This is a genomic window from Brevundimonas sp. P7753 (assembly GCF_013386595.1).
Taxonomy (GTDB): Bacteria; Pseudomonadota; Alphaproteobacteria; order Caulobacterales; family Caulobacteraceae; genus Brevundimonas; species Brevundimonas bullata.
In genome coordinates, this window is sequence record NZ_JACARP010000003.1 from 1 (window position 1) to 46,470 (window position 46,470).

The window sequence follows — 46,470 nt, forward strand, 5'->3', positions numbered from 1 at the left end:
CCCCTGTCCCCGCCCATCCGGCCCCAGGTCGTGGCCATCGGCGGTTCTACGGGTGCGCCGCCCGCCCTGATGAGCCTGTTCGCCGACCTGAAGGGCGAGCTGGAGCAGGCGGTGCTGCTGACCCAGCACATGCCGCCGACCTTCACCGCCATGCTGGCCGAGCAGTTGGAGCGCACCGGCGAACGCCCGGCGGCCGAGGCGCGCGACGGCGAGCCCATCCTGCCCGGTCGCATCTATGTCGCCCCCGGCGGCTGGCACATGACGGTGGGCCGCAGCGGCAAGGTGCCGGTCATCCGCCTCAATCAGGAAGCGCCCGAGCACTTCTGCCGCCCCTCGGTCGATCCCATGCNNTGGCCCCGGCGTGCTGGCGGTCATCCTGACCGGCATGGGAGCGGACGGGGCCGAGGGTTGCCGCGCCGTGGCCGAGGCCGGCGGGCGGTTCGTGGTTCAGGACGAGGCCACCAGCGTGGTCTGGGGGATGCCAGGCGCCGCCGCCAGGACGGGACTGGCCGAGGCGGTCCTGCCCCTGCCCCAGATTGCGCCCTGGGTTCGGAGGGCCTGCGCATGACCGTCGCCTATGAGGGGTTTCGCAAGCTGGTGCTGGACCGCTCCGGCCTCGTGCTGACGGCGGACAAGGACTACCTGCTGAAAAGCCGGCTGGAGCCGCTGGCGCGCAAGGACGGCTTCCTGGGGCTGGATCAGTTGCTGGCCAAGGTCGGCGCCGAGCCGTCCGGGGCTTTGGCTCAACGCTGCATCGACGCCATGGCGACGCATGAATCCTTCTTCTTTCGCGATGCGACCCCTTTCGACCAGCTGCGCGACGTCATCCTGCCCGATCTGATCGCGGCGCGGGCGCAGAGCCGAACCTTGCGCATCTGGAGCGCCGCCTGCTCCAGCGGACAGGAGCCCTATTCCCTGGCCATGCTGCTGATGGAGGAGCAGCACCGGATGCCCGGCTGGCGCATCGACATCCTGGCCACCGACATGTCCCTGCCCATTCTGGAGCGCGCCCGCACCGGCCTCTACAGCGACTTCGAGGTCAGGCGCGGCCTGTCCGACGCCCGGCTGGCGCGCTGGTTCACGCGTGCGGGCGATCAATGGCTGCTGTCGCCGCAGGTGCGGTCGATGGTGCGGTTCGCGCCGCATAACCTGCTGGCGGGCACGAGCGGGCTGGGGCGCTTCGACCTGATCTTCTGCCGCAATGTGCTGATCTATTTCGACCGCGAGCATAAGCGCGCGGCGCTCGGCCAGATCCGTCAGGCGCTGGAACCGCACGGCGCCCTGGTGCTGGGGAGCGCGGAAACGGTCGTGGGGTTGGACAGCGCCTTTGCGCCCGTCGTGGGGTTGCGCGGGGTGTTCAAGCCGGGGTCCTGACCTTTCCTCCCCACTTTGTGGGGAGGGGGACCACAAAGTGGTGGAGGGGGCGACGCCGCCCTGACCTCAATCACACACAATAGCGACCGTTGAGTCGCCCCCTCCGTCACGGCCGCTGCGCGCCCGCGCCACCTCCCCATCGCTGCGCGACAGGGAGGAAAGAAAAAGACTCAAGGGGCGAAGGCGGGGCCTGCCGCCTTCGCCCCCTCGTCGCGTCGCGGCCCGCAGGGGGCTCAGGCGGCGGCGAGACGGTCCATTTCCGCCGTCAGGGCTTCGGCCTGGCGGGCCAGTTCGCCTGAGGCGTTGAGCAGTTCGGAGGAGGCGTCGCTGGTCTGGACCGCGGCGGCGTTGACCCCGGCGATGCTCGTCGAGACCTGGCGCGTGCCCTCGGCCACCTGGGTCACGTTGGCGGCGATTTCGCGGGTGGCGGCGGACTGTTCCTCGACCGCGCCGGCGATGGCCGAGGCGATGTCGGCGACCTTGCGGATGGTGTCGGTGATGCTGCCGATGGCCCCGACCGAGGTCTGGGTCGCCGACTGCATGGCCGAGACCTGGGACGAGATTTCGTGCGTGGCCCGCGCCGTCTGGTCCGACAGGCTCTTCACCTCGGACGCCACGACGGCGAAGCCCTTGCCCGCCTCGCCCGCCCGCGCCGCCTCGATGGTGGCGTTCAGGGCCAAGAGCTTGGTCTGGCCGGCGATGTCGTTGATCAGGGTGACGACGTTGCCGATCTTCTGCGCCGCCTCGGCCAGAGTGCGGATCGATTCGCTGGTGCGGTCGGCCTCGATCACCGCGTGCTGGGAGATGCTGCTGGACTCCGCCACCTGACGCGCGATCTCCGCGATGGAGGCGGTCAGTTCCTCGCCCGCCGAGGACACGGTCTGGACGTTGACCGAGGTGACTTCGGCCGCCGCCGTCACGGCCCCGGCCTGACGCGTGGTTTCCTCGGCGGTGCCGGCCATGCTCTCGGCGGTCGCCCGCATCTGCGAGGCCGCCGAGGCGACGATGCCCGAGATCTCCGTCACCCGCGCCGCCACCTGTTTCTGGGCGGTGATGTCGGTGGCGTACTTGACCACCTTGAAGGGCTTGCCGCTCAGATCGAGGATGGGGTTGTAGCTGGCCTGAATCCAGATCTCGCGCCCGCCCTTGCCGAAGCGGCGGTACTGGCCGGCGTCGTAGTCCCCGCGCCGCAGCTTGTCCCAGAAGGCCATGTAGTCGGGCGAGCGGTCCTGGCCCGGCTCGATGAACAGGCTGTGGTGACGCCCCACCACCTCATCGCGGCGATAGCCGACCGCCGACAGGAAGTTGTCATTGGCGTCCAGGATCGAGCCGTCCATGGCGAACTCGATCACCGCCTGGGCCTTGTTGATGGCCGCGATCTGGCCCTCGAAGTTGGCGGTAGCCAGCTTCTGGTCGGTGATGTCGACGGCGTACTTCACCACCTTGAACGGGGCGCCGCGCGCGTCGAGGATCGGGTTGTAGCTGGCCTGAATCCAGACCTCGCGCCCGTCCCGGCCCAGGCGCCGGTACTGACCGGCGTCGTATTCGCCGCGCCCCAGCTTGTCCCAGAAGGCGCGATAGGCGCCGGACTGAACCTCGGCGGGATCGACGAACATGGAGTGATGGCGCCCGACGATCTCGTCCAGCCGATAGCCGACCGTGGCCAGGAAGTTGCCGTTGGCGTGCTGGATCGTGCCGTCCATGCCGAACTCGATCACCGCCTGGGCCTTGCTGAGCGCCTCCAGCATGCCGGCGTGCTTGCGCAGTTCGGTGACGTCGTTCCACTCCAGCACATTGCCGACGTAGTCGCCGCCCGCGTCCAGCACCGACATGACCCGCAGGGCGAAGCGCAGGTCGCCGACGCTGATCTCGGCGATGTGCGGGCGGGCCAGGGGTTGCGCCAGCATGGCCCGCTGGTGCGACGGGTCCTTGTGGAAGACGTCGATAGAGGTCCCGACCATCCGGTCCAGCGCCACCCCGGGGAAGGCGCGGGCGAAGGCCGCCTCATTGGCCTTGAGCAGGGCCCGCGTCGCGTCGTTCAGGTCGATGATGGTCAGATCGCGGTCCACCATCATCAGGGCGGCGGAGGTGGCGCGGATCACCGTACGGGCGAAGGCGTCGGGGTCCGGCCCGACAATCAGGTCGTCCAGCTGTTCAGCGGCGGCGGTGCGCGACATGGCAGGCTCCTTGATGGTGCGCTCAGGCCGCGCCGGCCGGGGCGGACAGGGTGAAGGTCTGTTCGATGTTGAGGATCAGCAGGGAGGCGTCGTCGTGCCGGTACAGGCCGTCGCACAGCTCGCGCCATTCAGGCGCCAGGGTGACGGGCAGAGGCTCCCTGGCCGCGCGGTCCAGCCACAGGACGTCGCCGACATCCTCGACCTGAAGGGCGTAAAGCTCGCCGCCGCGCTCGACGATGACGCTCATGTGCGGCTGGCCCACCGCGCGGGGCGCAAGACCCAGGCGGCGGCGCATATCGACGGCGGTGATGATCCGTCCGCGCAGGTTCAGCGACCCCGCCACCTCGAACGGGGCCAGAGGCACGCGGTCGATCCGCACCGGGGCGATCACGTCCTGAACCCGCAGCAGGGGGATGCCGATCATCTGATCGCCGACGCGGACAGAGACAAAGCCATCCGGCGACGGTTCGGTCGATGGGAATGTCATGCGGCCTCCTGATCTTGGGCCAGGGTTGCAGCCCCGGTTTCGGAAAGGACTTCGGCGACGTCGCTCAACAGGGCCTCCTGCGGCGGGCCGCTAAGGGACTGGACGCCCAGGCCCAGCAGGGGCGTGGCGTGCCAGGCCGAGGCGCGGCCAAAGGCGACGGCCATGCGCCGCGCCGTCGGTCCCGCGTGGCTGGTGTCGGCCAGAATCAGGTCGAAGGCCGCGCCCGCGTCGTGCAGGACCAGCGCCGCCTCGGGATCGCTGGCCACCTCGACCTCATAGCCGGCCTGGGCCAGCAGGGGGGCGAGCAGCATCCGCACGAAGGGGCTTTCGTCCACGACCAGGAGGCGCTTGGTCGGACGCACCGGCGCCGCCGCAGACGACGCTTCCGCGCCCTGGGTCGCCGGTCGCGGCTCGGCCAGGCCGTCGCAGCGCCGCCAGTAGAAGTCGACGTCGATCAGTTCCGTCGCGCGGCCCGCGACCACGATGCTGCCGGTCACGCCAGTGGATGAACCCACCAGCTCGGCCGTGGCGGCGGCTTCGATGATGTCCACGATCTCCTTGGCCATCAGGCCCAGGCTGCGCGCGCCGCGCGAAAACACCAGCAGCGGCCGCTTGGCCTGAGGCGCCTCGGTCAGAGACGACCCGTCGGCGCAGAGCACCGGCATCAACTGCCCGCGATACTGGATCAGCGAGCGACCATCGGCCCATTCCAGCGCCGAGGGCTCCAGCTCCTCGATCCGGGCCACGCCCGCCAGGCGCGCCGCCTTCAAGGCGCCGTCGGCGGCGCGGAAGACCAGCAGGGCCTCTGAGCGGTCATCGCCGCCCCCTGCGTCGACTGTCGCCTCCTCGCCGCCGTTCAGCAGGGCCCCGGCGCCCGCCTCGACCGCCATGCCCTTGAAGTCCAGGATCATGATGACCGAGCCGTCGCCCAGGATGGTCGCGCCGGAATAGAGTTTCAGGTGGCGCAGGATCGAGGCGGTCGGCTTGACCACGATCTCCTCGGTGTCGAACACCCGGTCGACGATGACGCCGAAGGTGAAGGCGCCGACGCGGGCCACGACAATGCAGGCCTCGCCGCGCGGCCCCTCGGGCGGCTCCAGTCCCAGCAAGGCTTGCAGGGAAACCAGCGGCAACAGCCGGTCGCGCAGGCGCAGCACCTCGGCCCCGTTGATCTGTTCGATGCGGCGGCCCGCCGTGCCGTTGGCGCTGACCAGTTCGATGATGCTGGCCTGGGGCATGGCGAAACGCTCGCCGCAGCATTCGACCACCAGTCCGGCGATGATGCTGAGCGTCAGGGGGATGCGGATGGTGAAGCGCGTCCCCTGCCCCTCGACCGAGGTCAGTTCAACGGCCCCGCCGATGGCCTCGATATTGGTTCGCACCACGTCCATGCCGACGCCCCGCCCCGACACCGCCGTCACCGAGGCGGCGGTCGAGAAGCCGGGCAGGAAGATCAGCTGGCGCGCTTCGGCGTCGCTCATGGCCGCGGCCTGAGCGGGCGTGATCAGGCCGACGTCCAGGGCCTTGGCGCGGATGCGGGCGGCGGGCAGGCCGCGACCATCGTCGGCCATTTCGATCAGGATGGCGCCGCCCTCGTGCCGGGCCAGCAGGGTGATGCGGCCTGTCTCCGGCTTGCCCGCCGCGCGGCGTTGCTCGGGCGTTTCCAGCCCGTGGTCGGCGGCGTTGCGGATCATATGGGTCAGGGGATCGCGGATCAGCTCCATGACCTGACGATCCAGCTCGGTGTCCTCGCCGGTCATGACCAGGTCGATGCGCTTGCCGAGGTCAGACGCCAGGTCGCGCACCAGGCGCGGCAGCTTGGCCCAGGCGCCGCTGATCGGCTGCATCCGGGTGGTCATCACCCCTTCCTGCAGTTCGCTGGTCACTTGGTTCAGGCGATGCAGCGGCCCGGCGAAGGGGGTCTCCGGCTGGTCGCGCAGGGTCTGGATCAACTGGTTGCGGATCAGCACCAGCTCGCTGACCATGGTCATCAGGCCTTCCAGCGTGTCGACGCCGACGCGGATGGTCTGGGGGCCCTTGGCCGGTTCGGCGCGGTCGGCGCGGGCGGGTTCGGCCTCGCGTTCGGCGGGCGGGGCGGCCAGCAGCATATCGACCGCCTCGGCCTCGGCTTCCAGATCGATCAGGTTCTGACGCACGGCCTGAACGAAGGCGGCTTCATGCGTGGTCAGCGCCTCGCCGAAGGTTTCGGCCAGGGCGCGCTGCAAGGCGCCGGGCGCCGCCGTGGCCCGAGCCACACCGCACAGGGCCTCGCGCCATTCCGCCTGCACGCGGTCGAGATCGATCCCGGCGAACAGGGGGCCGGTGACGGGGACCGTGACCAGCAGGGCCAGCGCGCCTTCGCAGGCGGCGTCCAGCGTGGCCTCGCCGCCGACGCGTTCCAGCAGGGAGCGCGACGCGGCAGACGCGGTCGCCGCCGGGGCGCTGTCGCCCGCATAAATGCGGTCCAGCCGCCCGATCAGGGCGCGGTCGTCGCCCTCAGGCTCGACCCCGGTGTCCGCCAGCCCCTCGATCACCGCGCGGACCACGTCCACCGCGTCGAGGATGACGGTGACGGACGCCGCGTCCACCGCCAGCGTCCCGTCGCGATAGAGGCCCAGCACATTCTCGGCGGCATGGGTGACGCTCTGCAACCGCATCAGGCCGAGGAATCCCGAGCCGCCCTTCAAGCTGTGGATCAGGCGGAAGATGTCGCCCAACAGGTCGGGGTCATCCGGCGTCTGCTCGAAGCGGACCAGCTTGGCGTCCACGGCCTCGATGCCCTCGCGGGCCTCGGCGATGAATTCGTTGATGACGTCGTCCACGGTCGATCGCCCCCTTGAGGGCGGCGGAACCGCCCCTGCCGAATGCAACCATCAGCTGAAATCGGTTAAGCCAAGCTTAAGTTTGCACAGCCTATAGCTGTATGGCTGCCCCTGAAAGGTAAGCGCGTTCTTCAATCACAGCGGCCCGTTCGGCCGCACCTGTGCAACGAGGGATAGAATGGCCGCGGACAAGAGCATGAACGTCCTGGTGGTGGACGACTACAAGTCGATGGTGCGGATCGTGCGGGGGATGCTGAACCAGCTGGGCTTCGTCAACGTCGACGACGCGCCCGACGGGGCGGCGGCGATGGCCCTGCTGAAAGAGAAGGATTACGGCCTGGTCCTGTCGGACTGGAACATGCAGCCGGTCACGGGGCTGGAGCTGCTGAAACAGGTCCGCGCCGAGGAGCGCACCAAAAAGACCCCCTTCGTCATGGTCACGGCCGAGGCCAAGGTCGAGAACGTCATCGCCGCGCGTCAGGCGGGGGTGAACAACTACGTCATCAAGCCCTTCACCCTGGCGGTGCTGAAGCAGAAGCTGACCTCAGTCGTGGGCGAGATCTGATCATGACGCCCCCGATGACGCCGCAACAGATCCTGGCCGAGATCGACCACCTGAGGCGCGAACTGGCCGCCGCCGCCGACGACCTGCTGTCCGCCGCCGAACAGGGGCTAGCCCTGACGCAGGCCCAACCGATGGACGCCGAAGCGATGACGGCCAGCTTTCACCGCATCCTCGCCGCCTGCAGTTTTCAGGATTTGGCGGATCAGAGGATCGACCGTCTGCTGACCGCCCTGACCGGACGCAAGGCTGCGCCCCGCCCCGACGCCGCCCTGCTGAACGGACCCGCCATGGCCGGCGAGACGGGACTGAACCAGTCGGCGGCGGACGCCCTGCTGGCGAGATAGTCGCCTCGCCTTTCACCACTCATCCCGGCGGACGCCGGGATCCAGTGCTTTGGCTTCAAGCGCGGCGCTGGACTGAGCAGTGTCGGTGGGGTCTGTGGCTCTTACTGGACCCCGGCGTCCGCCGGGGTGAGCGGGATCAGGAGCTGGCGCTAATATAAAGCCCTCGCGCCTTGCCAAGCCGTCGCCAAAGGGGTGCATTAGGGCTTCGTTCCGCAGTCACCATTCGGGCGCCGCCATCCTGATCTTCCGCCACAGCCGGTCCGCGTCATGACCGCCCCCGAGACCCCGCCGCGCGTCCGCACGGGGGCGCTGGCGCCGCTGAACCATCCGGTCTTCCGCGCCGTCTGGATCACCAGTCTGGCGACCAATTTCGGCGGTCTGATCCAGTCGGTCGGCGCCGCCTGGATGATGTCCTCCATCGCCTCGGCCCAGATGGTGGCCCTGGTGCAGGCCTCGATCACCCTGCCGATCATGCTGCTGTCGCTGGCGGCGGGAGCCCTGGCCGACACGGTGGACCGGCGCAAGATCATGCTGGCGGCCCAGACCTTCATGCTGCTGGTCTCGGCGGGGCTGTCGGTGATGACCTATCTGGGGCTGATCACGCCCTGGGTGCTGCTGAGCTTCACCTTCCTGATTGGCTGCGGCGTGGCCTTCAACGGCCCGGCCTGGCAGGCCTCGGTCGGCGACATGGTCCCGCGTGAGGACCTGGCGGGCGCCGTGACCCTGAACTCCATGGGCTTCAACCTGGCCCGCAGCGTCGGCCCGGCCATCGGCGGCATGATCGTGGCGGCGGCGGGCGCGGCGGCGGCCTTCGCCGTCAACGCCGTCAGCTATATCGGCCTGCTGGTCGTCCTGTTCCGCTGGAGGCCGGATCGACCCAAGCAGGCCCTGCCGCGCGAGGGCCTGCTGGCCGCCATGGTCGGGGGCGTGCGCTACGCCTTCCTGTCGCCGCGGGTGACGGCGGTGCTGTTGCGCGCCGTGGTCTTCGGCGTCGGGGCCAGCGCGGTTCAGGCCCTGATGCCGCTGGTGGCGCGCGAGGGCGGCGGCGGGCCTCTGGTCTTCGGCCTCTTGCTCGGCGCCTTCGGCGTCGGCGCCGTGGGCGGCGCCCTGTTCGTCGGCAAGCTGCGCGCCAAGTACGAGACCGAGACCATTGTCCGCGTCGCCGGACTGGCCTTCGCCGTCGCGGCGGCGACCATAGGTTACAGCCCCTGGCTGGCCCTGACCCTGCCGGCCCTGATGATCGCGGGCGCGGGCTGGGTGCTGGTGCTGTCGACCTTCAACGTCACGGTGCAGATGTCGGTGCCGCGCTGGGTCGTGGCGCGTGCCCTGGCTCTGTACCAGATGGCGGCCTTCGGCGGCATGGCGGGCGGCAGCTGGCTGTGGGGCTCGCTGGCGCAAAGCCAGGGTCTGGACGCGGCCCTGGGCCTGTCGTCGGGGGTGCTGCTGCTGGCGGTGCTGATCGGGCTGCGGGTGCCCCTGCCCTCGACCGCCAACCTGAACATGGACCTTCTGCGGCGCTGGACCGAGCCTGAGACGCAGCTGGCCATCGAACCCCGCAGCGGCCCTGTGGTGGTCTCCATCGCCTATCGCATCCGCGAGGAGGACATCGACGACTTCCTGGCCGTGATGGACGAGCGCCGCCGCGTCCGCCGCCGCGACGGCGCCCGCCAATGGCGCCTGCTGCGCGACCTGGCCGAGCCCGACATCTGGGTCGAGAAATACCAGACCGCGACCTGGCTGGATTACGTGCGCCACAACCAGCGCATCACCCAGGCCGACGCCGACATCTCGCGCCGCATCTACGCCCTGCATCAGGGATCGGACAAGCCGGTGGTCCACCGCCTGATCGAGCGCACCACCGCGCCCCTGGCCGCCAACCTGCACGTCGACCGCCACTTCGGCGAACCGCTGACCGACCCGACGCGGGCGTCGTAGGATCTGACGCACGGCTTCTGCCGTCATTCCGGGGCGCGAAGCGAACCCGGCACCCAGGCGTCAGATGGCTGGCGCCTGGGCCCCGGATCGCCCCTACGGGTCGTCCGGGGTGACTGCAGTTGGGTGATCCCCGCCCCTCAGTGCGGCGAGGCGACCGGCTCTTCGGGCTCGCCGCCTCGGGTGCGGAGGCAGGCGACGGCGAAGACGGTCAGCAGCAGATAGCCCGCCACCGGCACGAAGAAGCCCAGGTGGATGTCGCCCGAGCGGTCCACCACCTGCGCCGCCAGCAGCGGCAGGATGGCCCCGCCGATGATGCCGAAGACCAGCAGGCCGGAGGTCGAGGCCGCCGGAGCGGTCGACCGCTCCAGCGTCAGGGTGAAGATGCTGGGGAACATGATGGAGTTGAAAAAGCCCACGGCCAGGGCCGCATAGGCCGCCGTCACGCCCCCCGTCTGGGTCACGATCAGGCACAGCGACGCCGCAACCACGGTGCACAGCGTCAGCAGCAGGCTGGCGCGCACCTTGGTCAGCAGCCAGGAACCGACGAAGCGCCCGACCATGGCGCCGCCCCAGTAGAGGGCGACCATCTTGCCCGCCGCCTCCACGGGAATGTTCAGCACAGCCGGGCCGGACAGGAAGTTGGTCAGCATATTGCCGATGGCCACTTCCGAGCCGACGTAGATGAAGATGGCCAGGGCGCCGAACAGGGCCCAGCGCGAACGCAGGGCCGACAGGATGGCGGCGGCGCCGACCGGCTCGGCGGCGTCGTGGGCAGGCGCGGCGGCGTTGATCTGCTTGCGGGCGGAAAAGATGAAGGCGGCGATCAGGGCGAAGAAGGCCCCCATGCCGAGGAAGGCGATGTCGATGCTGCGCAGGGACTCGCCGCGCGTGGCCACGGTGACGACGGCGCCGGCCGCGAACACCCCGCCGGTCAGCAGGACGTGCGCCCCCAGCCACGGCCCGACCGTGGCCCCCAGCGAGTTGAAGGCCTGAGAGAAGACCAGGCGGAAGTGCGAACTCTTCTTGGTCCCCAGTTCGGCCACCAGAGGATTGGCGGCGACCTGCAGCAGGGTGACGCCCGAGGCGATGACGAACAGGGCCAGCAGGATGCCGGGATAGAAGTCGAGGAAGGTGGCGACCGGCACGATCAGACAACCCAGCACCATGGTCAGCAGGGCGGCGATGATGCCCCGACTATACCCCAGGCGCGACACCGCCGCCGCGGCCGGCAGCGAGGCCACGCCATAGGCGATGAACCAGGAAAAGGTGGTCAGAAAGGACTCGGTATAGCTGAGGTCGAACACCCGCCGCACCGCCGCGATCAGCGGATCGATCAGCGAGGTGGCGAAGCCCCAGGCGAAAAACAGGCTGGTGACATAGGCGAAGGCGAGGCCCGTGCCGCGCGCCGTCGTGCCGGACTGAGGTTGGCTCATGACCGCTTCCCATAAAACCGCGACGAGGCGCGGCGATGGAGCGACTGTCTAGGCAGGACGGCGCGGCGTCCAGAGGCGGCGCCCGCCGTGCCGAAATCTTGATCCGGCGCCGGGCCGTCTGCCCGACGTGGAGCATTGCCTTTTCTCAGGCGTCCGACCACCGTGGCGACGACCGATATGATCATCGCCTCCGCCACGTCCAGCCCAGACGCCCATCAGGAATGGTGGCGGGGCGCCGTGATCTATCAGATCTATCCGCGCAGTTTCGCCGACACCCATGGCGACGGGATCGGCGACCTGAAGGGGATCACGGCGCATCTGGATCATATGGCGTCGCTGGGCGTGGACGCGGTGTGGATCTCGCCCTTCTATCCCTCGCCGATGAAGGACTTCGGCTATGACGTCGCCGACTATTGCGACGTCGATCCGGTCTTCGGGACCCTGGCCGATTTCGACGCCCTGCTGGCCAAGGCCCACGATCTGGGACTGAAGATCATCCTTGATCAGGTCTGGTCGCATACCTCGGACCAGCATCCGTGGTTTCAGGCCAGCCGACAGGACCGCACCAATGCTTTCGCCGACTGGTACGTCTGGGCCGACGCCAGGGCGGACGGCACGCCGCCGAACAACTGGCAGTCGGTCTTCGGCGGACCGGGCTGGACCTGGGACGCGCGGCGCGGCCAGTATTATCAGCACAACTTCCTGCCTGAGCAGCCGCAGTTGAACGGACGCCATCCGGCGGTGCAGGAGGCCCTGCTGGCCGTGGGCAAGTTCTGGCTGGATCGCGGGGTGGACGGCTTCCGCCTGGACGCCGTCAACTTCATGATCGGCGATCCGGGCTTGCGCGATAATCCGCCCCTGCCGCCCGGCGGCAAGCGCACCCGGCCGTTCGACTTTCAGGACAAGATCCACAACCAGTCGCACCCCGACATCCTCGCCTTCCTGAAGCGGGTGCGGGCGCTGACCGACAGCTACGGCGACCGCTTCACCGTGGCCGAGGTCGCCGGCGACCATTCGGCGCGCGAGATGAAGGCGTACACGGCGGGCGACCGTCATCTGAACAGCGCCTATGGCTTCCTCTATCTCTACGCCGAGCGGCTGACGGGCGAACGGGTCAAGGCGGGCGCCGAGATGTGGCCCGGCGAGCCGAATGAGGGCTGGCCCTCGTGGACCTTCTCCAACCACGACGCGCCGCGCGCGGTGACGCGCTGGGCCGAGGGCCGCGATGAGCGCCGACTGGCCGAGATGCTGATGCTGCTGCTGGTCTGTCTGCGCGGCAACGTCTTCGTCTATTACGGCGAGGAGCTGGGCCTGCCGCAGGGCGAGGTGCCGTTCGAGCGACTGGTCGATCCCGAGGCCGTCGCCAACTGGCCCCAGACCCTGGGCCGCGACGGCGCCCGCACCCCGACGCCGTGGAAGGCCGACGCCCCCTTCGCCGGGTTTTCAACGGTCGAACCCTGGCTGCCGATAGACGCGCGCCATCCGGGGATGGCGGTGGATGTTCAGGAGGGCGATCCGACCTCGATGCTGCACGCGACGCGCCGCATCCTGGCCCTGCGCCGCGCCCATCCGGCGCTTAAGACGGGCGACATGACGGTGCTGACGACCGAGCCCCTGCTGAGCTTCAGCCGCGAGGGCGACGATGAAAGCCTGCTGGCCGTGTTCAACCTGGGTCATGAGCCGCAGACCTGGGTGCAGCCCGAGGGCTATAGCATTATCGACGCTGTCTATAGGGGCGAGGCAGGAACCCTGCCTCCCCTGGGCGGAGTTCTGCTGCGTAAACAGGTCATCTGAGGAGATTTAACCTCCCTTATCGTCAGTACCTGGGTCGAACTGTTTCAGGAAAGCGACATGCTGCAACGCACACGTTCCAGCAGCGCTCGACAAACGCAAAAACTGGTCTAGGGAAGCGGCGCGGGGAACTTCGCGTAGGGTCAAGACCATGAAGATCGCAGTCCTGGGCGCCGGCGTCATCGGGGTGACGACGGCCCACTATCTGGCCAAGGCCGGCCACGAGGTCACGGTGATCGACCGCCAGAGCGGCCCGGCGCTGGAGACCAGCTTCGCCAATGCGGGCGAGATTTCGCCGGGCTATTCCTCGCCCTGGGCCGCGCCCGGCATCCCGGCCAAGGCGGTCAAATGGCTGTTCATGCGCCACGCCCCGCTGATTTTGCAACCGCAGATTGATGTCGCCACCGTGCGCTGGCTGCTGGCCCTGCTGAGGAACTGCACCTCGGCCCGCTATGCGCTGAACAAGGCGCGAATGGTCCGTCTGGCCGACTACAGCCAGGAGGTTCAGACCGCCCTGAACGCCGAGCTGGGTCTGCAATACGACCACCGCACCCAGGGCACGCTGCAACTGTTCCGCACGCAGAAGCAGCTGGACGGCATCTACAAGGACACCGAGGTCCTGCGCGAAGGCGGCGTGCCGTTCGAGGTGCTGGATCAGGACGGCTGCATCCGCGCCGAGCCGGGTTTGGCGGCCACGCGCGACCTGTTCGTCGGGGGCCTGCGTCTGCCCAAGGACGAGACCGGCGACTGCTTCAAATTCACCAATGCGCTCAGTGATGTGGCCGCCGCCGAGGGCGTGACCTTCCTCTACGACACCGCCATCAAGGCCCTGATCACCGACAAGGGCCGGATCAGCGGCGTCCAGACCGGCAAGGGCGTGATCACCGCCGACGCCTATGTCCTGGCCCTGGGGTCCTATTCGCCGCAGATGGTCAAGCCGCTGGGCATGACCCTGCCGGTCTATCCGGTGAAGGGCTATTCGATCACCGCGCCCATCATCAATGAGCCCGCCGCCCCCGTCTCGACCATCATGGACGAGAGCTACAAGGTGGCCATCACCCGCTTGGGCGACCGCATCCGCGTCGGCGGCATGGCCGAGATCTCGGGCTACAACAACGTCCTGCCCGAGCCGCGCCGCAATACGCTGGAACATTCGGTGGGGTCGTTGTTCCCCGGCGCGGGCGACCTGAAGGCGGCGAGCTACTGGTCCGGCCTGCGGCCGATGACGCCGGACGGGACGCCGGTCATCGGCGGGACCCGGTTCGACAACCTGTTCCTGAACACCGGCCACGGCACCCTGGGCTGGACCATGGCCTGCGGCTCGGCCCAGGTCATCGCCGACATCGTCAGCGGCAAGACCCCGGACATCGAGACGGCGGACCTGGGGATCGCGCGCTACGGGTGAGCAACCTTCCTTCTCCGCTTGAGGGAGAAGGTGGCAGGCGGAGCCTGACGGATGAGGGGTGTGAGCACCGCCCATCCGATCAAGGCCGAACGTCTGATCCACGACATTCAACCGTCGCGCCGACACCCCTCATCCGGCCCTGCGGGCCACCTTCTCCCTCAAGGGGAGAAGGACTTAGGTGCGCGTCTTGGCCGCCACCGACCGCAGGCCGGCCAGCAGGGCCTCGCTGGTCGCGTCGGTCTTGCAGCCCGCCGTCAGGATCAGGCGCATGGCCTGGACGTGGACGCCGACCGAGGGCCAGCTCCAGGCGTTGTTGGTCTGCATCCGGTCGGCCACGTCGCACAGGCTGTAGCCCGCATCATACAAGGGGCCGGTGTCGAAGAAGCCCGCCGTGTCCAGCAGAGACGAGGCCAGTTGATAGACCTGGGGCTCGCTGCCCGGGGCGGCGGCGGCGGCGACCAGCTCCAGCTCGGTGATGGTGCCGGCGACCGTGATCATGACGTCGTCGCGGTGGCGGTCCAGCCGTTCGTTGGCGCGGCGCTCGATGTCGGCGACGGTGCGTCCGCCCGGCTGGGCCATCTGGCGGGCCAGGGTGGTCTTGATCTTCAGGGTGCGAGCTTCGGTCATAGCGCGACCCTCTGGGGTTTAAGCAACATATCGATGTCGGACTGGTCCATATTGGCCTCGACCGCGGCGCCGACGTGGGTCGACAGGTCGCCCTGACGACGGCCGGGAATGCCCAGCGGCGGGCCGAAGTTGCGGACGCGGCGGTCGGGTCCGACGTAGTTCTCGCTCTCGACGAACTCGCGCTCGTCGCCCGCCAGCCAGACGATCCGCTTCAGCAGCACCGCCGGGGTCAGGGGTTTGGTGATGACGAAGCTGACGCCGCAGTCGCGCCCTTCGCGCACCTTGGATTGCGAAGCGTGGCCGGTCAGCAGGATGACGGGAATGAAGCGCAGCGGCGCCGGGGTCTCGCGCCGCAACCAGCGGGCGAAGGCGTAGCTGTCCATCTCCGGGTCGGCGCAGTCGATGACGATCAGATCGACGGCGCGGTTCTGGATGATCCGCACCGCCTCGACCGCCGAGGCGCACTTGATCTGCTCCTTGACGCCGAAGCCGTGAAAGACCGAGCTGAGCATGTCCAGCGCCTGCGGATTGTCGTCGATCAGCAGGACGGTGGATTGCTCCAGATTGACGCGGTCGGTCGCGCTCATCGGATCAGTCGAACAGCAGCAGGTCGCCGGAGACGGCGGCGGGGGCGGCTTCAGACAGGGGTCTGCCCCGGAACGACAGTTCGCGCAGGCGGTCGGCCATCTCGGCCAGAGGCAGGGCGGCCAGGGCCGTATCCATCGGCTGATCGGCGGCCAGGGCGCCGGCCAGCCCCGACAGGGCGTCCACCCGCTGGCTCAGGACGTCAAAGGCCTGCATCCGCGTCAGGTAGGTCAGGCGTTGCTCCGGCGGCGCGCCCTTGACCAGTTCGGACACCAGATCGCCGGCCTCGTCGATCCCGGCGCGGATGTCGGCCAGTTCGGCCGAGACGGCGGCCAGCAGGCCCTTGGTATTGGGGTGGCTCATCAGAAAAGCTCCAGCGCGCCGGACTCGACCGGCGGCAGGCGCGGCGGCGTCGGGCGCGGGGCGACCGCGTCCTGGACCGCGCGTTGCAGCGCCCGGCCCGTCACCGGCCAGTAATGCAGTCGACGCCCCCCGGCGCCCCTGAGGCTGGCGCCGACGACGGGGATGCCCTCGTCGGCCAGAAAGCGTTCGGCGAAGTCGGCGTTGGAGGCGCCGACATCCTTGAGCGAGTCGAACATGCGGCCGCCGCCGAACAGCTTGGCCTCCAGACGGTCGCGACGACCGCCCGCCTTCAGCACGTCGTTGATCAACAGCTCCATGGCGTAGGCGCCGTAGCGACGCCCCGCGTCGGTCCCCGCCCCCGCGCCCTCGGGCAGCAGGAAGTGGTTCATGCCGCCGACCCCGGCCACGGGATCGCGCAGGCACATGGCGACGCAGCTGCCGAGCACGGTCGAGAGCACGACGTCGCGATCGGACGTCACAAGGTGCTCGCCCTGGCCGACATGGACGCGCCTTTCGGTCGTCTGCTGATCGCGTTCGGGGTTCACGTCAGCGGGCCGAAGACGCCTTCCAGCTTCTCTTTCAGCTGGGCGGTGGTGAAGGGTTTGACCAGATAGTTGTTCACGCCGAACTGCACGGCGCGCTGCACCAGTTCGCGGTCGGCGCGGCCGGTCAGCATGATGAAGGCGGTCTTGGAGGTCGGCGGGTGGGCGCGGATGGCGCGCAGCAGGCCCAGGCCGTCCAGGTTCGGCATGTTGAAGTCGGAAATGATCAGGTGCACCGGCTTGGTGATGGCGGCGCGCAGACCCAGCTCGCCGTCGGCGGCTTCGGAGATTTCGCGCACGCCGATCTGTTGCAGGCTGTTGCGGATCAGGGAGCGCATGGTCAGCTGGTCGTCGACAACCAGAACATTGAGGGCGGAAGCGGCGGGCATACGAGTAGTCCTTACGCAACAGGCTTTGAGGCGGGGGCGCCGGCGGCGCACAGGTCGAGGATGGCGGGGGCGAGACGGGGGAGAGACAGCTGGCGCTCGACGGCGCCCAGCTCGAAGGCGGCGCGCGGCATGCCGTAGACGACGCAGGACTGCTCGTCCTGGCCCAGGGTGCGGGCCCCGGCCTGACGCATGGCCAGCAGGCCTTTGGCCCCGTCCTTGCCCATCCCGGTCAGGATCACCCCGGTCATCGGGCGGCCCTGGCGGGCGACCGCGTTGAACAGGACGTCCACGGACGGGCGATGGCCGTTGACCGTATCGGCGACGACCAGACGGCAGCGGCCGTTGGCGACCTCAAGATGGGCCTCGCCGCCGGGGGCGATATAGACGTGGCCCGCCTTCAGCGGCGCGCCGTCCACGGCCTCGGTGACGGTGGCGCCCGACATCTTGTCCAGACGGGCGGCGAAACTCTTGGTGAAGGTGGCGGGCATGTGCTGCGTCACCACCGTCGCCGGGCAGTTGGCCGGGAAGGCCGACAGGATGTTCAGCAGAGCCTCGACCCCGCCGGTCGAAGCGCCGATGGCCAAGATGTGGTTGGGGTCGGCGCGATAGGCGCCGTCCACCGCCTTGGCCTCGCGCGTTTCCAGCGGGCGAACACGCGAGCGGGCGGCGATCTTCACCTTTTCGGCCAGGTCGCCGAAGGCTTCCTGGGCCGAGACGCCGGGCGCGGGCTTGGCCACCGCATCGACCGCGCCGATCTCCAGCGCCGCCAGGGTGACGTCGGTGCCCGCCTGGGTCAGGGTCGAGACCATGACCACCGGCATGGGCCGCAGCCGCATGATTTTTTCGAGGAATTCCAGCCCGTTCATATTGGGCATCTCGACGTCCAGGGTGATGACGTCGGGGTTCAGTTCCTTGATCGCGGCGCGGGCCTCCAGCGGATCGGCCGCCGTGCCGACCACGGCGATCTCGGGGTCGCGGCGCAGGACGGCGCTGATCAGGCTGCGCATGGTGGCGCTGTCGTCGACGATCAGGACGCGGACGGGATTCTGGCTCATGCCCGGCCTCCCAGCTTGTAAGCAGTCAGGCCGCAGGTCTGCAGCTGAGCCGTCGCCGGGCCGCTGACGCGTTCCGAGTGACCGATGTAGAGGGTGGCGCCGGGGGCCATCAGCGGGGTGAAGCGGCTCCAGACCATCTCCTGGGTCGCGTCGTCGAAGTAGATGACCACGTTGCGGCAGAAGATGACGTCGAACCTGCCCTTCATCGGCCAGTCGCCGATCAGGTTCAGCTCGCGGAAGGACACCAGGCGACGCAGGGTGGCGTCGGCGCTGAACTGACCCGGCGAACCGGGGACCGGCGTGAAATGCTTGCGACCCGAGGCCGGGACCGGCGACAGCAGTTCGTCGGAATAGATCCCCGCCGCGCCCTCGGCGACCATGTTGGGGTCGATGTCGGTGGCCAGGATGCGCACGTCCAGATCGGCCGCTTCCGGCAGGACGTCCAGCACGGTCAGGGCCATGGAATAGGGCTCCTGTCCGTTGGAACAGGCCGCCGACCACAGGCGCACGCGCCCGCCGGCCCGCGCCCGCGCCGCCAGTTCCGGCATGACCTGATCGCGCAGGTGATCGAAGTGGTGCGGCTCGCGATAGAAGCGGGTGACGTTGGTGGTCAGGGCCGCGGTCATGGCCTGGCGCTCGTCGACGCCCTCCACGCCCTCGATCAGGGCGCAGTAGTCACGGAAGCTGCGCAGACCCAGCACGCGCAGACGCTTGGCCAGGCGGGAATAGACCAGGGCGGCCTTGCCCTCGCTCAGGGCGATGCCGGCGTGGGCGTGCAGGGTCTGGGCGATGTGGCGGAAGTCCTCGGCCGTGAAGACGAACTCGCCTTCGACCAGGGACGTGCGCCCGGAGGCGGTGGTCATGCGGCTTCGGCTTCGCTTTCAGCCGGCAGGACGTGGTTGAGGTCGATCAGGCTGATCATGCGGCCGCCCTCGACGGCGAAGATGCCCTGGACGAAGGTCTTCACATGGTCGCTGGCGACGTCAGGCGTCGGCTGGATCGTCGAGTCCGTCAGTTGCACGATGTCCGACACGGCGTCGACCAGCAGGCCGACCAGACGGCTGCCGATATGGGCCACCATGATGACGTGGCGAGCGGTCGGCTCGGCCGTGGCCAGACCGAAGCGGGCGCCCAGGTCGATGATCGGCAGGACGATGCCGCGCAGGTTGATCACGCCCTTCATGTAGGAGGGCGAGCGCGGCAGGGGCGTGGCCGGGGTCCAGCCGCGGATCTCGCGGACGTTCATGATGTCGACGCAGAATTCCTGCTCGCCGATGCGGAAGGCGATCAGTTCCCGGTCGGCGCCGGCGACGTTGGAGGTGACTTCGGTCATGGTGTTCAGCTCGCCATCTTCAGTTCGGGGCGGTTGGATTTGCGGCGCCCGGCGATGACCAGGGCGTCGATATCGAGGATCAGGGCGACGCTGCCGTCGCCCAGGATGGTCGCGGCGGAGACGCCGTCGACCTGGCGGTAGTGGGTTTCCAGGCTCTTGATCACGACCTGGCGCTGGCCGTTGATGGCGTCGACCAGCAGGGCGGCGCGCGAGCCGGCCTCGGTCTCCACGATCATGACCACCCCGCCCGTCAGGGTCGTGGCGTCGTCGCGGAAGCCCATGACGCGGCCCACGTCCACCATGGGCACGAACTCCTCGCGGAAGCGGATGACGGCGTCATGGCCGCCGACGTAATGGACGTCCTCGATGCGCGGCGTCAGGCTCTCGACGATGGCCGACAGGGGGGCCACCAGGGTCTGGCCGGCGGCGGACACCACCATGCCGTCCAGCACGGCCAGGGTCAGCGGCAGGCTGAGGGTGAAGGTCGAGCCCTTGCCAGGGTTGGAACTGATCGAGATGCGCCCGCCCAGGGCCTGGATCGAACGACGCACCACGTCCATGCCGACGCCGCGGCCCGAGACGTCGGTGATGGTCTCGGCGGTCGAGAAGCCGGGCAGGAAGATCAGATTGTCGACCTCGTCGTCGGTCAGGACGGCGTCCTCGGCGATCAGGCCGCGATCCACGGCGATGCCGCGCACGCGGGGGCGGTTGATGCCCTTGCCGTCGTCGGCGATCTCGATGACGATCCGGCCCGAGCGGTGCAGGGCGGCCAGCCGCACCGTGCCCTCGGCGGGCTTGCCGGCGGCTTCGCGCTCCTCCGGGCTTTCCAGCCCGTGGTCGATGGCGTTGCGCAGCATGTGGGTGATCGGCTCGGCCAGGCGTTCGACCACGGTCTTGTCGACCTCGGTGTCTTCGCCCGACGTGACCAGACGCACGCGCTTGCCCGTCATCTCGGCGACTTCGCGGACCAGACGCGGCATGCGCTGGAACACCGACTTCACCGGCTGGGCGCGGATGGCCATGACGCTGTCCTGAATGTCGCGCGTCAGCAGTTCGAGGTCTTCCAGACCCAGGGCGATGTCGGACGACCGGGCCAGGCCGCTCTCCATGACGCGCTGGGCCAGCATGGCCTGCTGGATGACCAGCTCGCCGACCACATTGATCAGGCGATCGACGCGGTCGAGATCGACGCGGATGGTCACCGGAGCGACGGCGGCGGGGGCCGAGGGCGCGGCGGCAGGAGCGGGTGCGGCAGGAGCCGGAGCGGCGGGCGCGACCGGCTTGGGCGCGGCGGCGACCGGCGCAGGCGCAGGCGCAGCCACTGGCGCGGCGACGGGCGCCGCTTCAACCGGCGCCTTGGCCTGGGCCAGCAGGGCGGCGAGGTCGAACTCGGGCTCGGCGGGCGCGGCGTCCAGCACCGGCAGCGACGGCAGGGCGGTTTCGTCCGAGGGCGATCCTCCGTCCAGGGCGGTGATGCTCAGGTCGCAGTCCATCTCGACGAAGTCGAAGACGTCGCGGACGGCGGCTTCGGAGGCGTCGCCGGTCAGGACGATGGTCCAGATCAGATGGGCGTCTTCGGCGTCCAGCGCCTCCAGCGACGGCAGGCCGCTGGCGTCCAGCTCGACCGAGGTCTGGCCCAGACGGGTCAGTTCGCGCAGCAGCAGGCTGACGTCGTTGGCGCTGGCGTAGAGGCGCGGATGCGGACGGAAGACGATGCGCCAACCCGCAGCCGAGGGCGCGGCCAGGTCCGGCAGGTCGAGCGAAGGCAGGTCGAGGGCGGGCAGATCCAGAGACCGCAGCTCGGCGGGTGCGCCGAAATCGGCCAGGTCCAGCGTCAGGGGCTTGAAGCCGAAATCATCCTCGTCGGCGACGACCGGGGCGGCGGCGGGCGTGGCCTGGCCGTGGGTCAGGACTTCCAGCTCGGCCACCAGACCGGCCGAACGGGCGGCGTCGACCGGCGCGCCGGTCCCCTGGGCGGCGGCGATGTGGTCGGCCAGGACGTCGGAGGCGCGCAGCAAGGTCTTGACCGTGACGTCGTCGCATTCCTTACGGCCCGAGCGCAGCTCGTCCATCAGGGTCTCGAAGACGTGGGCGAAGCGGACCAGGTCTTCCAGACCGAAGGCCCCTGCCCCGCCCTTGACCGAGTGGACGGCGCGGAAGACGGCGTTGATCGTCTCGATGTCGCCCTCGCCGGTTTCCAGCGCCAGCAGGTTGGTTTCCAGGTCGCCCAGCAGTTCGCTGCACTCCTGGAAGAATGTGACCTTGATGGCCTCGAACGGATCGTCGCTCATAAGTCTGGTGTCCTCAGGCCGCGACGCGACGGACGGCGTCGACCAGCTTGGCCGGGTCGAAGGGTTTGACGATCCAGCCGGTGGCCCCGGCCTCGCGGGCGCGTTGCTTCTTGGCGGCGTCGCTCTCGGTGGTCAGGACCAGGACCGGCGTGGCCTTGTGGTCCGGGTCCGCGCGCATGCCCTCGATGAAGCCGAAGCCGTCCATGCGGGGCATGTTGATGTCGGTGATGACGATGTCGGGATTTTCGGCCCGCAGCACCTCCAGACCGTGGACGCCGTCCTCGGCCTGAACCACGCGATAGCCCGCGCCCTTGAGCGCCAGCATCAGCATGTCCCGCATGGTGCGGGAATCATCGACGGTCAGGATGGTCTTGGTCACGCGAGTTGTCCTTGCGGAGCGAGGTCCGCGGCGGAGGCGCCGAAAGCGCTCCATTGCGAGGCGAAGGCCTCGGAAACATTGATGAAGGTCAAGGCCTGACCATCGGCGCGCCAGGTGGCGATCGCCGACAGCAGGACCTGAAGGCAGAGGCCGCCGAGCCGCTCGACCGCCGAGACGTCCAGCAAGGCTTCCTGACCGCGCACGGCCAGGATCTGCGCCTTCAAGGGCTCGGCGGCGCGCAGATCAAGCACAGCCGGAAGAGTGATCAGGCTCGACATCAGAACTCCTCCCAGCCGTCTTCGATGGGCTGGGGCTTGAGGGCGGCGCCGCCGTGACCGACGGTCTTGAGGGCGGCGACGGTCTGGGCCACCGGCTGTGCGGCGCGAGCCGGGGCGGCGGCGGGCGCCGACCTGTGCGTGGCGACCGGAGCGGCGACCTGACCCGTGCGGAAGCGGGCGACCGACGAGGCCAGGATATCGGCTTCCTGGGCCAGGGAGTGGCTGGCGGCGGTCGACTGCTCGACCATCGCCGCGTTCTGCTGCGTCACCTGATCCATCTGGTTCACGGCGGTGTTGACCTGTTGCAGGCCGGTGGCCTGCTCCTGGGCCGAGGCCGAGATTTCCGAGACCAGGCCGTCGATTTCGGCCACGCGGCTGACGATGCGTTGCAGGGCCTCGCCCGTCTGACCGACCAGGGTGACGCCGGCGCCGACCTGCTGGCCAGAGGCCGAGATCAGGGTCTTGATCTCTTTCGCCGCTTCCGCCGAACGCTGGGCCAGGGCCCGGACTTCGGAGGCCACGACGGCGAAGCCGCGCCCCGCATCGCCTGCACGCGCGGCCTCGACGCCGGCGTTCAGGGCCAGAAGGTTGGTCTGGAAGGCGATCTCGTCGATGACGCCGATGATGTTGCCGATCTCGGTCGAGGAGCGCTCGATGGCGTTCATGGCGGCGACGGCGTCGCGCACCACATTGCCGCTGGTCTCGGCGTCGCCGCGGGCCTGCTGCACCACGCCGGAGGCCTGACGGGCGCCGTCGGCGGTCTTGTTCACCGTGGCGGTGATCTCGTCCAGGGCCGCGGCGGTTTCTTCCAGCGAAGCCGCCTGCTGCTCGGTGCGGCGCGACAGATCGTCAGACGCCTGGCTGATCTCGCCGGCACCCGAACGGATGGCGGCGACGTTGGAGACGACCACCGACACAGCCTGCTCCAGCTGTGAAATGGCGGCGTTGAAGTTGGCCTTAAGCTGCTCGGCCTTGGGCGCGACCTGAACCATCATGCGGTGGGTCAGATCGCCCTGGGCCATGGCGTTCAGGCCTTCGCCCAGAGCCGTGATGGCGACGCGGTCTTCCTCGGCGGACCGGGCCTTCTCGGCCTCGACGCGGGCGCGCTCTTCCTCGGCGGCGCGACGGGCGGCGACGGCCTCGGCTTCCAGACGTTCAGCGGCGATGGCGGCGTCCTTGAAGGCCAGGACGGCGGAGGCCATTTCACCGACCTCGTCCTTGCGCCCGATAGCGGGCACTTCGACCGTCTTGTCCCCGCCGGCCAGACGACGCATGACCGAGGTCATGGCCGAGATCGGCCGGGCGATCAGGCTGGACAGCATCCAGCCGCAGCCGATGGCGATCAGCAGGGCCATGATCACGCCGCCGATCAGCACCGTTTGCGCTTGCAGCAGCGCCGTATCCTGGCCCTTGGCGAAGACGACCAGTTGGGCGTTTTCACGCTCGACGATGGCTTCCAGAGCGCCTTCAGCCGGGTCGATATAGGTGTCGGAGATGCCGTTCTGCCCGACCATGGCCACAGCCTGGGCGCGGGTTGCGGGATTGGCGAACAGAACCTGGCCCGGCTCAACCACCACGCTGACCCAGTCGTCGGCCGCCTTGAGCGCGGCGTCGATGTTCTTGCCGTTTTCAGGCGACAGACGGCGAACTTCGTCCAGCTGTTTGCGGAAATTCTCACGGTGCTTGGCCAGGCGATCAATATAGTATTGCTCGCCCGACAGCAGGTAGCCACGGTAGCTGAGCTCCTGGCGCGCCATGTAGAATTTCGCGCCCTCGGCGGCGGCGGTGGCGGCGGACGTCCGCACGCTGTCGCGGCGCGCCATTTCCATCGTGTTGATGTTGACGAAGACGATCGTGCCCATCACCGCGATGGCGACCAGGACGCCCGCGAAGGCGACAACCACCTTACGCACAATCTTCATGTTGTTCAGTAAGTTAAACACGCCCATGGTCTATTCCCCCCAGGTTTCTGTTCAGTCGGCTCAGAGCGCGAACGTCAGCGCGCCCACCAGGCGGCCGTCGTAGTTCTCGCCCAGGGCATGGCTGTCGGTGTCGTACCAGCGGACATCCAGAGCCAGTTTCTCGGTCAGCTTGTGCTTCACGCCGACATTCCAGGCGGCGTATTCGGCGCCGCCGTCAGCGGTGCGGTCGGCGATGGCGACCGAGGCCTTGGTCTTCGGTCCGACCGAAACCGTGCCCTGAACCTCGACCCACCAGGCCTCCCTGGTCGCGGCGAAACCGTCGGGCGTATAGTTGACGCGAAGGCGGGTGTTGACCGGACCCAGCTTGCGCGAGGCGTCGGCCTGGTATTCCCAGTAGTTGGCGTCGACGCCGGCGCGGGTGCCCGGCAGGTCGCGGTTCACCACCGACAGATCGAACTTGTAGCCCGCCGCCTCGGGGCGCCAGCCGATGACGCTGACGATCTCGGCGTCCGAGCCCTGCGACAGCTTGGCGGTCGAGGCGAAGACGCTGGCGTAGAATTCGCCGCTGGAGACCTCGACCGAGCCGTTGACGCTGGGGTCCCCTGCGCTCTTGCCCAGGCCCTTGCCGACATATTCGCTGGCGACGCCGATCTGGGCGTCGAAGGCGGGGGCTGCAATGGAGTGCGCCTGTACGGCGCCGGCGCCCAGCGCCACGGCGAGGCCGGCGATGAGCGGGACGATGGCGGCGCCGTTCTGGCGCCCTAGGCTACGCTGTTCGAGCATTTCTACCTCAGTGACTATGAGGTCTATCTGACCGAACAAGCGTAGATTTTTGTAAATCAGAGACTACGTAGAACTCCGCACACCGTCAGTTTTGCTGGGACGCCAGTCGACGTGGTTAAGGCTTCGTTGACGCCGAAATCCACAGAAACTTCATCGTTAACAGCCGAAAACCATCTTTACAGTAATGGTCATTTTTTTGCCTATATACAGAACCGCGATATCAATTAAGTTTTGAGCGTGACCGCTGCACGTCATGGTTAACCCCGGATTTGCGCAATACTCGACCAATGTATAGAAGGCGCCTCTCGGCAAGATTCTGTAGATTTCGCTTCCACAGCTTCATCGTCCGGCGACCCAGAAGCGTGAGGAGTTCTCCCATCCCATCGGCGATGCAAAGCATCCTGTCTTTTGCGACCGCGATATCGCGCCGACGCTGGAGCGGCGTGCTGCTGGCGGTCGTCGCCGTGGGCGGGGCCATGGGTTTCAGAAGCCTGCTGGAGGGCCTGGGCCAGTTCTATTACCTGCCCATGGTTCCCGCCGTCGTGGTCACGGCCCTGCTGGCGCGCCGCCCGGCCACGGCCCTGGCCATCGCCCTGTCCATCGCCGTCAACCTGATCCTGCCGCCCCGTGAAAGCCTCTCGGAAGCCCTGACCAACGCCGCGCTGTTCGCCGGCGTCACATGGCTGATCGCGGAGATTTGCTGGGGGTTCAGGGCGCTGAACAGCCGGACCCGCGACCTGACACAGCAGTTGGCGGCCAAGGACGCCATGCTCAACACCGCCCTGGCCTCGGTGCCGGTGGTGACGCTGGAGGCCAATGGCGACATCCGCCGCCTGAACCCCGCCGCCGCCGACCTGTTCGCCCTGACCGAGAAGGCCGCGCGCGGACGCCCCTTCATCGAACTGGCCCCCGGCTTCGACATCAACGCCATCGTCGGCTCCGGCGCGCCCGGCGGTCCGCTGGAGGCCAAGGACGGCCACTGGACCGGCCTGCGCCCGGACGGAGCGACCTTCCCTCTCAGCATCCAGTACGGAATCGTGCCGGGATCAACGGGCGGCGAACTGATCGCCCTGTGCCTGACTGACCTCAGCCGCTGGCACGCCGCCGACGCCCAGGCGCGCGAACTGCACGCCCAGCTGAACAAGGTCTGGCGCCTGAACTCGCTGGGCGAGATGGCCGCCACCCTGGCCCATGAACTGAACCAGCCGCTCAGCGCCGCCGCCACCTATCTGCACGCCAGCCAGATGGACATGGAACGGGCCGGCCCCCTGGGCGACAGCGCCCTGCGCACCACCGCCCTGGCCAAGGGCCAGTTGCTGCGGGCCGGCCAGATCATCCGGCGGATGCGCGAGCTCCTGTCGCCGGAGGCTCATCGCCTGGACAGCGAGCGCGCCTCGTCCATGGTCGAGGACCTGGGCCCCATCCTGACGATGATCGGGTCCAGCAAGGGCGTGACCATCCGCCTGGACGTCGAAGCCAGGGACGACCGGGTTCAGGCCGAACGCATCCAGTTCCAGCAGGCCATGGTCAACCTGACTCGCAATGCGGTCGAGGCCGTCGGCGACCATACGGCGCCCGAGGTCGTCATCATCGGCCGCGTCCTGTCGGACACCCATTACAGCATCAGTGTCGAAGACAATGGACCCGGCATCGCCGAGGATCAGATCGACCGCATCTTCCAGCCCATGACCACCACCAAATCCGGCGGCATGGGCCTGGGCCTGTCCGTCACCCGCACCATCGTCGAAAGTCACGGCGGTCGGCTGCAAGTCTCGAGAAGCGCGCTGGGGGGCGCGGCCTTCTCGTTCAACCTGAACCGAGAACCGAGCGTCGAGAACGCATGAGCCTCCATTCCGTATTCATCATCGACGACGACCCCGGCGTCCGCGATTCCCTTCTGGTCCTGTTGCGCAGCGAGGGCATCCGCGCCCGCGGTTTCGCCAGCGGAGTCGATTTCTTCAAAAACCTGCCCGAGGACGCCACCGCCTGCGTCATCACCGACGTGCGGATGCCCGACATGGAGGGCGGAGAGGTGGTCCGTCGCCTGGCCCAGATGCGCGGTCATGCCTGGCCTATCATCGTCATCACCGGCCATGCCGACGTGCCGATGGCCGTGCAGATGATGAAGGCCGGCGTCATCGACTTCATCGAAAAGCCGTTCGAGCCGGGCCGTCTGATCGAGACCGTGCGCGGCTGTCTGAGCCAGCTGAACGACGTCGACCATGAGCAGGCGACCCGCGCCGCCGCCGAGCTGAGGCTGACCCGGTTGACCCCGCGCGAGCGTCAGGTCTTCGACGCCCTGATCCACGGCCACTCCAACAAGGCCATCGCGCTGGAGCTGGACATCAGCCCGCGCACCGTCGAGGTCTTCCGCGCCAAGGTCATGACCAAGATGGAGGCCGACAGCCTGTCGGCCCTGGTCCGCATGGGGCTGATCCTGGGCTGACCCCCAATCGTGGGCTGATCCCATAAGGCTTGCAGCCAGACGCGCTTCGGGGCGTTATCGCCGCGACCTGAACGGAGCCTGCCCATGCCCTCCCCCGCTGACGACCGCCTGATCCGCAACCTCGCCTTCATCGACGGGGCCTGGGTCGGGGCCGACGACGGCGCGACCTTCGAGGTGACGGACCCGGCGACGGGCGAGGTTCTGGCCGTCGCGCCGGACATGGGCGCCGCCGAGACCCGCCGCGCCGTCGCCGCCGCCGAGGCCGCGATGAAGCCCTGGGCGACGAAGACGGCGGGCGAACGGGCGCGCGTCCTTCGCCGCTGGTTCGATCTGATGATGTCGGAACAGGAGGCCCTGGGCCGCCTGATGACCCGCGAGCAGGGCAAGAGCCTGACCGAAGCCAGGGGCGAGATCGCCTACGCCGCCAGCTTCATCGAATGGTTCGCCGAGGAGGGCAAGCGCACCTATGGCGAGGTCATCCCCAGCCACGATGCGGGCAAGCGGCTGATGACCCTGCGCCAGCCGGTCGGGGTGGTGGGGGCGATCACGCCGTGGAACTTCCCCGCCGCCATGATCACCCGCAAGGTCGGCCCGGCCCTGGCCGCTGGCTGCGCCGTGGTGCTGAAACCCGCCAGCCAGACGCCGCTGTCGGCCCTGGCCCTGGCGGTTCTGGCGGAGGAAGCGGGCCTGCCGCCCGGCCTGTTCAACGTCGTCACCGGCTCGGCCTCGGCCATCGGCGGCGAGCTGACGTCCAACCCGGCAGTGCGCAAGATCAGCTTCACCGGCTCGACCGAGATCGGCCGCCTGCTGATGAAGCAGTCGTCCGAAACCATCAAGAAGATGAGCCTGGAGCTGGGCGGCAACGCCCCCTTCCTGGTCTTCGACGACGCCGACGTGGACGCCGCCGTGGCGGGGGCCGTGGCCTCGAAATACCGCAACGCGGGCCAGACCTGCGTCTGCACCAACCGCTTCTACGTCCAGGCCGCCGTTCACGACGAATTCGTCGCCAAGCTGACCCAGGCCACCCAGGCTCTGAAGGTCGGCAACGGCCTGGACGAGGGCGTGCAGATCGGTCCGCTGATCGACGAGAAGGCGGTGAAGAAGGTCGAGGACCACGTCGCCGACGCCCTGGCCAAGGGGGCGACCCTGCTGACCGGCGGGGCGCGTCACGCCCTGGGCATGACCTTCTTCCAGCCGACGGTTCTGTCCGGCGTGACCCAGGACATGAAGATGTGCCGCGAGGAGACCTTCGGTCCCGTCTCGGGCGTCGTCCGTTTCGAGACGGAAGAAGAAGGGATCGCCCTGGCCAATGACACCGAGTTCGGCCTGGCCGGATACTTCTACGCGCGCGACATGGGCCGCATCTGGCGCGTGGCCGAGGCGATGGAGACCGGCATGATCGGCGTGAACACCGGCCTGATCTCCACCGAGGTCGCGCCCTTTGGCGGGATCAAGCAATCCGGCCTGGGTCGCGAAGGCTCGCGCCACGGCATCGAGGACTACCTCGAGCTGAAATACGTCTGCATGGGCCTGTAAGGCCCGCCGCACCGCCGGACGTCAGTCCTCGGACGGTTCCGTGTCGTCTTCGGCTTCGCCGCCGGCCTTGGCGGCCTTCTTGGCGGCTTTCGCAGCAGCCTTGGCTTCCGCCTTCTTGGCGTCGGCGCGCTCGCGCTCTTGCCGTTCGAAACTATAGTTGGGCTTACGGGCCATTGATGTCCTCTCGCGCCGGGCCGCCAAACGGCGACGTCAAACCTTCATTTGGTCCCAGTCGCCCGCCGCGACAACCGTGAAACGGCGCCCGAGGCGATATTTGCGCCTCGCCCGCGCGACAGGCGCCGCCGTTCGACCAAAGTCGCTCTCTGCAAATCCATCGCCCTGCTGTCAGTCTCATCCTCGACGATCCGGCAACAGGATCGCGAGGAAACGGTCGCGAAACGCGACCCTACAGGAAGGGACTGCCCATGACCGACCGCACCATGAGTGCGGCGGAGGGCGCGGAGCACACGGTCGACAAGAACGACCGGCTCGTGATTCTGGCGTCGTCCGTCGGCACCGTCATCGAATGGTACGACTTCTATCTCTACGGCTCGCTGGCCGCGATCATCACCACCCAGTTCTTCTCGGGCGTGAACGAGACCACCGGCTATATCTTCGCCCTGATGGCCTTCGCCGCCGGGTTCGCGGTCCGTCCGTTCGGCGCCATCGTCTTCGGGCGGCTGGGCGACCTGTGGGGGCGCAAGAACACCTTCCTCGTCACCATGCTGCTGATGGGCCTGTCGACCTTCGTCGTCGGTCTGTTGCCGCCCTATGCGGCTATCGGCATCGCCGCCCCGATCATCCTGGTGCTGATGCGCCTGATCCAGGGCCTGGCGCTGGGCGGTGAATACGGCGGCGCCGCCACCTACGTCGCCGAGCACGCCCCCCACGGCAAGCGCGGCTACTACACCTCCTTCATCCAGATCACGGCGACCGCCGGTCTGGTCCTCAGCCTGGCCGTCATTCTGGGCGTCCGCTACGCGGTGGGCGAGGAAGCCTTCGCCGCATGGGGCTGGCGCATTCCCTTCCTGGTCTCGATCCTGTTGCTGGGCGTGTCGCTGTGGATCCGCCTGAAGCTGGCCGAGAGCCCCTCGTTCAAGCGCATGAAGGCCGAAGGCAAGGGGTCCAAGACCCCGCTGAAGGACAGCTTCATGAAGTGGCCGAACCTGAAGCTGGTGCTGATCGCCCTTGTCGGTCTGACGGCCGGTCAGGCGGTCATCTGGTACACGGGTCAGTTCTACGCCCTGTTCTTCCTGGAGCGGGTGCTGCGGGTCGACGCCACCCTGGTCTACGTCCTGCTGGCTGTCGCTCTGCTGCTGGCCTCGCCCTTCTTCATCTTCTGGGGCTGGCTGTCGGACAAGGTGGGACGCAAGCCGATCATCCTGGCCGGCTGCCTGCTGGCCGCGATCACCTACTTCCCGCTGTTCAACGCCCTGACGGAAGCCGCCAACCCGCGTCTGGCCGCCGCCGCCGCCTCGGCTCCGGTCACGGTCTATGCCGATCCGGCCGACTGCCACCTGCAGTTCGATCCCGTGGGCAAGACGGTGTTCAACCACTCCTGCGACGTGGCCAAGTCCTACCTGGCCAAGGCCGGCGTGACCTACACCAATGTCGCCGCGCCCGCAGGCACGGTGGCCGAGGTCCGCATCGGCGATCAGTCGGTCATCCCCAGCTTCCGCGGCGACGCCATGACCACCGCTGACTTCGCCGCCCAGAAGAAGACCTGGGATGCGGGTCTGGGCGAGGCTCTGACCACCGCCGGCTATCCCGCCAAGGCCGACAGCGCTCTGGTCAACAAGCCGATGGTGGTGCTGATCCTGTTCATCCTCGGCTTCTACGTGACCATGGTCTACGGGCCGATCGCGGCGGCCCTGGTCGAGATGTTCCCGACCAATATCCGCTACACCTCGATGTCCCTGCCCTATCACATCGGCAACGGCTGGTTCGGCGGCTTCCTGCCGACCACGGCCTTCGCCATGGTCGCGGCCACAGGCAATATCTACTACGGCCTCTGGTATCCGATCGTGGTGGCGGTCGCGACGGTCGTGCTGGGCTTCCTGTTCGTCAAGGAAGGCAAGGACGTCGATCTGAACGCCTGATCCATAAGGTTCGCCAACCTGCGGGCGGTTCGGCTTCGGTCGAGCCGCCCTTTTTTTTGTTCTTGTCCCCAAGCCCCGCTGCGTCCCACATGCCGGTCATGTTCAGCCTCGCGACCCTGGCCCTGGTGGCCGCCTATATGGCGACCCTGTTCGCGGTCGCCTGGTGGTACGAACGCCCGTCGATCAAGACGCGCGGCGGAGCCTTGGGGCCGTCGCTCTACGCCCTGTCGCTGGCCATCTATTGCACGTCGTGGACCTATTACGGGGCGGTGGGGACGGCGGCGCGGTCGGCCTGGGAATACCTGCCCATCTATATTGGCCCGGCCCTGGGGGTGACGGTGCTGTTTCCGCTGTGGAAGCGCATCGCGGCGGCGGCCCGGCGCGAGAACGTCGGCTCGATGGCCGACTTCATCTCGTCCCGCTACGGCAAGAGCCCGGCCCTGGGCGCGGCGGTGGCCGTCGTCGCCATCCTGGGGTCCCTGCCCTACATCGCCCTGCAGCTGAAATCCCTGTCGATGGCGGGCGAGATGATCACCGCCGGGACCCCGGTGGCGGGCTCGGAGAGCCTGACGGTTCTGGTCATGGCCGGGGTGCTGGCCGGGTTCGCCATCCTGTTCGGCGCGCGCCGTCCCGACCTGACCGAGCACAATCGCGGCCTGATCCAGGCCATCGGCATTGAGTCCATCGTCAAGCTGGCCGCCCTGCTGGCGGTGGCGATCTTCGCCCTGGTGCTGCTGCGCCACGCCCCGGCCTCAGCGGATGTCACCGCCAGCCTGGGCGAACTGGCGCGCTGGCCCGATCTGGACGGGCGCTTCTGGGCCATCGTCCTGGTGGCGACGCTGGCTATCTTCTGCCTGCCGCGTCAGTTTCACGTCGCCTTTGTCGAGGGCGGCGACCCGGCCCAGGTGCGGCGCGCGCGCTGGATCTTTCCCCTCTATCTGCTGCTAACCAGTCTGGCGGTCCTGCCCCTGGTGGCGGCGGGCGGCCTGTTCGCGCCCCACGTCAATCCTGACCTGCTGGTCCTGGCCCTGCCGCTGAACAGCGGCCAGCCGGCGCTGACGGCCATCGTCTTCGTCGGCGGCTTCTCGGCGGCGACGGCCATGGTCATCGTCGAGGCCGTGGCCCTGTCGGCCATGGTGTCCAACAATCTGGTCCTGCCGTTATTGGCCGCCGAACGGCGCCGACGCGGCGAGCGCGCGGGCGACATGGCGCGCGCCATCCTGAACATCCGCCGCCTGGCCATCGTGGCCCTGCTGCTGATGGCCTGGGTCTATTATCAGGCCATGGACCGATCCAGCGGGCTGGCGGCCATGGGGCTGGTGTCGTTTGCGGCCCTGGCCCAGCTGGCCCCGGCCCTGTTCGGCGCGGTGCTGTGGCGCGGCGGACGCTCGCGCGGGGCGCTGGCGGGGCTGGCGGTCGGGATGACGGTCTGGCTGGTCATGCTGGCGGCGCCGCAGCTGGCGCCCGGTTTCGGCCTGAACGTGCCGGCCATGATCGGGTTGGAAGACCCGTTCGCGGCGGGGGTCTTCCTCAGCCTGGCGCTCAACCTCGGGGTCTTCATCGCCGTGTCCAAGCTGGGCGCGCCGCGCCTGATCGACCGGGTCCAGGCCCGCGCCTTTGTCGATCGGCTGGGGCCGGACTGGATGGAGGGGCGCGGCGGCCTGGCCGGGGCCTCGGTCGGCGATCTGAAGGCCTTGGCGGCCCGCTTCATCGGCGACGAACGGGCCGAGCGCGCCTTCGCCGCCTGGGCGCGCGAAACCGAGATACGCCTACGCGACGCCGACCCCGCCGACGCCGGCCTGGCCCGCGCCGCCGAACGGATGCTGGCGGGCGCCATCGGGGCCGCCTCGGCCCGGCGGGTCATCGCCGCCGCCCTGGCCGCCGGGGGCCGCGCGCCCGAGGACGTGGTGCGGATGCTGGACGAGGCCTCGCAGGCGGTCCAGTTCAACCGCGACCTGCTGCAGACCACCTTGGACAACATCGACCAGGGCGTCAGCGTGGTGGACGAGGACCTGCGCCTGACCGCCTGGAACCGGCGCTATGTCGAGATGTTCGGCCTGCCCGCCGGCTTCGTCCACATCGGCCTGCCCATCGCCGCCGTCTATCGTCTGAACGCCGAGCGCGGCGAGACCGACCCCGGCGATATCGAGGCCTGGATCGAGCGGCGGCTGGAGGCCCTGTCGCGCCGCATCCCTCACGACCATGAGCGCGAGCAGCCCGACGGGCGCATCCTGCGCTCCTCCGGCGCCCCCATCCCCGGCGGCGGCTACGCCACCAGCTATACCGACATCACCGCCCTGCGCCGCGCCGCCCGCGAGCTGGAGGAGGCCAATGAGCGGCTGGAGGCCCGCGTCGCCGACCGCACCGAACGGCTCGAAGAAGCCCGGCGTCTGGCCGAAGACGCCACGGCCTCCAAGACCCGCTTCCTGGCCGCCGCCAGCCACGACCTGTTGCAGCCCCTGCACGCCGCGCGCCTGTTCATCGCCGCGCTGAAGGAGGAGCCGTCGCTGGCGCCGGGGTCGCCGGGGCGCGGACTGGCGACCAACGCCGACCGCTCGATCGACAGCGCCCACCGCCTGCTGACGGCCCTGCTCAACCTGTCCAAGCTGGAGGCGGGCGGGGTCCAGCCCGCGGTCGCTCCCTTGTCGCTGGACGCCCTGTTCGCCGAACTGCGCCGCGAGTTCGCCCCCATGGCCCGCGCCAAGGGCCTGAGGCTGAGCGTCGTGCCGTCCGGCCTCTGGGTCGCCTCGGACCACGACCTGCTGCGCTCCATGCTTCAGAACCTGGTCGGCAACGCCATCCGCTACACCGACACGGGCCGGGTTCTGGTCGGGGCGCGGCGCGACGGCGAGACGGTGCAGATGCTGGTCTGCGACACGGGGCGCGGCATCCCGGATGCGGATCGCGAGAGCGTCTTCGGCGAGTTCGTGCGTCTGCCCGGCGCCCCCGTCGACGATCCGGGCGCCGGACTGGGCCTGGCCATTGTGCAGAAGCTGTCGGACCTGCTGCGGCATCCCTTGTCGATGGCGTCCCGCGTCGGACGCGGCACGACCTTCCGCGTCAGCGCGCCGCGCGCCGCCGCCCAGGTCGTTATCGCCCCCCTCGCCGAGAGCGACGCGCGGTTGCCGCTGGCGGGGTTGCGGGTGCTGTGCGTGGACAATGAACCCGCCATCCTCGACGCCCTGACCGCCCTGCTGAGCCGCTGGGGGGCGCAGACGACCACGGCGCGGTCGGTGGCGGAGGGGATCGCGGCGAAAGGGCCTTTCGACGCGGCCCTGGTCGACCTGCACCTGGGCGACGGGGCGGACGGGCTGACGGTGGTGGACGCCCTGCGGGCGCGCGGCCTGCGCCGCATAGGCCTCGTCACCGCCGACACCCGCGAGGGGCTGAAGGAAACGGCCACGGCGGCGGGCGCGACCCTGCTGCCCAAGCCGGTCAAGCCGGCGGCGCTGAAGGCGTTTCTGTCGCGTTGAGCGAAAATTCTCCCTCCCCTTCATGGGGAGGGTGGCTGAGCCCGCAGGGCGAAGTCGGGTGGGGGCGCTTCGGCACATCACGCGCTGTGCTTGGTATCGCCTCGCCCTCCCCACCCGGTCGCTTCGCGACCACCCTCCCCATGAAGGGGAGGGAGAGACAACGCGTCAGAGATCGATCGACTGGGCCAAAATCACCGCCTGCGTGCGGTTATGCACCCCCAGTTTGCGGAAGACGCTGGTCAGGTGGGCCTTGATGGTGGCCTCGGTGACGCCGAGGTCGAAGGCGATCTGCTTGTTCAGCCGCCCGGCTCTCAGGCCTTCGAGGATGCGCAATTGCGACGGCGTCAGGCTGGCGATGCGGGCTTCCAGATCGCCTTCCTCGGGACCGGGCGCGCCGACGTCGGGCGCCCAGCCGTCGCCCGACAGGATGGCGGCGATGGCCTCGACCATGATCGGCAGGGCGGCGGACTTGGGGATGAAGCCGGCGGCGCCGAGCGCGAGCGCCCGCCTCACCGTCGGCGGCTCCTCGCTGGCCGAAACCACGGCGACGGGAACGGCGGGGTGGTCGGCGCGGATGCGGCTCAGGCCCGCCATGCCCTCGCTGTCCGACAGCTTCAGGTCCAGCAGCAGCAGATCGGTCGGCGCTTCCGCCAAGGCCGCCTGAACCTCGGCCAGACTGGCGCATTCCGCAATCACGGCGCCGGGTGCGGCCTTTTCGACGGCCGATCTCAACGCCGCCCGAAACAGAGGGTGGTCGTCGGCGACGACGATGCGATCCATGAAAATCCTTCCCGCACGCGGTTCTTTTTCGGGTCGAGGCCGCGCTGTGACGACACCATGCCGCGCCTCGACTTTGGTCGAAACTAGACCAATGGCTAATGGCCGCATACCGCCCCCGCGCGGAATGCTGCGGTCTCGAGGTTCGCATCAGACGCACCCGGGAGGAAATGACATGGGAAGATACCGCCTGCTCGGCGGCGCGGCTGCGGCTGCGCTTCTGTTTGCGCCCGGCGCCGTCCTGGCCCAGGACGCCAATGCGGCCCTCGAAGCGCGCATCGCCCTGCTCGAAGCCGAACTGAACAGTCTGAAATCCGAGGTCGCCGCCGCGCGAACCCAGCAGACGACCCAGTCGCAGGCCATGGCGCAGGACATCATCCGTCTGGAGACCCGCCCTGCCGCCACGCCGGTTTCGGCCCCCGCCGCCCCGCGCGAGGAAGGCTTCCGCATCGGCGATCACACGGTCAAGTTCGGCGGCTTCATCAAGGTCGACGCCATGGCCTCGAACTATTCCGGCGGCGACCCGGCCAACGGCGACGCCCTGCGCGAATACCACCTGCCCGGCTCCATCCCGGTCGGCGGCGCGGACGAAGACACGGCCACGGACTTCAACGCCCGCCAGACCCGGTTCTGGCTGACCACCGACGGTCTGGTCGGCGGCCACAAGGTCGGCACGCGGCTGGAAATGGACTTCCAGACCCTGCCCGGAACCGGCGACCAGCGCACCACCAGCGGCGCCAACCCCGCCCTGCGCCGCGCCTTCGTCACCATCGACAACTGGCTGATCGGCCAGGAGTGGACCAACTTCCAGAACACCGCCGTCCTGCCCGAGTCCGCCGATTTCGTCGGCGCCGCCGAGGGCACGGTCTTCGCGCGCCAGGCCCAGGTCCGTTACACGCGCGGTCCCTTCTCCATCGCGGTCGAGAATCCCGAGACCACCGTCACCCCCTTCGGCGGCGGCGCCCGCATCATCGCCGACGACAACAGCCTGCCTGACCTGACGGCCCGCTATGCGATCAGCCGCCCCTGGGGCGACGTCCAGTTCGCAGGCCTGCTGCGTCAGCTGAAGTATCAGAACCCGGCGACCAGCATCGACGACACGGCGACGGGCTGGGGCCTGTCGGCCTCGGCCAAGCTCAAGGTGGGGGCGCAAGACGACCTGCGCTTCATGCTGTCAGGCGGCGAAGGCGTGGGCCGCTATCTGGGCCTCAACTTCTCCAACGACGCGGTGCTGGACGCCTCGGGCCAGTTGGACGCCATCGGCGTGATCGCCGGGTTCGCCGCCTATCGCCACGTCTGGACGCCGGGCTGGCGCTCCAGCCTGATCTGGTCGGCCCAGAGGGTGGACAACGACGTCCTGCTGACCGGCGCGGGCGCCAACCGCTCGGCCCAGAGCCTGCACGCCAACCTGATCTGGTCGCCCGTGACCGCGTTTGATATCGGCGCCGAACTGATGTTCGCTGACCGCAAGCTGGAATCTGGACTGGACGGCGACATGACCCGTCTGATCCTGTTCGCCAAATACGGCTTCTAAAAACAAGAAACTGGGAGGAAAGCGCGCGTGTCCACTGAACCGGAAATCTATCCCGTCCCCGCCGACCTGGCCGCCCGCGCCCACATGGACCGCGCCGGCTATGAAGCGGCCCGGATCGCCGCGCGCGACACGCCGGACGCCTATTGGAGCGAACAGGCCAAGCGCCTCGACTGGATGACCTTCCCGTCCAAGATCAAGGATGTGTCGTTCAACAAGGCCGACTTCCGCATCCGCTGGTTCGAGGACGGGGTGCTGAACGTCTCGGCCAACTGCATCGACCGCCACCTGCCCCACCGGGCTGACGACACGGCCATCATCTGGGAAGGCGACGAGCCGACCGACAGCGAGCACGTCACCTACGGCCAGCTTCATGACCGCGTCTGCCGCATGGCCAATGTGCTCAAGGCCAACGGCGTCCGCAAAGGCGACCGCGTCACCATCTATCTGCCGATGATCCCCGAGGCCGCCTACGCCATGCTGGCCTGCGCCCGCATCGGCGCGGTCCACTCGGTCATCTTCGGCGGCTTCTCGCCCGACAGCATCGCCGGGCGCATCGAGGACTGCGGCTCCACCTTCGTCATCACCGCCGACGAGGGCTGCCGCGGCGGCAAGAAGGTGCCGCTGAAGGCCAATGTCGACAAGGCGCTGGAAAAGGTCTCGGGCGTCGACGGCGTCCTGCTGATCCGCCACACCGGGGCCGAGGTCGGCTTCGTCGAGGGCCGCGACCGGGACTATGAGACCGAGGCGGCGAAAGTCACCGCCCACTGCCATCCCGAGCCGATGCAGGCCGAAGACCCCCTGTTCATCCTCTACACCTCGGGTTCGACCGGAAAACCCAAGGGCGTGCTGCACACCACCGGCGGCTATCTGTTCTGGGCCAGCTACACCCATGAACTGGTCTTTGATTATCGTCCCGGCGAGGTCTTCTGGTGCACCGCCGACGTGGGCTGGGTGACGGGGCACTCCTATGGAATCTACGGCCCTCTGGCCAATGGAGCCACGACCCTGATGTTCGAGGGCGTGCCCAACTATCCAACCGTCAGCCGCTTCTGGGAGGTCATCGACAAGCATCAGGTCGAGATCTTCTACACCGCTCCGACGGCCCTGCGCTCGCTGATGCGCGACGGCGATGCGCCGGTGAAGGCGACCAGCCGCAAGAGCTTGCGCCTGCTGGGCAGCGTCGGCGAACCGATCAATCCCGAGGCCTGGCGCTGGTATCACGAGGTCGTCGGCGACAGCCGTCTGCCCATCGTCGACACCTGGTGGCAGACCGAGACCGGCGGCGTTCTGGTCTCCCCCCTGCCGGGCGCGACGGACCTCAAGCCCGGCTCGGCGACCAAGCCCCTGCCCGGCGTCGAACTGGAGATCGTCGACGCCGAAGGCGGGGTTCTGGAAGGCGTGACCGAGGGCAACCTGGTCATCACCGACAGCTGGCCCGGTCAGATGCGCACGGTCTATGGCGATCACCAGCGCTTCTTCGAGACCTATTTCTCGACCTATCCGGGCAAGTATTTCACCGGCGACGGCTGCCGCCGCGACGCCGACGGCTACTACTGGATCACCGGCCGGGTCGATGACGTCATCAACGTCTCGGGCCACCGCATGGGCACGGCCGAGGTCGAGAGCGCCCTGGTCCTGCACGACATCGTGGCCGAGGCGGCGGTCGTCGGCTTCCCTCACGACATCAAGGGTCAGGGCATCTACGCCTATGTCACCCTGGTGCGCGGCGTGGAGGCCACCGAGGCCCTGCGCAAGGAGCTGGTCGCCCACGTCCGCAACGAGATCGGCCCCATCGCCGCCCCCGACGTGATCCAGTGGGCGCCCGGCCTGCCCAAAACCCGATCCGGCAAGATCATGCGGCGTATTTTGAGAAAGATCGCCGAGAACGAACTGGGGGCGCTGGGCGACACCTCGACCCTGGCCGACCCTTCGGTCGTCGACGACCTGGTGAAGAACCGGGCCGCCTGACGACCACCCCCGCTCTCCCCGGAGCAAGCGGCCGGCGTTCCTGAAAGGGAGCGTCGGCCGTTTCGTCGTTTGAGCCCTGGCCGCAGCGGCGCTAGACAACCGGCGACAGCGAACAGGAGCAGACCATGAGCGGAACCGTCCTCATCACCGGCGCCACGGCGGGCATCGGCCAGGCGGCTGCGCGCCGCTTCGCCTCCGCAGGCTGGAAGATCATCGCCACCGGCCGTCGCGCCGAGCGTCTGGACGAACTGGTCGCCGAACTGGGCGCCGACGTGGTCCATCCCCTCGTCTTCGACATTCGCGACGAGGCCGCCATCGACGCGGCCCTGGACGCCCTGCCCGAGGGCTTTGGCGAGATCGACGTCCTGATCAACAACGCCGGGCTGGCTCTCGGCACCGCCGCCGCCCAGGACGCCGATCTGGACCAGTGGCGTCAGATGATCGACACCAACATCACCGGCCTGGTCACCATCACGCGGCGCCTGCTGCCGCGCCTGATCGCGCGCAAGGGCGCCATTCTGAACATCAGCTCGGTGGCCGCGACCTATCCCTACAAGGGCGGCAACGCCTATGGCGGCACCAAGGCCTTCGTGCGCCAGTTCTCGCTGGGCCTGCGCGCCGACCTGCACGGCACCGGGGTCCGCGTCACCTCCATCGAGCCCGGCATGACCGAGACCGAGTTCACCCTGGTCCGCACTAGCGGCGACCAGGCGGCGTCGGACGCCCTCTATGACGGCGCGAAGCCGATGACCGGCGAGGACATCGCCGAGACCCTGTTCTGGGTCGCGACCCTGCCGCCCCATCTGAACATCAATGCGCTGGAGCTGATGCCCGTCAGCCAATCGTTCGCGGGCTTCCAGGTGGCGCGGGGCTAAACCCCTTCCTCTTTCGTCATCCTCCGGCAAGCCGCGCAGCGGCGCTGACCGGGGGACCCAGCGGCGCCCGTCAGGGCGACATCCCACGCACCGCGCTTGCCGCAAAGATCGCCTTCGGCGCCGCTGGGTCCCCCGGTCTCGCTCCGCTCGCCGGAGGATGACGAAAGTAAGGGCGTGCTCGGCGCGCGCCCCACAGCTGCGCCGCTTCCGGGATGACGGCGAGAGGCGTAGATTAGCCCAATGGCCGCGTCCGCAACCGAAACTGAACTGAAGTTCCGGCTCGGCCCCGGCGCGGTCGTGCGCCTGTCGGGGCACCCGGCGCTGCAAGGGGAGCAGACCAGCCAGTCCCTGCGCTCGGTCTATTTCGACACCCCTGACGGCGTGCTGCGCGCGGCCGGGTTCAGCCTGAGGGTGCGGACCACGCCCGGCGGCTTCGTCCAGACGCTGAAACGCCAGACCGCCCCCGGCCAGACCGCCCGCGACGAGTGGGAGGTCCCTGTCGCTTCCGAGTCCCTGGACCTCGCCGCGCTGAAAGCCACCCCCGCGCACAGGCTGCTGAAGGGCCGCGGTCCTGATCTGTCGCCCCGCTTCGCCACAACCGTCGTCCGCCGCATCCGGATGGTCGAGCTGAACGGCGCCCTGATCGAGGCCGCCTTCGACGCGGGCGAGCTGTCGGCCAGAGACCCGGAGGGGGGCGACCGCCGCGAGCCCATCTACGAGCTGGAGCTGGAGCTGAAGCGCGGCGACCCCGCCGTCCTCTTCACCCTGGCCCGCCGTCTGGCGCGCGATCTGGCCATCGTCCCGGTGTTCGAGAGCAAGTCCGAGCGCGGCTGGCGTCTGGCCGAGGGGAGCAGTCGCAGCCCCCGACGCGCCGCGCCCACGCCCCTGTCATCCGAAGCCACGACCAGCGACGCTTTCCGCACCATCGCCATGGCCTGTCTGGCCCAGGTCTCGGCCAACGCCGAACTGCTGCGGGTCGTGCGCCGTCCTGAGGCCGTGCATCAGCTGCGTGTGGGCCTGCGCCGCCTGCGCGCCGCCATCGGCGTCTTCAAGCCCCTGCTGGCCGAGGCAGATCGCCGGCGCATCGAGACCGAGCTGAAATGGCTGGCGGGCGAGACCGACGGCGCCCGCGATCTGGACGTCTTCATCCGCGACGTCTTCCACCCTACGGCGCAGGACGCCCCCTCGCCCGGCCTGGCGCCGCTGGGTCGACGCCTGCTGACCGCGCGCGGCCAAGCCTACGACCGCGCCCTTGGCGCGCTGCAGTCGCCGCGCTACGGCCTGCTGATGCTGGAAACGACCGCCTGGATCGAGACGGCGCCCCTGCCCGACGAACCTGTGGCCCGGTTCGCCGCCGAGGCGCTCGACCGCCTGCACCATCAGGTGGAAAAGCGCGCCCGGAGCCTGGCCGATCAGGACGCTGACACGCGCCACCACCTGCGCATCCGCGCCAAGCGCCTGCGCTACGCCGCCGAGTTCTTCGCCGACCTGTTTCCGGCCCGTCGCCGCCGCGCCCGCTACCTCCAGGCGCTGGAACAGATGCAGGACACGCTGGGCGCGCTCAATGATCTGGCCGTGGCCCGCGACCGGATTCCCGGCGAAGCCCATCTGGACGACGCCGCGCTCGCCTTCGCCGCCGGGCGCGTCATCGGCCGGCGCGAGCGCGACGAGGCCGCCCTTCTGATCGCCGCCATCAAGGCCAGCCAGGGTTTCCACGACGCCAAGCCCTTCTGGAACGGGCGTGGAAAACGTCAAAAACGGTCGTAGGTCGCAATATGTTCTCATCGCGCAAATGAGAACATCTTGTGAACCAGAACAAACCATGCACATAGTCCGTCTCACAGAGGGAGCGGGTCCTGGCGGGTCTCTCCCAAAGCCCAGAATGGAATCATGGCAAGGGAGAGAAAACCAATGGCACAGGCGGCATTGAAGCTCGTGGGTAAAGAAGACGGCGAAAAGCAACGGGCCCTGGAGGCGGCGATCGCGCAGATCGATCGCGCCTTCGGCAAGGGCTCTGTAATGAAACTGGGCAAGGGCGGGGTCGCCGATGTGATCCCCTCGGTGTCCACCGGATCGCTGGGCCTGGACATGGCGCTCGGCATCGGCGGTTTGCCGCGCGGTCGCGTCATCGAGGTGTTCGGCCCTGAATCCTCGGGCAAGACCACCCTGGCCCTGCACACGGTGGCCGAAATCCAGAAGGCCGGCGGCGTCGCCGCCTTCGTCGACGCCGAACACGCACTTGATCCGGGCTATGCTCAGAAGCTGGGTGTCAATCTGGACGACCTGCTGGTGTCGCAGCCCGACACGGGCGAACAGGCGCTGGAGATCGTGGACACCCTGGTGCGTTCGGGCGCCGTGGACATCGTGGTGGTCGACTCGGTCGCGGCCCTGACGCCACGCGCCGAAATCGAAGGCGAAATGGGCGACAGCCTGCCGGGCCTGCAAGCCCGCCTGATGAGCCAGGCCCTGCGCAAGCTGACCGCCTCGATCTCCAAGTCGAACTGCATCGTCCTGTTCATCAACCAGATCCGTCACAAGATCGGCGTCATGTACGGTTCGCCGGAAACGACGACGGGCGGCAATGCGCTGAAGTTCTACGCCTCGGTCCGCCTCGACATCCGCCGCACCGGCGCGATCAAGAACCGCGACGAGGTCGTCGGCAACACCACCCGCGTCAAGGTGGTCAAGAACAAGGTCGCCCCGCCGTTCCGCGAGGTCATCTTCGACATCATGTACGGCGAAGGCATCTCCAAGCTGGGCGAGATCATCGACTTGGGGGTCAAGGCCGGGGTCATCGACAAGGCCGGCAGCTGGTTCAGCTATGACTCGACCCGCATCGGTCAGGGCCGCGAGAACGTGCGCGAGTTCCTGAAACAGAACCCGGACATGGCCGCCTCGATCGAGGCCGCCGTGCGCGCCTCGACCAACAAGATCGCCGACGAGCTCCTGGGCACGCCGGAACCTGACGAAGGTCAAGATCTGGAAGGGTGAGTCTGGAGGGCTGATCCAGCCCTTCCGCCAGCTTCTCCGTCCGCCGTCCCCCGCGACCCGCCGAACGACCCCGCGGGGCTCGGGCCGGACGGAGCAGGCCCGCCCGATCCGCATCGGGCGGGCCTCTTTTTGTGGGTTGTTCGAGCCTCGCTCTTTTGCCGTCACCGCGGACGGCCCGAAGGGACGATCCGGGGCCCAGACGTCAGCCTCCATGGCATGGTCGGCGAAATATCAGCCGCCTGGGTTCCGGGTTCGCTTCGCGCCCCGGAATGACGGAAAAGAAATCGGGGCGCGCTGCGCCTCTTTTCTCATCGCCCCGACTGTTCTCGGCTCACCCAACCGGGCAAACTCGGCCGTGAAGAACCGGAGCCTTTCATGACCTTCGCCACCGCCGACCTCTGCGACGCCCATCCCGATGTGGTGAAGGTGTGCCACATCCCGTTCCGCAGCTTCGGCCAGGTCAAAGCCTTCCACGGCCCGATCCGCACCCTCAGCGTCCTCGATGACAACGCCCTGGTCCGCCAGGCGCTAGAGCGGCCCGGTCAGGGCGCGGTTCTGGTGGTCAATGGCGGCGGGTCTCTGAAACGCGCCCTGGTCGGCGACAACCTGGCGAAACTGGCCATCGACAACGGCTGGGCCGGGATCATCGTCCACGGCGCCATCCGCGACAGCGCCGTCATCGACAGCATGGGGATCGGCGTCAAGGCCGTGGGGACCATCCCCCTGCGCGCCGACCGCGACGCCATCGGCGAAATCGACATCCCCACGGCCTTCGGCGGCGTCATCTTCACGCCGGGCGACTGGCTCTATGCGGATGCGGACGGGGTGGTTGTTTCGGCTGACCGGCTGCACGGCTAGCCATACCTTTCCTCCCCATTTCATGGGGAGGTGGCGCGGCGGCGCAGCCGACGTGACGGAGGGGGCGACGCCGTCCTTGCCGAATGCGCTCAAATCGTCAAACGGCAGAGCCGCCCCCTCCACCACTTTCGTGGTCCCCCTCCCCATGGAATGGGGAGGAAAAAGCAACGCCGACGTCCGATCCTGTCACGCGATCACGCGCCAGTGATGCGCTCGGCGCAAAATCCCTATATGACGCCGGTTCCGACATTCTCCCTGCGCGCCCGAACTCCTTAGAGCGATACGCCATGACCAGCCTGAAACAGATCCGCTCCACCTTCCTCGACTACTTCGCGGCCGACGGCCACGAGAAGGTGCAGTCGGCTCCGCTGGTGCCGCAGAACGACCCGACCCTGCTGTTCGTCAACGCGGGCATGGTGCCGTTCAAGGACTATTTCACCGGCGCCGCCACCCCGCCCTACAAGCGCGCGACGTCGTCGCAGAAATGCGTGCGCGCCGGCGGCAAGCACAACGACCTGGACAACGTCGGCTACACCGCGCGTCACCACACCTTCTTCGAGATGCTGGGCAATTTCTCGTTCGGCGACTACTTCAAGGACCACGCCATCGAGAGCGCCTGGGGCCTGCTGACCAAGGAGTTCGGCCTTGATCCCAGCCGCCTGCTGGTCACCGTTTATCACACCGACGACGAAGCCTTCGACATCTGGAAGAAGATCACCGGCTTCTCGGACGACAAGATCATCCGCATCCCCACCGCCGACAACTTCTGGGCCATGGGCGACAACGGTCCGTGCGGTCCGTGCACGGAAATCTTCTACGACCACGGCGACCACATCTTCGGCGGCCCTCCGGGCAGCCCCGACGAAGACGGCGACCGCTTCGTGGAGATCTGGAACAACGTCTTCATGCAGCACGAGAAGGAGAACGATCAGATCGTTCGCGACCTTCCCAAGCCCAGCGTCGACACCGGCATGGGTCTGGAGCGGATCGCCGCCGTCCTGCAAGGCGTCCACTCCAACTATGAAGTCGATCTGTTCAAGAGCCTGATCGGCGCCTCGGAAGAGTTGACCAGCACGAAGGCCGAGGGCGAGCGGGCCCCGTCGCACCGCGTCATCGCCGACCACCTGCGCTCGACCGCCTTCCTGATCGCCGACGGCGTGACCCCGTCGAACGAAGGCCGGGGTTATGTCCTGCGCCGCATCATGCGCCGCGCCATGCGTCACGCCCACCTGCTGGGCGCCGCCGACCCGCTGATGCACCGTCTGGTGCCGACCCTGGTCCAGGAGATGGGCGAGGCCTATCCTGAACTGGGCCGCGCCCAGGCCTTCATCGAGGACACGCTGAAGCAGGAAGAGATCCGCTTCCGCACCACGCTCGGCCGCGGCATGAACCTGTTCGATCAGGCTACGACCGGCTTCAAGGCCGGCGACATGCTGGACGGCCAGACGGCCTTCACCCTCTACGACACCTACGGCTTCCCGCTGGACCTGACGCAGGACGAGGCCCGCCGTCGCGGCTTCTCGGTCAATGTCGCCGGGTTTGAAAGCGCCATGGAAGAGCAGCGCGCCCGTTCGCGCGAACACTGGACCGGCTCGGGCCAGACGGCCTCGGCCGGCGCCTGGCTGGCCCTGCGCGACCAGCACGGCGTGACCGAGTTCACCGGCTATGACAGCGAAACCGGCGAAGGCCAGGTCGTCGCCATCCTCAAGGACGGCGTGGCGGTCGAGGCCGCCGAGGCCGGGGAGGTGGTCGAGGTCGTGCTGAACCAGACCCCCTTCTATGCCGAGGGCGGCGGTCAGGCCGGCGACAAGGGCGTCTTCGTCTGGAGCAACGGCGAAGGCCGGGTGCTGGACACCAAGAAGCACGCCGACCTCTTCGTTCACACGGTCCAGGTGGCCCAGGGCGCGGCCCTGACGGTCGGCGCGACCGTGGCCGCCACGGTCGAGGTCGGCTCGCGTCCGACCACCCGCGCCAACCACTCGGCCGCCCACCTGCTGCACGCCGCGCTGAAGAACGTGCTCGGCCCGCACGTCGCCCAGAAGGGCCAGATGGTCGATTCTGAGCGCATGCGCTTCGACTTCAGCCACAACGCCCCCGTGACCGAGGACGAACTGGCCCGCATCGAGGACGAGGTGAACGCGGTCATCCGCCAGAACCTCCCGGCCACGACCCAGTTGATGGCGCCGGAGCAGGCCATCGAGGCCGGCGCCGTCGCCCTGTTCGGCGAGAAGTACGGCGACGAGGTCCGCGTCCTGACCCTGGGTCACGCCCTGTCGGGCGAGGGCGCCTATTCGGTGGAACTGTGCGGCGGCACCCACGTGGCCCGCACAGGCGACATCGCCTTGTTCAAGATCGTGTCGGAAGGCGGCGTCGCCGCCGGCGTGCGCCGCATCGAGGCCCTGACCGGCGAGGCGGCCCGCCGCTTCCTGCTGGATCAGGCCAATGTCGCCCGCCAGTTGGCCCAGACGTTCAAGATCCAGACCGCCGACGTCCCGGCCCGGGTCGAGGCCCTGACCGCTGAACGCAAGGCGCTGGAGAAGCAGGTCGCCGACCTGAAGAAGCAACTGGCTCTGGGCGGCGGCGCCGGCGCCAACGCGGCCCCGGAAGAGATCAACGGCGTCAAGCTGATCGCCCGCATCCTGGACGGGGTGGACGGCAAGGGCCTGCGCGGCGTGGCCGAGGACTTCAAGAAGCAGCTCGGCTCGGGCGTCGTCGCCCTGGTCGGCGTCACCGACGGCAAGGCGGCCATCACCGTCGCCGCGACGCCGGACATGGCGGGCAAGGTGAACGCGGCCGACCTGGCCCGCGACGCCGTCATCGCCATGGGCGGCAAGGGCGCCGGCGGCAAGCCCGACTTCGCCCAGGGCGGCGCCCCGGACGGGTCGAAGGCCGAAGCCGGTCTGGACGCGATCCGGGCCGCGCTGAAGGGCTAGACCCTCTCAGAGCTGAAACAGGAAAGGGCGGTGCATCCGATGCGCCGCCCTTTTTCTTTGAAAGAACAAAAGCCCTCCCCCTCGAGGGGGGAGGGTTGGG

General features: G+C 68.6%; 36 protein-coding genes and 2 pseudogenes. 19 read left to right on the plus strand and 19 right to left on the minus strand.

Features of this window, described 5'->3' with window-relative positions; translation table 11 throughout:
• The first annotated feature begins 69 nt into the window (after positions 1–69).
• Both HX774_RS20295 and HX774_RS20300 read left to right on the plus strand, forming a co-directional pair.
• Positions 70–568: pseudogene (locus HX774_RS20295) on the plus strand (CheB methylesterase domain-containing protein).
• Positions 565–1,374: a protein-glutamate O-methyltransferase CheR gene (locus HX774_RS20300; protein WP_178823299.1), complete on the plus strand. Its 810-nt coding sequence runs from the start codon at positions 565–567 to the stop codon at positions 1,372–1,374. The pseudogene HX774_RS20295 and the gene HX774_RS20300 overlap by 4 nt, the downstream one beginning before the upstream one ends.
• 233 nt (positions 1,375–1,607) lie before the next feature.
• Here the strand turns inward: HX774_RS20300 and HX774_RS00525 are convergent, their stop codons facing one another.
• From HX774_RS00525 to HX774_RS00535, 3 genes are read right to left on the minus strand one after another with little or no spacing between them, the layout of a single operon-like run.
• Positions 1,608–3,551 carry a PAS domain-containing methyl-accepting chemotaxis protein gene (locus tag HX774_RS00525; RefSeq protein ID WP_218650190.1) on the minus strand — a complete coding sequence of 648 codons (1,944 nt, stop codon included), beginning with the start codon at positions 3,549–3,551 and terminating at the stop codon, positions 1,608–1,610.
• A gap of 22 nt (positions 3,552–3,573) precedes the next feature.
• Positions 3,574–4,038 carry a chemotaxis protein CheW gene (locus HX774_RS00530; protein ID WP_178823301.1) on the minus strand — a complete coding sequence of 155 codons (465 nt, stop codon included), beginning with the start codon at positions 4,036–4,038 and terminating at the stop codon, positions 3,574–3,576.
• A complete protein-coding gene (locus HX774_RS00535; protein WP_178823303.1) occupies positions 4,035–6,860 on the minus strand; it encodes a hybrid sensor histidine kinase/response regulator in 2,826 nt (941 codons plus the stop codon). Before HX774_RS00535 ends, HX774_RS00530 begins: the two co-directional genes overlap by 4 nt.
• 178 nt (positions 6,861–7,038) lie before the next feature.
• Between HX774_RS00535 and HX774_RS00540 the strand changes: the two genes are divergently transcribed.
• From HX774_RS00540 to HX774_RS00550, 3 genes are all read left to right on the plus strand, one after another.
• On the plus strand, positions 7,039–7,425 hold the full coding sequence (locus HX774_RS00540; protein ID WP_114818713.1) for a response regulator: 387 nt from the start codon (positions 7,039–7,041) through the stop codon (positions 7,423–7,425).
• A gap of 2 nt (positions 7,426–7,427) precedes the next feature.
• Entirely contained in the window at positions 7,428–7,769 is a 342-nt protein-coding gene (locus tag HX774_RS00545) for a hypothetical protein (RefSeq protein ID WP_178823305.1), read from the plus strand.
• Positions 7,770–8,036: 267 nt separating this feature from the next.
• Positions 8,037–9,704 (plus strand): MFS transporter, encoded by a 1,668-nt coding sequence (locus HX774_RS00550; protein WP_178823307.1) that lies wholly within the window; start codon positions 8,037–8,039, stop codon positions 9,702–9,704.
• A gap of 137 nt (positions 9,705–9,841) precedes the next feature.
• Here HX774_RS00550 and HX774_RS00555 read toward each other — a convergent pair whose 3' ends face one another.
• Positions 9,842–11,137 carry a sugar MFS transporter gene (locus HX774_RS00555; protein ID WP_178823309.1) on the minus strand — a complete coding sequence of 432 codons (1,296 nt, stop codon included), beginning with the start codon at positions 11,135–11,137 and terminating at the stop codon, positions 9,842–9,844.
• Between the two features lie 177 nt (positions 11,138–11,314).
• Between HX774_RS00555 and HX774_RS00560 the strand changes: the two genes are divergently transcribed.
• Positions 11,315–12,931 carry an alpha-amylase family glycosyl hydrolase gene (locus tag HX774_RS00560; RefSeq protein ID WP_178823353.1) on the plus strand — a complete coding sequence of 539 codons (1,617 nt, stop codon included), beginning with the start codon at positions 11,315–11,317 and terminating at the stop codon, positions 12,929–12,931.
• Between the two features lie 133 nt (positions 12,932–13,064).
• A pseudogene (locus tag HX774_RS00565) lies at positions 13,065–14,333 on the plus strand (D-amino acid dehydrogenase); the annotation flags it as partial.
• 174 nt (positions 14,334–14,507) lie between these two features.
• Here the strand turns inward: HX774_RS00565 and HX774_RS00570 are convergent.
• From HX774_RS00570 to HX774_RS00630, 13 genes are read right to left on the minus strand one after another with little or no spacing between them, the layout of a single operon-like run.
• The gene (locus HX774_RS00570) at positions 14,508–14,960 is read right to left on the minus strand and encodes a chemotaxis protein CheE (RefSeq protein WP_178823313.1); all 453 of its coding nucleotides are present in this window, start codon (positions 14,958–14,960) and stop codon (positions 14,508–14,510) included.
• Positions 14,957–15,547 carry a response regulator gene (locus HX774_RS00575; RefSeq protein ID WP_178823315.1) on the minus strand — a complete coding sequence of 197 codons (591 nt, stop codon included), beginning with the start codon at positions 15,545–15,547 and terminating at the stop codon, positions 14,957–14,959. The genes HX774_RS00570 and HX774_RS00575 overlap by 4 nt, the downstream gene beginning before the upstream one ends.
• Before the next feature lie 4 nt (positions 15,548–15,551).
• Positions 15,552–15,908 (minus strand): hypothetical protein, encoded by a 357-nt coding sequence (locus HX774_RS00580; RefSeq protein WP_178823317.1) that lies wholly within the window; start codon positions 15,906–15,908, stop codon positions 15,552–15,554.
• Positions 15,908–16,453, minus strand: coding sequence for a chemotaxis protein CheD (locus tag HX774_RS00585; protein ID WP_178823319.1), 546 nt, complete (start codon positions 16,451–16,453; stop codon positions 15,908–15,910). Before HX774_RS00585 ends, HX774_RS00580 begins: the two co-directional genes overlap by 1 nt.
• A complete protein-coding gene (locus HX774_RS00590) occupies positions 16,450–16,839 on the minus strand; it encodes a response regulator (RefSeq protein WP_114815746.1) in 390 nt (129 codons plus the stop codon). Before HX774_RS00590 ends, HX774_RS00585 begins: the two co-directional genes overlap by 4 nt.
• Positions 16,840–16,850: 11 nt before the next feature.
• Positions 16,851–17,894: a chemotaxis response regulator protein-glutamate methylesterase gene (locus HX774_RS00595; RefSeq protein ID WP_178823321.1), complete on the minus strand. Its 1,044-nt coding sequence runs from the start codon at positions 17,892–17,894 to the stop codon at positions 16,851–16,853.
• Positions 17,891–18,757: a protein-glutamate O-methyltransferase CheR gene (locus tag HX774_RS00600; protein WP_178823323.1), complete on the minus strand. Its 867-nt coding sequence runs from the start codon at positions 18,755–18,757 to the stop codon at positions 17,891–17,893. The genes HX774_RS00595 and HX774_RS00600 overlap by 4 nt, the downstream gene beginning before the upstream one ends.
• Complete coding sequence (locus tag HX774_RS00605; RefSeq protein WP_114815749.1) at positions 18,754–19,227, minus strand: chemotaxis protein CheW; 474 nt, start codon at positions 19,225–19,227, stop codon at positions 18,754–18,756. The genes HX774_RS00600 and HX774_RS00605 overlap by 4 nt, the downstream gene beginning before the upstream one ends.
• Before the next feature lie 5 nt (positions 19,228–19,232).
• On the minus strand, positions 19,233–21,518 hold the full coding sequence (locus HX774_RS00610; protein ID WP_178823325.1) for a chemotaxis protein CheA: 2,286 nt from the start codon (positions 21,516–21,518) through the stop codon (positions 19,233–19,235).
• Between the two features lie 13 nt (positions 21,519–21,531).
• Complete coding sequence (locus tag HX774_RS00615) at positions 21,532–21,897, minus strand: response regulator (RefSeq protein WP_114815751.1); 366 nt, start codon at positions 21,895–21,897, stop codon at positions 21,532–21,534.
• A complete protein-coding gene (locus HX774_RS00620; protein WP_114815752.1) occupies positions 21,894–22,175 on the minus strand; it encodes an STAS domain-containing protein in 282 nt (93 codons plus the stop codon). Before HX774_RS00620 ends, HX774_RS00615 begins: the two co-directional genes overlap by 4 nt.
• Positions 22,175–24,097 carry a methyl-accepting chemotaxis protein gene (locus HX774_RS00625; protein ID WP_178823327.1) on the minus strand — a complete coding sequence of 641 codons (1,923 nt, stop codon included), beginning with the start codon at positions 24,095–24,097 and terminating at the stop codon, positions 22,175–22,177. The genes HX774_RS00620 and HX774_RS00625 overlap by 1 nt, the downstream gene beginning before the upstream one ends.
• Positions 24,098–24,157: 60 nt before the next feature.
• Entirely contained in the window at positions 24,158–24,880 is a 723-nt protein-coding gene (locus HX774_RS00630; RefSeq protein ID WP_178823329.1) for a TorF family putative porin, read from the minus strand.
• A 443-nt stretch (positions 24,881–25,323) separates the two neighbouring features.
• On the opposite strand from HX774_RS00630, the gene HX774_RS00635 reads away from it, so the two are divergent.
• The 3 genes from HX774_RS00635 (at position 25,324) to HX774_RS00645 (ending at position 28,862) form a co-directional block, all read left to right on the plus strand.
• On the plus strand, positions 25,324–26,724 hold the full coding sequence (locus HX774_RS00635) for a sensor histidine kinase (protein WP_370523199.1): 1,401 nt from the start codon (positions 25,324–25,326) through the stop codon (positions 26,722–26,724).
• Complete coding sequence (gene fixJ / locus HX774_RS00640; RefSeq protein ID WP_178823331.1) at positions 26,721–27,326, plus strand: response regulator FixJ; 606 nt, start codon at positions 26,721–26,723, stop codon at positions 27,324–27,326. The genes HX774_RS00635 and fixJ overlap by 4 nt, the downstream gene beginning before the upstream one ends.
• An 84-nt stretch (positions 27,327–27,410) precedes the next feature.
• Positions 27,411–28,862, plus strand: a complete 1,452-nt coding sequence (locus HX774_RS00645; RefSeq protein ID WP_178823333.1) for an NAD-dependent succinate-semialdehyde dehydrogenase — start codon at positions 27,411–27,413, stop codon at positions 28,860–28,862.
• A 21-nt stretch (positions 28,863–28,883) separates the two neighbouring features.
• Here HX774_RS00645 and HX774_RS00650 read toward each other — a convergent pair whose 3' ends face one another.
• Complete coding sequence (locus tag HX774_RS00650; RefSeq protein WP_170136940.1) at positions 28,884–29,036, minus strand: hypothetical protein; 153 nt, start codon at positions 29,034–29,036, stop codon at positions 28,884–28,886.
• A 266-nt stretch (positions 29,037–29,302) separates the two neighbouring features.
• On the opposite strand from HX774_RS00650, the gene HX774_RS00655 reads away from it, so the two are divergent.
• Positions 29,303–30,961, plus strand: a complete 1,659-nt coding sequence (locus HX774_RS00655; protein ID WP_370523201.1) for an MFS transporter — start codon at positions 29,303–29,305, stop codon at positions 30,959–30,961.
• Positions 30,962–31,050: 89 nt separating this feature from the next.
• Positions 31,051–34,434, plus strand: a complete 3,384-nt coding sequence (locus HX774_RS00660) for a PAS domain-containing hybrid sensor histidine kinase/response regulator (protein WP_255499817.1) — start codon at positions 31,051–31,053, stop codon at positions 34,432–34,434.
• 165 nt (positions 34,435–34,599) lie between these two features.
• Here the strand turns inward: HX774_RS00660 and HX774_RS00665 are convergent, their stop codons facing one another.
• A complete protein-coding gene (locus tag HX774_RS00665) occupies positions 34,600–35,214 on the minus strand; it encodes a response regulator transcription factor (RefSeq protein WP_178823337.1) in 615 nt (204 codons plus the stop codon).
• Positions 35,215–35,386: 172 nt separating this feature from the next.
• Here HX774_RS00665 and HX774_RS00670 point away from each other — a divergent pair, with 172 nt between their 5' ends.
• From HX774_RS00670 to alaS, 7 genes are all read left to right on the plus strand, one after another.
• Positions 35,387–36,745: a DcaP family trimeric outer membrane transporter gene (locus HX774_RS00670; RefSeq protein WP_178823339.1), complete on the plus strand. Its 1,359-nt coding sequence runs from the start codon at positions 35,387–35,389 to the stop codon at positions 36,743–36,745.
• A 27-nt stretch (positions 36,746–36,772) separates the two neighbouring features.
• Positions 36,773–38,713: an acetate--CoA ligase gene (gene acs, locus HX774_RS00675; RefSeq protein ID WP_178823341.1), complete on the plus strand. Its 1,941-nt coding sequence runs from the start codon at positions 36,773–36,775 to the stop codon at positions 38,711–38,713.
• 125 nt (positions 38,714–38,838) lie between these two features.
• On the plus strand, positions 38,839–39,588 hold the full coding sequence (locus HX774_RS00680; protein WP_178823343.1) for an SDR family NAD(P)-dependent oxidoreductase: 750 nt from the start codon (positions 38,839–38,841) through the stop codon (positions 39,586–39,588).
• 240 nt (positions 39,589–39,828) lie between these two features.
• The gene (locus HX774_RS00685; RefSeq protein WP_178823345.1) at positions 39,829–41,355 is read left to right on the plus strand and encodes a CHAD domain-containing protein; all 1,527 of its coding nucleotides are present in this window, start codon (positions 39,829–39,831) and stop codon (positions 41,353–41,355) included.
• A 144-nt stretch (positions 41,356–41,499) separates the two neighbouring features.
• Entirely contained in the window at positions 41,500–42,579 is a 1,080-nt protein-coding gene (recA, locus tag HX774_RS00690; RefSeq protein ID WP_114815763.1) for a recombinase RecA, read from the plus strand.
• A gap of 375 nt (positions 42,580–42,954) precedes the next feature.
• Positions 42,955–43,437 (plus strand): ribonuclease E activity regulator RraA, encoded by a 483-nt coding sequence (gene rraA, locus HX774_RS00695; protein WP_178823347.1) that lies wholly within the window; start codon positions 42,955–42,957, stop codon positions 43,435–43,437.
• 287 nt (positions 43,438–43,724) lie between these two features.
• Positions 43,725–46,370: an alanine--tRNA ligase gene (gene alaS, locus HX774_RS00700; protein WP_178823349.1), complete on the plus strand. Its 2,646-nt coding sequence runs from the start codon at positions 43,725–43,727 to the stop codon at positions 46,368–46,370.
• Positions 46,371–46,470 lie beyond the last annotated feature (100 nt).

Coding starts and splice junctions, on each gene's coding strand:
- HX774_RS00620 (WP_114815752.1), bottom strand. CDS start 22,175: ATGTCGAGCCTGATCACTCTTCCGGCTGTGCTTGATCTGCGCGCCGCC.
- HX774_RS20300 (WP_178823299.1), top strand. CDS start 565: ATGACCGTCGCCTATGAGGGGTTTCGCAAGCTGGTGCTGGACCGCTCC.
- HX774_RS00625 (WP_178823327.1), bottom strand. CDS start 24,097: ATGAAGATTGTGCGTAAGGTGGTTGTCGCCTTCGCGGGCGTCCTGGTC.
- HX774_RS00650 (WP_170136940.1), bottom strand. CDS start 29,036: ATGGCCCGTAAGCCCAACTATAGTTTCGAACGGCAAGAGCGCGAGCGC.
- HX774_RS00670 (WP_178823339.1), top strand. CDS start 35,387: ATGGGAAGATACCGCCTGCTCGGCGGCGCGGCTGCGGCTGCGCTTCTG.
- HX774_RS00685 (WP_178823345.1), top strand. CDS start 39,829: ATGGCCGCGTCCGCAACCGAAACTGAACTGAAGTTCCGGCTCGGCCCC.
- fixJ (WP_178823331.1), top strand. CDS start 26,721: ATGAGCCTCCATTCCGTATTCATCATCGACGACGACCCCGGCGTCCGC.
- HX774_RS00590 (WP_114815746.1), bottom strand. CDS start 16,839: ATGCCCGCCGCTTCCGCCCTCAATGTTCTGGTTGTCGACGACCAGCTG.
- HX774_RS00610 (WP_178823325.1), bottom strand. CDS start 21,518: ATGAGCGACGATCCGTTCGAGGCCATCAAGGTCACATTCTTCCAGGAG.
- HX774_RS00660 (WP_255499817.1), top strand. CDS start 31,051: ATGCCGGTCATGTTCAGCCTCGCGACCCTGGCCCTGGTGGCCGCCTAT.
- HX774_RS00630 (WP_178823329.1), bottom strand. CDS start 24,880: ATGCTCGAACAGCGTAGCCTAGGGCGCCAGAACGGCGCCGCCATCGTC.
- HX774_RS00605 (WP_114815749.1), bottom strand. CDS start 19,227: ATGACCGAAGTCACCTCCAACGTCGCCGGCGCCGACCGGGAACTGATC.
- HX774_RS00680 (WP_178823343.1), top strand. CDS start 38,839: ATGAGCGGAACCGTCCTCATCACCGGCGCCACGGCGGGCATCGGCCAG.
- HX774_RS00595 (WP_178823321.1), bottom strand. CDS start 17,894: ATGAGCCAGAATCCCGTCCGCGTCCTGATCGTCGACGACAGCGCCACC.
- HX774_RS00530 (WP_178823301.1), bottom strand. CDS start 4,038: ATGACATTCCCATCGACCGAACCGTCGCCGGATGGCTTTGTCTCTGTC.
- HX774_RS00665 (WP_178823337.1), bottom strand. CDS start 35,214: ATGGATCGCATCGTCGTCGCCGACGACCACCCTCTGTTTCGGGCGGCG.
- rraA (WP_178823347.1), top strand. CDS start 42,955: ATGACCTTCGCCACCGCCGACCTCTGCGACGCCCATCCCGATGTGGTG.
- HX774_RS00600 (WP_178823323.1), bottom strand. CDS start 18,757: ATGACCACCGCCTCCGGGCGCACGTCCCTGGTCGAAGGCGAGTTCGTC.
- HX774_RS00560 (WP_178823353.1), top strand. CDS start 11,315: ATGATCATCGCCTCCGCCACGTCCAGCCCAGACGCCCATCAGGAATGG.
- HX774_RS00545 (WP_178823305.1), top strand. CDS start 7,428: ATGACGCCCCCGATGACGCCGCAACAGATCCTGGCCGAGATCGACCAC.
- HX774_RS00550 (WP_178823307.1), top strand. CDS start 8,037: ATGACCGCCCCCGAGACCCCGCCGCGCGTCCGCACGGGGGCGCTGGCG.
- HX774_RS00580 (WP_178823317.1), bottom strand. CDS start 15,908: ATGAGCCACCCCAATACCAAGGGCCTGCTGGCCGCCGTCTCGGCCGAA.
- HX774_RS00540 (WP_114818713.1), top strand. CDS start 7,039: ATGGCCGCGGACAAGAGCATGAACGTCCTGGTGGTGGACGACTACAAG.
- alaS (WP_178823349.1), top strand. CDS start 43,725: ATGACCAGCCTGAAACAGATCCGCTCCACCTTCCTCGACTACTTCGCG.
- HX774_RS00655 (WP_370523201.1), top strand. CDS start 29,303: ATGAGTGCGGCGGAGGGCGCGGAGCACACGGTCGACAAGAACGACCGG.
- HX774_RS00575 (WP_178823315.1), bottom strand. CDS start 15,547: ATGAGCGCGACCGACCGCGTCAATCTGGAGCAATCCACCGTCCTGCTG.
- HX774_RS00570 (WP_178823313.1), bottom strand. CDS start 14,960: ATGACCGAAGCTCGCACCCTGAAGATCAAGACCACCCTGGCCCGCCAG.
- recA (WP_114815763.1), top strand. CDS start 41,500: ATGGCACAGGCGGCATTGAAGCTCGTGGGTAAAGAAGACGGCGAAAAG.
- HX774_RS00525 (WP_218650190.1), bottom strand. CDS start 3,551: ATGTCGCGCACCGCCGCCGCTGAACAGCTGGACGACCTGATTGTCGGG.
- HX774_RS00645 (WP_178823333.1), top strand. CDS start 27,411: ATGCCCTCCCCCGCTGACGACCGCCTGATCCGCAACCTCGCCTTCATC.
- HX774_RS00555 (WP_178823309.1), bottom strand. CDS start 11,137: ATGAGCCAACCTCAGTCCGGCACGACGGCGCGCGGCACGGGCCTCGCC.